50 protein-coding genes and 1 tRNA gene (2 of these 51 only partly in view) are annotated in these 56,936 nt (G+C 64.4%); 26 read left to right on the forward strand and 25 right to left on the reverse strand.

Annotation, left to right across the window (positions count from 1 at the left end):
* From CIT40_RS01930 to CIT40_RS01950, 5 genes are all read left to right on the forward strand, one after another.
* A protein-coding gene (locus CIT40_RS01930) for a 2-oxoglutarate dehydrogenase E1 component (RefSeq protein ID WP_094890722.1) crosses the window boundary here: on the forward strand, window positions 1-2,587 show its 3' portion. It extends 395 nt beyond the left edge of the window; the window shows 2,587 of its 2,982 coding nt (coding positions 396-2,982); its start codon lies beyond the left edge, outside the window; it ends in the stop codon at window positions 2,585-2,587.
* A 160-nt stretch (window positions 2,588-2,747) separates the two neighbouring features.
* Window positions 2,748-3,992 carry a 2-oxoglutarate dehydrogenase complex dihydrolipoyllysine-residue succinyltransferase gene (odhB, locus tag CIT40_RS01935; protein WP_094890724.1) on the forward strand — a complete coding sequence of 415 codons (1,245 nt, stop codon included), beginning with the start codon at window positions 2,748-2,750 and terminating at the stop codon, window positions 3,990-3,992.
* A gap of 52 nt (window positions 3,993-4,044) precedes the next feature.
* Window positions 4,045-4,806 (forward strand): SDR family oxidoreductase, encoded by a 762-nt coding sequence (locus tag CIT40_RS01940; RefSeq protein WP_094890726.1) that lies wholly within the window; start codon window positions 4,045-4,047, stop codon window positions 4,804-4,806.
* Between the two features lie 57 nt (window positions 4,807-4,863).
* Window positions 4,864-6,264, forward strand: coding sequence for a dihydrolipoyl dehydrogenase (gene lpdA / locus CIT40_RS01945; RefSeq protein ID WP_094890728.1), 1,401 nt, complete (start codon window positions 4,864-4,866; stop codon window positions 6,262-6,264).
* A 34-nt stretch (window positions 6,265-6,298) separates the two neighbouring features.
* The gene (locus CIT40_RS01950; protein WP_094890730.1) at window positions 6,299-6,829 is read left to right on the forward strand and encodes a hypothetical protein; all 531 of its coding nucleotides are present in this window, start codon (window positions 6,299-6,301) and stop codon (window positions 6,827-6,829) included.
* A 116-nt stretch (window positions 6,830-6,945) separates the two neighbouring features.
* Here CIT40_RS01950 and CIT40_RS01955 read toward each other — a convergent pair whose 3' ends face one another.
* Both CIT40_RS01955 and CIT40_RS01960 read right to left on the reverse strand, forming a co-directional pair.
* Window positions 6,946-7,536 carry a DUF4337 domain-containing protein gene (locus tag CIT40_RS01955; protein WP_094890732.1) on the reverse strand — a complete coding sequence of 197 codons (591 nt, stop codon included), beginning with the start codon at window positions 7,534-7,536 and terminating at the stop codon, window positions 6,946-6,948.
* Window positions 7,537-7,649: 113 nt separating this feature from the next.
* Window positions 7,650-8,615, reverse strand: a complete 966-nt coding sequence (locus CIT40_RS01960) for a tyrosine recombinase XerC (protein WP_094890734.1) — start codon at window positions 8,613-8,615, stop codon at window positions 7,650-7,652.
* A 112-nt stretch (window positions 8,616-8,727) separates the two neighbouring features.
* On the opposite strand from CIT40_RS01960, the gene CIT40_RS01965 reads away from it, so the two are divergent.
* Entirely contained in the window at window positions 8,728-10,938 is a 2,211-nt protein-coding gene (locus CIT40_RS01965) for a primosomal protein N' (protein WP_094890735.1), read from the forward strand.
* Window positions 10,939-11,733: 795 nt separating this feature from the next.
* On the opposite strand, the gene CIT40_RS01970 is transcribed toward CIT40_RS01965, so the two are convergent.
* Window positions 11,734-12,237 (reverse strand): septal ring lytic transglycosylase RlpA family protein, encoded by a 504-nt coding sequence (locus tag CIT40_RS01970; protein WP_094890737.1) that lies wholly within the window; start codon window positions 12,235-12,237, stop codon window positions 11,734-11,736.
* 682 nt (window positions 12,238-12,919) lie between these two features.
* On the opposite strand from CIT40_RS01970, the gene CIT40_RS01975 reads away from it, so the two are divergent.
* The 6 genes from CIT40_RS01975 (at window position 12,920) to CIT40_RS02000 (ending at window position 19,911) form a co-directional block, all read left to right on the forward strand.
* Window positions 12,920-13,480 (forward strand): F0F1 ATP synthase subunit delta, encoded by a 561-nt coding sequence (locus tag CIT40_RS01975; RefSeq protein ID WP_094890739.1) that lies wholly within the window; start codon window positions 12,920-12,922, stop codon window positions 13,478-13,480.
* Entirely contained in the window at window positions 13,480-15,009 is a 1,530-nt protein-coding gene (gene atpA / locus CIT40_RS01980) for a F0F1 ATP synthase subunit alpha (protein ID WP_094890741.1), read from the forward strand. The genes CIT40_RS01975 and atpA overlap by 1 nt, the downstream gene beginning before the upstream one ends.
* 175 nt (window positions 15,010-15,184) lie before the next feature.
* On the forward strand, window positions 15,185-16,060 hold the full coding sequence (locus CIT40_RS01985; protein ID WP_094890743.1) for a F0F1 ATP synthase subunit gamma: 876 nt from the start codon (window positions 15,185-15,187) through the stop codon (window positions 16,058-16,060).
* Between the two features lie 52 nt (window positions 16,061-16,112).
* The gene (gene atpD / locus CIT40_RS01990; protein ID WP_094890745.1) at window positions 16,113-17,555 is read left to right on the forward strand and encodes a F0F1 ATP synthase subunit beta; all 1,443 of its coding nucleotides are present in this window, start codon (window positions 16,113-16,115) and stop codon (window positions 17,553-17,555) included.
* Window positions 17,556-17,694: 139 nt separating this feature from the next.
* Window positions 17,695-18,102 carry a F0F1 ATP synthase subunit epsilon gene (locus CIT40_RS01995; RefSeq protein WP_094890746.1) on the forward strand — a complete coding sequence of 136 codons (408 nt, stop codon included), beginning with the start codon at window positions 17,695-17,697 and terminating at the stop codon, window positions 18,100-18,102.
* Between the two features lie 150 nt (window positions 18,103-18,252).
* Window positions 18,253-19,911, forward strand: coding sequence for an adenylate/guanylate cyclase domain-containing protein (locus tag CIT40_RS02000; RefSeq protein ID WP_094890747.1), 1,659 nt, complete (start codon window positions 18,253-18,255; stop codon window positions 19,909-19,911).
* A 219-nt stretch (window positions 19,912-20,130) separates the two neighbouring features.
* Here the strand turns inward: CIT40_RS02000 and CIT40_RS02005 are convergent, their stop codons facing one another.
* The 10 genes from CIT40_RS02005 to proB all read right to left on the reverse strand — a co-directional run bounded on the left by CIT40_RS02005 (window position 20,131) and on the right by proB (window position 29,804).
* Entirely contained in the window at window positions 20,131-20,631 is a 501-nt protein-coding gene (locus CIT40_RS02005) for an RNA pyrophosphohydrolase (protein WP_094890748.1), read from the reverse strand.
* A gap of 62 nt (window positions 20,632-20,693) precedes the next feature.
* On the reverse strand, window positions 20,694-21,200 hold the full coding sequence (locus CIT40_RS02010; RefSeq protein WP_094890749.1) for an RNA pyrophosphohydrolase: 507 nt from the start codon (window positions 21,198-21,200) through the stop codon (window positions 20,694-20,696).
* Between the two features lie 76 nt (window positions 21,201-21,276).
* Complete coding sequence (locus tag CIT40_RS02015) at window positions 21,277-22,512, reverse strand: divergent polysaccharide deacetylase family protein (RefSeq protein WP_094890750.1); 1,236 nt, start codon at window positions 22,510-22,512, stop codon at window positions 21,277-21,279.
* 156 nt (window positions 22,513-22,668) lie between these two features.
* Entirely contained in the window at window positions 22,669-24,027 is a 1,359-nt protein-coding gene (locus tag CIT40_RS02020; protein ID WP_094890751.1) for a S41 family peptidase, read from the reverse strand.
* Window positions 24,024-25,364 carry a murein hydrolase activator EnvC family protein gene (locus CIT40_RS02025; RefSeq protein ID WP_094890768.1) on the reverse strand — a complete coding sequence of 447 codons (1,341 nt, stop codon included), beginning with the start codon at window positions 25,362-25,364 and terminating at the stop codon, window positions 24,024-24,026. The genes CIT40_RS02020 and CIT40_RS02025 overlap by 4 nt, the downstream gene beginning before the upstream one ends.
* Window positions 25,365-25,396: 32 nt before the next feature.
* The gene (rlmH, locus tag CIT40_RS02030; protein ID WP_094890752.1) at window positions 25,397-25,879 is read right to left on the reverse strand and encodes a 23S rRNA (pseudouridine(1915)-N(3))-methyltransferase RlmH; all 483 of its coding nucleotides are present in this window, start codon (window positions 25,877-25,879) and stop codon (window positions 25,397-25,399) included.
* Window positions 25,880-25,988: 109 nt separating this feature from the next.
* Window positions 25,989-26,345 carry a ribosome silencing factor gene (rsfS, locus tag CIT40_RS02035; RefSeq protein WP_018318847.1) on the reverse strand — a complete coding sequence of 119 codons (357 nt, stop codon included), beginning with the start codon at window positions 26,343-26,345 and terminating at the stop codon, window positions 25,989-25,991.
* Window positions 26,346-26,581: 236 nt separating this feature from the next.
* On the reverse strand, window positions 26,582-27,226 hold the full coding sequence (locus tag CIT40_RS02040; RefSeq protein WP_094890753.1) for a nicotinate-nucleotide adenylyltransferase: 645 nt from the start codon (window positions 27,224-27,226) through the stop codon (window positions 26,582-26,584).
* A gap of 23 nt (window positions 27,227-27,249) precedes the next feature.
* Window positions 27,250-28,545: a glutamate-5-semialdehyde dehydrogenase gene (locus CIT40_RS02045; RefSeq protein WP_094890754.1), complete on the reverse strand. Its 1,296-nt coding sequence runs from the start codon at window positions 28,543-28,545 to the stop codon at window positions 27,250-27,252.
* 137 nt (window positions 28,546-28,682) lie between these two features.
* Window positions 28,683-29,804, reverse strand: a complete 1,122-nt coding sequence (gene proB, locus CIT40_RS02050) for a glutamate 5-kinase (protein WP_094890755.1) — start codon at window positions 29,802-29,804, stop codon at window positions 28,683-28,685.
* Window positions 29,805-30,011: 207 nt separating this feature from the next.
* Between proB and CIT40_RS02055 the strand changes: the two genes are divergently transcribed.
* Complete coding sequence (locus CIT40_RS02055; protein ID WP_162307313.1) at window positions 30,012-30,977, forward strand: Bug family tripartite tricarboxylate transporter substrate binding protein; 966 nt, start codon at window positions 30,012-30,014, stop codon at window positions 30,975-30,977.
* Between the two features lie 137 nt (window positions 30,978-31,114).
* On the opposite strand, the gene CIT40_RS02060 is transcribed toward CIT40_RS02055, so the two are convergent.
* The 3 genes from CIT40_RS02060 to CIT40_RS02070 all read right to left on the reverse strand — a co-directional run bounded on the left by CIT40_RS02060 (window position 31,115) and on the right by CIT40_RS02070 (window position 34,574).
* Window positions 31,115-32,749 (reverse strand): alkaline phosphatase family protein, encoded by a 1,635-nt coding sequence (locus tag CIT40_RS02060; RefSeq protein ID WP_094890757.1) that lies wholly within the window; start codon window positions 32,747-32,749, stop codon window positions 31,115-31,117.
* 216 nt (window positions 32,750-32,965) lie between these two features.
* Window positions 32,966-34,006 carry a GTPase ObgE gene (gene obgE, locus CIT40_RS02065; protein ID WP_094890758.1) on the reverse strand — a complete coding sequence of 347 codons (1,041 nt, stop codon included), beginning with the start codon at window positions 34,004-34,006 and terminating at the stop codon, window positions 32,966-32,968.
* A gap of 85 nt (window positions 34,007-34,091) precedes the next feature.
* On the reverse strand, window positions 34,092-34,574 hold the full coding sequence (locus CIT40_RS02070) for a MaoC family dehydratase (protein ID WP_094890759.1): 483 nt from the start codon (window positions 34,572-34,574) through the stop codon (window positions 34,092-34,094).
* A 254-nt stretch (window positions 34,575-34,828) separates the two neighbouring features.
* Between CIT40_RS02070 and CIT40_RS02075 the strand changes: the two genes are divergently transcribed.
* Window positions 34,829-35,743 (forward strand): DMT family transporter, encoded by a 915-nt coding sequence (locus CIT40_RS02075; protein WP_094890760.1) that lies wholly within the window; start codon window positions 34,829-34,831, stop codon window positions 35,741-35,743.
* Between the two features lie 40 nt (window positions 35,744-35,783).
* Here CIT40_RS02075 and CIT40_RS02080 read toward each other — a convergent pair whose 3' ends face one another.
* The 3 genes from CIT40_RS02080 to rplU all read right to left on the reverse strand — a co-directional run bounded on the left by CIT40_RS02080 (window position 35,784) and on the right by rplU (window position 37,302).
* On the reverse strand, window positions 35,784-36,377 hold the full coding sequence (locus CIT40_RS02080) for a GNAT family N-acetyltransferase (protein WP_162307314.1): 594 nt from the start codon (window positions 36,375-36,377) through the stop codon (window positions 35,784-35,786).
* A gap of 153 nt (window positions 36,378-36,530) precedes the next feature.
* A complete protein-coding gene (gene rpmA / locus CIT40_RS02085; protein WP_008137923.1) occupies window positions 36,531-36,800 on the reverse strand; it encodes a 50S ribosomal protein L27 in 270 nt (89 codons plus the stop codon).
* 115 nt (window positions 36,801-36,915) lie between these two features.
* A complete protein-coding gene (rplU, locus tag CIT40_RS02090) occupies window positions 36,916-37,302 on the reverse strand; it encodes a 50S ribosomal protein L21 (protein WP_094890762.1) in 387 nt (128 codons plus the stop codon).
* Window positions 37,303-37,639: 337 nt separating this feature from the next.
* Between rplU and CIT40_RS02095 the strand changes: the two genes are divergently transcribed.
* The 8 genes from CIT40_RS02095 to CIT40_RS02130 all read left to right on the forward strand — a co-directional run bounded on the left by CIT40_RS02095 (window position 37,640) and on the right by CIT40_RS02130 (window position 49,095).
* Entirely contained in the window at window positions 37,640-38,770 is a 1,131-nt protein-coding gene (locus CIT40_RS02095; protein ID WP_094890763.1) for an ROK family protein, read from the forward strand.
* A 732-nt stretch (window positions 38,771-39,502) separates the two neighbouring features.
* Window positions 39,503-39,592 (forward strand) — tRNA-Ser (locus tag CIT40_RS02100).
* Between the two features lie 257 nt (window positions 39,593-39,849).
* Complete coding sequence (locus CIT40_RS02105) at window positions 39,850-41,832, forward strand: type I restriction-modification system subunit M (protein ID WP_094890769.1); 1,983 nt, start codon at window positions 39,850-39,852, stop codon at window positions 41,830-41,832.
* Window positions 41,829-43,244 carry a restriction endonuclease subunit S gene (locus CIT40_RS02110; RefSeq protein ID WP_094890770.1) on the forward strand — a complete coding sequence of 472 codons (1,416 nt, stop codon included), beginning with the start codon at window positions 41,829-41,831 and terminating at the stop codon, window positions 43,242-43,244. The genes CIT40_RS02105 and CIT40_RS02110 overlap by 4 nt, the downstream gene beginning before the upstream one ends.
* Before the next feature lie 2 nt (window positions 43,245-43,246).
* Window positions 43,247-43,891 (forward strand): type II toxin-antitoxin system toxin DNA ADP-ribosyl transferase DarT, encoded by a 645-nt coding sequence (darT, locus tag CIT40_RS02115; RefSeq protein ID WP_094890771.1) that lies wholly within the window; start codon window positions 43,247-43,249, stop codon window positions 43,889-43,891.
* 11 nt (window positions 43,892-43,902) lie between these two features.
* Entirely contained in the window at window positions 43,903-44,937 is a 1,035-nt protein-coding gene (gene darG, locus CIT40_RS02120; protein WP_094890781.1) for a type II toxin-antitoxin system antitoxin DNA ADP-ribosyl glycohydrolase DarG, read from the forward strand.
* Window positions 44,934-47,930, forward strand: a complete 2,997-nt coding sequence (locus CIT40_RS02125) for a type I restriction endonuclease subunit R (protein WP_094890782.1) — start codon at window positions 44,934-44,936, stop codon at window positions 47,928-47,930. The genes darG and CIT40_RS02125 overlap by 4 nt, the downstream gene beginning before the upstream one ends.
* Before the next feature lie 304 nt (window positions 47,931-48,234).
* The gene (locus CIT40_RS02130) at window positions 48,235-49,095 is read left to right on the forward strand and encodes a DMT family transporter (protein WP_094890783.1); all 861 of its coding nucleotides are present in this window, start codon (window positions 48,235-48,237) and stop codon (window positions 49,093-49,095) included.
* A gap of 10 nt (window positions 49,096-49,105) precedes the next feature.
* On the opposite strand, the gene CIT40_RS02135 is transcribed toward CIT40_RS02130, so the two are convergent.
* Both CIT40_RS02135 and CIT40_RS02140 read right to left on the reverse strand, forming a co-directional pair.
* Window positions 49,106-50,320 carry an EAL domain-containing response regulator gene (locus CIT40_RS02135; protein ID WP_094890772.1) on the reverse strand — a complete coding sequence of 405 codons (1,215 nt, stop codon included), beginning with the start codon at window positions 50,318-50,320 and terminating at the stop codon, window positions 49,106-49,108.
* 378 nt (window positions 50,321-50,698) lie between these two features.
* Window positions 50,699-51,862, reverse strand: coding sequence for a hypothetical protein (locus CIT40_RS02140; RefSeq protein ID WP_094890773.1), 1,164 nt, complete (start codon window positions 51,860-51,862; stop codon window positions 50,699-50,701).
* Between the two features lie 336 nt (window positions 51,863-52,198).
* Between CIT40_RS02140 and CIT40_RS02145 the strand changes: the two genes are divergently transcribed.
* Window positions 52,199-52,822, forward strand: a complete 624-nt coding sequence (locus CIT40_RS02145; protein ID WP_094890774.1) for a response regulator transcription factor — start codon at window positions 52,199-52,201, stop codon at window positions 52,820-52,822.
* 82 nt (window positions 52,823-52,904) lie between these two features.
* Here CIT40_RS02145 and CIT40_RS02150 read toward each other — a convergent pair whose 3' ends face one another.
* The 4 genes from CIT40_RS02150 to CIT40_RS02165 form a co-directional block, all read right to left on the reverse strand.
* Complete coding sequence (locus tag CIT40_RS02150) at window positions 52,905-53,153, reverse strand: hypothetical protein (RefSeq protein WP_094890775.1); 249 nt, start codon at window positions 53,151-53,153, stop codon at window positions 52,905-52,907.
* A 99-nt stretch (window positions 53,154-53,252) separates the two neighbouring features.
* Window positions 53,253-53,630, reverse strand: a complete 378-nt coding sequence (locus tag CIT40_RS02155) for an Hpt domain-containing protein (protein WP_162307315.1) — start codon at window positions 53,628-53,630, stop codon at window positions 53,253-53,255.
* Window positions 53,631-53,784: 154 nt separating this feature from the next.
* Complete coding sequence (locus tag CIT40_RS02160; protein ID WP_193550924.1) at window positions 53,785-54,483, reverse strand: Crp/Fnr family transcriptional regulator; 699 nt, start codon at window positions 54,481-54,483, stop codon at window positions 53,785-53,787.
* Window positions 54,484-54,668: 185 nt separating this feature from the next.
* Entirely contained in the window at window positions 54,669-54,806 is a 138-nt protein-coding gene (locus CIT40_RS02165; protein WP_244612026.1) for a hypothetical protein, read from the reverse strand.
* Here CIT40_RS02165 and CIT40_RS02170 point away from each other — a divergent pair.
* The 3 genes from CIT40_RS02170 to CIT40_RS02180 form a co-directional block, all read left to right on the forward strand.
* Entirely contained in the window at window positions 54,747-54,869 is a 123-nt protein-coding gene (locus CIT40_RS02170) for a hypothetical protein (protein ID WP_283810134.1), read from the forward strand. The two genes, CIT40_RS02165 and CIT40_RS02170, sit on opposite strands and share 60 nt — an antisense overlap.
* Before the next feature lie 530 nt (window positions 54,870-55,399).
* Entirely contained in the window at window positions 55,400-55,882 is a 483-nt protein-coding gene (locus tag CIT40_RS02175) for a response regulator (protein WP_094890778.1), read from the forward strand.
* A gap of 427 nt (window positions 55,883-56,309) precedes the next feature.
* A protein-coding gene (locus CIT40_RS02180) for a hybrid sensor histidine kinase/response regulator (protein ID WP_094890779.1) crosses the window boundary here: on the forward strand, window positions 56,310-56,936 show its 5' portion. The gene runs 2,190 nt beyond the window's last position; 627 of the gene's 2,817 nt are visible here — the first part of the coding sequence; it begins with the start codon at window positions 56,310-56,312; its stop codon lies beyond the right edge, outside the window.

Genomic DNA, 56,936 nt, shown 5'->3' on the forward strand with positions numbered 1-56,936 from the left:
GATGTTGATCCGCGCCTATCGCATGCGCGGCCATTTCCACGCCAAGCTCGACCCGCTCGGCATCGAAGCGCCCCGCAACCGCGAAGAGCTCGATCCGCGCACCTACGGCTTCAGCGAAGCCGATTTCGACCGCAAGATCTTCCTCGATCACGTGCTCGGTCTCGAATACGGCAGCCTGCGCGAGATCACCGCGATCTGCGAGCGCACCTACTGCCAGACGCTCGGCGTCGAGTTCATGCACATCAGCAACGCCGCGCAGAAGGCCTGGATCCAGGAGCGCATCGAAGGCCCGGACAAGGAGATCTCGTTCACCCGCGAAGGTCGCCGCGCCATCCTGATGAAGCTGGTCGAAGCCGAAGGCTTCGAGAAATTCTGCGACACCAAGTTCACCGGCACCAAGCGCTTCGGTCTCGACGGCGCTGAATCGCTGATCCCCGCGCTCGAGCAGATTATCAAGCGCGGCGGCAATCTCGGCGTGAAGGAGATCGTGCTGGGCATGCCGCATCGCGGCCGCCTCAACGTGCTCACGCAAGTGATGGGCAAGGCGCACCGCGCCCTGTTCCACGAGTTCAAGGGCGGCTCGGCCAATCCCGACGCGGTCGAAGGCTCCGGCGACGTCAAATATCACCTCGGCGCTTCCTCGGACCGCGAGTTCGACGGCAACCGCATCCATCTGTCGCTGACCGCCAACCCCTCGCATCTCGAGATCGTCGATCCCGTGGTGCTCGGCAAGGTGCGTGCGAAGCAGGACCAGCACGGCGATCCCCCTGATATGCGCATCTCCGTGATGCCGCTCCTGATGCACGGCGACGCCGCGTTCGCCGGCCAGGGCGTGGTCGCCGAATGCTTCGGCCTGTCCGACCTGAAGGGCTACCGCACCGGCGGCTCCGTGCACTTCATCGTCAACAACCAGATCGGCTTCACCACCTATCCGCGTTACTCGCGCTCCTCGCCCTATCCGTCTGATGTGGCGAAGATGATCGATGCGCCGATCTTCCACGTCAACGGCGACGATCCGGAAGCCGTCGTGTTCGCGGCCAAGGTCGCGACCGAGTTCCGGCAGAAATTCCACAAGCCCGTCGTCATCGACATGTTCTGCTATCGCAGGCATGGCCATAACGAGGGCGACGAGCCGGCTTTCACCCAGCCGGTGATGTACAAGAAGATCGCGGCCCATCCGTCCACGCTCGAACTCTACGCCCGCCGCCTGATCAGCGAAGGCGTGCTGACCGAGGGCGAGGTCGACAAGGCCAAGGCGGACTGGCGCGCGCGGCTCGATGCCGAACTCGAAGCCGGCTCCGGCTACAAGCCGAACAAGGCCGACTGGCTCGACGGCAAGTGGGCGGGCTTCAAGATCGCCGATCAGGAAGAGGATGCGCGACGCGGCGTCACCGGCGTCGACATCGCCACGCTGAAGGATATCGGCCGCAAGATCACCAAGGTGCCGGATGGTTTCCGCGTCCACCGCACCATCCAGCGCTTCCTGGAAAACCGCGCCAAGGCGATCGACGGCAATGCGGGCATCGACTGGGCGACCGGCGAGGCGCTGGCGTTCTGCACGCTGCTCAACGAGAACCACCATGTCCGCCTGTCCGGCCAGGACTCCGAGCGCGGCACCTTCTCGCAGCGTCACTCGGTCCTGATCGACCAGGAGGACGAGAGCCGCTACACGCCGTTCAACCATCTCGGCAACGAGCAGGGCCATTACGAGGTCATCAACTCGCTGCTGTCGGAAGAAGCCGTGCTCGGCTTCGAATACGGCTACTCGCTCGCCGAGCCGAACACGCTGACCCTCTGGGAAGCCCAGTTCGGCGATTTCGCCAACGGTGCGCAGGTCGTGTTCGACCAGTTCATCTCCTCGGGTGAACGCAAATGGCTGCGCATGTCCGGCCTCGTCTGCCTGCTGCCGCACGGCTATGAGGGCCAGGGGCCGGAGCATTCCTCGGCGCGTCTGGAGCGTTACCTGCAGATGTGCGCCGAAGACAACATGCAGGTGGTCTACCCGACCACGCCGGCGAACTACTTCCACGTGCTGCGCCGGCAGCTCCATCGCGAGATCCGCAAGCCGCTGATCCTGATGACGCCGAAGTCGCTGCTGCGCCACAAGCGGGCGGTGTCGCGCATCGAGGAGCTTGCGAAGGGAACGACGTTCCACCGCATCCTCTATGACGACGCCCAGATGCTGCCGAGCGAGGCGATCAAGCTCGTTCCGGACGAGAAGGTCCGCCGCATCGTGCTGTGCTCCGGCAAGGTCTATTACGACCTCTACGAGGAGCGCGAGAAGCGCGGCATCGACGACATCTACCTGATGCGCGTCGAGCAGCTCTATCCGGTGCCGCTGAAGGCGCTGGTGGCCGAGCTGTCGCGCTTCAAGAAGGCCGAAGTGGTGTGGTGCCAGGAAGAGCCCCGCAACATGGGTGCTTGGCACTTCATCGAGCCCTATCTGGAATGGGTGCTGAACCAGGTGAACGGCGCGAGCCGGCGTCCGCGTTATGTCGGCCGCGCCGCTTCCGCCGCGACCGCCACGGGTCTGATGTCCAAGCATCAGGCTCAGTTGAAGGCGTTCCTGGACGAAGCACTGAGCTAGGCAATTTCAAACTGGGTCATGCCCCGCGAAAGCGGGGCATCCAGTACTCCGCGGCATTCGTTCTGATCACCGACGTCACGGCGTACTGGATCGCCCGCATTCGCGGGCGATGACATCTGTGAATTCATGACCGCACCGGCGATCCCTTAAGGAAAAGACCATGACTGAAATTCGTGTGCCGACGCTCGGCGAATCCGTCACCGAGGCCACCATCGGCCGCTGGTTCAAGAAGGCCGGCGACCCCGTCGCCGTCGACGAGCCCCTGGTGGAGCTCGAGACCGACAAGGTCACCATCGAGGTCCCGGCGCCCTCCGCGGGCACGCTGAGCGAGATCGTCGCCGCCGACGGCGCGACCGTCGCGGTCGGCGCGCTGCTCGGCCAGATCACCGATGGCGCCGGCGCGGCCAAGCCCGCTGCTGCGCCCGCCAAGCCCGCCGCTGCCGCTCCTGCCGCCGCTGCTGCTTCCGCGCCGGCGCCCAGCGCGCCGAAGGCGCCGCCGGCCGACGCCCCGCTCGCTCCTTCCGTGCGAAAACTCTCGGCCGAGACCGGCGTCGATGCCTCCACCGTTCCGGGCTCCGGCAAGGACGGCCGCGTCACCAAGGGCGACATGCTGGCTGCGATCGAGCGTGCGGCCTCGGCGCCGACCCCGGTCAACCAGCCCGCCGCCGCCGTGCAGGTGCGCAGCGCCTCGCCGGCCGACGATGCCGCCCGCGAAGAGCGCGTCAAGATGACCCGGCTGCGCCAGACCATCGCGCGCCGTCTCAAGGACGTGCAGAACACCGCGGCCATGCTCACGACCTTCAACGAGGTCGACATGACCAACGTGATGGCGCTGCGCGCGCACTACAAGGATGCGTTCGAGAAGAAGCACGGCTCCAAGCTCGGCTTCATGGGCTTCTTCACCAAGGCCGTCGTGCAGGCGTTGAAGGACATCCCGGCCGTCAACGCCGAGATCGACGGCACCGACCTGATCTACAAGAACTACTACCACATCGGCGTCGCCGTCGGCACCGACAAGGGCCTCGTCGTGCCCGTGGTGCGCGACTGCGACAACAAGTCGATCGCCGACATCGAGAAGGGCATCGCCGATTTCGGCCGCCGCGCCCGTGACGGCCAGCTCAAGATCGACGAGATGCAGGGCGGCACCTTCACCATCACCAATGGCGGCATCTACGGCTCGCTGATGTCCACGCCGATCCTGAACGCGCCGCAGTCCGGCATCCTCGGCATGCACAAGATCCAGGAGCGGCCGATGGTCGTCGGCGGCAAGGTCGAGGTCCGCCCGATGATGTATCTGGCGCTGTCCTACGATCACCGCGTCATCGACGGCAAGGAAGCCGTCACCTTCCTGGTTCGCGTCAAGGAGAGCCTGGAAGATCCGGCGCGCCTGGTGCTGGATCTCTGATCCCTGTTGCTCTGCGAGCGCCGTCGCTCTTTGCGACGGCGCATGACGAACCATGGAGGCGCGCGTGACCGATAAAGTCGTTGTCATCACCGGCGGCAGCCGCGGCATCGGGCGGGCGACCGCGCTTGCGGCGGCTGCGCGCGGCTACCGCGTCGTCGTCGGCTATGCCAGCAACAAGAAGGCCGCCGACGAGGTGGTCGCGCTGATCGAGGCCAGCAACGGCAAGGCGGTCGCGGTGAAATGCGATGTCGCCGAGGAGCGCGACATCGTCGATCTCTTCAAGGAAGCCGACAAGTTCGGCACCCTCGGCGCACTCGTCAACAACGGCGGCATCGTCGGGACAAGCGGCGTGCGCGTCGACGAAATGTCGGCCGAGCGCATCCAGCGCGTGATGGCGGTCAACGTCACCGGCTCCATCCTCTGCGCGCGCGAGGCCGTCAAGCGCATGTCCACCAGGCACGGCGGCAAGGGCGGCGTCATCGTCAATTTGTCGTCGGTCGCTGCCAAGCTCGGCGCGCCCAACACCTATGTCGATTACGCCGCGTCCAAGGGCGCGATCGATTCCTTCACCACCGGCCTCGGCTTCGAGGTCGCAGGCGAAGGCATTCGCGTCGCGGGCATCCGCCCCGGCCTGATCGACACCGAAATCCACGCCTCCGGCGGCGAGCCCGATCGCCATCATCGTCTGGCCCATATGGTGCCGATGAAGCGCGTCGGCACCGCCGACGAAATCGCCAACGCCATCGTCTGGCTGATGTCGGACGAGGCCTCCTACGTCACCGCAGCCACTCTCGATGTGTCCGGCGGACGCTGACGCGCCGCGCGGACGCTGACCTGATCTCATCACGCTAAACCTACGGGATTTTCTCTCATGGCACCCTACGATCTCGTCGTCATCGGCACCGGACCGGGCGGTTATGTCTGCGCGGTGCGCGCCAGCCAGCTCGGCATGAAGGTCGCCGTCGTCGAAAAGAACGCAACCCTCGGCGGCACCTGCCTCAATGTCGGCTGCATGCCCTCGAAGGCGCTGCTGCACGCGTCCGAGATGTTCGAGGAAGCCGGGCATTCCTTCGCCAAGATGGGCGTATCTGTTTCCGCGCCGAAGCTCGAACTGCCTGCGATGATGAATTTCAAGCAGCAGGGCATTGACGGCAACGTCAAGGGCGTCGAGTTCCTGATGAAGAAGAACAAGATCGACGTGCTCAAGGGCACCGGAAAGATCCTGGGCACCGGCAAGGTCGAGGTCTCCGCCGACGGCAAGTCGCAGGTGGTCGAGACCAAGAACATCGTGATCGCAACCGGCTCCGACATCGCGCGCCTCAAGGGCATCGAGATCGACGAGAAGCGCATCGTGTCTTCGACCGGCGCGCTGTCGCTCGACAAGGTTCCCGGCAAGCTGCTGATCGTCGGCGCCGGCGTGATCGGCCTCGAGCTCGGCTCGGTGTGGAAACGGCTCGGCGCCGACGTCGTCGTCGTCGAATTCCTCGATCGCATCCTGCCCGGCATGGACGGCGAGATCGCCAAGCAATTCCAGCGCATCCTCGAGAAGCAGGGGTTTGCATTCAAGCTCGGCGCCAAGGTCACCGCCGTCGACACGTCGGGCAAGACGCTGAAGGCGACGATCGAGCCCGCCGCCGGCGGCGCCGCCGAGACGCTGGAAGCCGACGTCGTGCTCGTCTGCATCGGCCGCGTGCCCTACACCGAGGCGCTCGGTCTGAAGGAAGCCGGCGTCGCGCTCGATCCCCGTGGCCGCGTGCAGATCGATTCGCATTTCGCCACCAGCGTGAAGGGCGTCTATGCCATCGGCGACGTCGTTGCAGGCCCGATGCTTGCGCACAAGGCCGAGGATGAAGGTGTCGCGGTGGCCGAGATCATCGCAGGGCAAGCCGGCCACGTGAATTACGATGTGATCCCGGGCGTCGTGTATACCACGCCGGAGGTGTCCTCCGTCGGCAAGACCGAGGAGGAACTGAAGCAGGCGGGCGTGGCTTATACCGTCGGAAAGTTTCCGTTCACCGCCAACGGCCGCTCCAAGGTCAACCAGACCACTGACGGCTTCGTGAAAATTCTCGCAGATGCGAAGACCGATCGCGTGCTCGGCGTTCACATCATCGGCCGCGAAGCCGGCGAAATGATCCATGAGGCCTGTGTTCTCATGGAGTTTGGCGGCAGTGCGGAAGATCTCGCGCGCACCTGCCACGCGCATCCGACCCGCTCGGAGGCCGTCAAGGAGGCTGCGCTTGCAGTCGGCAAGCGGGCCATCCATATGTAGCGACGCGCCCAGCGCCGAATCGGGCGGGAAACATATGTTGCGCCGCCTTCTTCAACCGGTCTGGGTCCTGCTAGCGATCGTCTTCCTGATCGAAGCCTGGCTATGGGACCATCTCGAGCCTGTCGTCGCGCGGGTTGTCGCCATCGTCCCGCTGGCCCGCTTCAAGCAATGGCTGGCGGAACGCGTCGATGCGCTGTCGCCGGCGATGACGTTGATCGTGTTCGCGGTCCCCATCGTCCCGCTGTTTCCGCTCAAGCTGGTCGGCCTGTGGCTGCTCACGCATGAATACTGGACCAGCGCGGTCTTCACGATCGTTTTCGCGAAGATGCTCGGCGTCGGCGTCACCGCCTTCGTGTTCGACGTGACGCGCGACAAGCTGCTGGAGATGCGCTGGTTCGAGCGGATCTACGATCTGGTGCTGAAGCTGCGCGCCAAGGCGTCCGAGCTGGTCGACCCGATCAAGCGCCGCATCCGCGAGCTGATCGCCGGCAATGGCGAGGGCTGGTCGTCCCGCACGCTGCGTCTGATCCAGCGCTTCAGGAAGAGCGTGCACCAGGCGCGGTGAGTGTCTCCGCAATGACGGCGCCGTAGCCCGGATGAGCGCAGCGACATCCGGGATTCTTCGTCGCGACTCCCGGATATCGCTGCGCTGATCCGGGCGACAGGTGCCGCCTCAGCCTCTCAATGCAAATGCAGCAGATGCGGCCACCACAGGCCGAGCGCCGTCATGAGGATGCCGCCGAGCGTCAGGATGCCGGCGACATAGGCCAGCGCGAACATGCCGGTGATGATGGTGGCCGAGGCCAGCACGATGCCGATCTGGAAGGCGGCTGAGGCCAGCTCGAAATGATGGTACTTCGCGGTCGCCTCGTCGCGCTCGTGCTCGGCATGCTTGGCCTTCTCGGCGAGCTGCTCGGTGCCTTCGCCGGTCTCCGGCTCGGAGCGGTAGCGCTGCGCGGTCTTGGTCCAGTCGTCGATCTGCTTCTGCACCACGGCCTTCATGGCGTCGTCGGTGGTGCCGGCCAGCGTCAGCTTGCCCTGCTCGGCCGCGGTCACCACCACCGTGCGGCGGATGCTCTTGGCCTGGAAGAACGCCCAGAGATTGGCGCCCTCGACGTTCTTGCTGATCGATTCGGTCTGGGCGCCCTTGCCGAGCGTCTCGGAGATCGCCAGGAAAAGCGCCAGCACCGCAATTAGGAGCGCGATCTTCTTGTTCGAGCCGGACGCGTGTTCGGCGTGCTCGGCATGCTCCATGCTTTCATGTGCGCTCATAAGTCTCTCCTGCCTCGGTTCCGCAACGATTGACCGAACCGCGCGGCCTGCGCAAGGGGCACGCGCGCCAGGAGAACTCGCTATGACAGCTTCATGTCAGGAATCGGCGCCGGTCAACGCCGCGGATGCGCGCTGGCATAGACCTCGAGCAGGCGCTCGGAATCGATGCCGGTATAGATCTGCGTGGTCGAGAGCGAGGAATGGCCGAGCAATTCCTGGATGGCGCGCAAATCCCCGCCGCGCGACAGCAGATGCGTGGCGAAGGAATGCCGGAGCGCGTGCGGCGTCGCGCTGTCGGGCAGGCCGAGCGCGCCGCGCAGCCGCTCCATCGCGAGCTGGATGATGCGAGGGCTCAAGGGGCCGCCGCGCGCGCCGACGAAGATCGGGCCTTCGGCGGGCAGCGGATAGGGGCACATCGCGGCGTAGTCCTGCACGAGCTGCAGCACGTTCTGCAGCACCGGCACCATGCGGGTCTTGTTGCCTTTGCCTGTTACGATCAGGACGTCGCCCTCGCCGGGACGCGGCACCTCGCGGCGCTTCAGGCCGAGCGCCTCGGAGATGCGCAGGCCGGAGCCGTACAACAGCGCCATCACCGCGGCATCGCGCGCCAGCACCCAGGTCTCGCGATCCTCGCCGGCCCGCTCGTCGGCGTCCGCCAGGCGCTTGGCCGATGCCATCGGCAACGGCTTCGGCAAGGTCTTGGCGACCTTCGGTGCGCGGATCGCCGAGAGTGCGCCGACCTTGCCCTTGCCCTCGCGCTCGAGGAAGCGGCCGAACGAGCGCAGGCCGGCCAGCGCGCGCATCAGCGAGCGGCCGGCAATGTCGTCGGCGCGGCGCATCGCCATGAAGGCGCGGATGTCGGTGGCCTCCAGCGCGGCGAAGCGCTTCAGCGTCACGCGTTCGCCCCAATGGCTGCAGAGGAAATCCAGGCACTGCCGCAGATCGCGGCCATAGGCTTCCAGCGTCTTCGGCGACAACCGCCGCTCGGCGCCGAGATGCGACAGCCAGCGCGCCATCTCCTGCGCGATCGAGGGATCGGCGCTGGCGAGCTCGAGTGGTGGGGCGGCGGCTTTGCTCATGCGCACTGGACGTGATGATTCCACTCAGTATATCGCATCACACTCGTTTATCGTTCGCTAAGGCGGCCCCCGGGCGCTAGCCTTCCAGCCCCCGGGTTCCGATTCTCCGTTCATGGATCACACGCCGCGCAGCACCGCCGCCCCCACCCACGCGACCGGCATGGTCGACGTGCTGGTGCCGGTCGCGCTCGACCAGACCTATTCCTACAAGGTGCCGCGCGGGATGGAGCTGAAGGCGGGCGATCTCGTCGGCGTGCCGCTCGGCGCGCGCGAGGTGCTGGCCGTGGTCTGGGGGGAGAACGCCAATCCCGATCCGCGCCTGCATAACCGCCTCAAGGAGGTCAGCGAGAAGCTCGATATCCCGCCGCTCAAGCCCGAACTGCGGTCGGTGGTGGATTGGGTCGCCAATTACACGCTGAGCCCGCGCGGCATGGTGCTGCGCATGTGCCTGCGCATGGGCGAGAATCTCGGCCCCGAGCGCGTGCGTCCCGGCGTGCGCCTGGTCGGCGATCCCCCGAAGAGGCTGACGCCGGCGCGAGCGCGCCTGATCGAGGTGCTGTCGGACCGGCTGCTGCACGGCAAGTCGGAGGCGGCGAAAGAGGCGGGCGTCTCCGCAGGCGTGATCGACGGCCTCGTCGACGAAGGCACGCTCACGGTCGAGCCGATGCCGCCGCCCGCACCACCACCCAGCCCCGATCCCGATTTTGGCCGTCCGGATTTCTCGCCGCTGCAGCGCGCCGGCGTGGACGCGATGCGCGCGCTCGCCGCCAATGGCAGCTTTCACGTCGCGCTGCTCGACGGCGTCACCGGTTCGGGCAAGACCGAGGTTTATTTCGAGGCCGTTGCCGAAACCATCCGTCGCGGCGGGCAATCGCTGATCCTGATGCCGGAGATCGCACTCACCGGCCAGTTCCTCGACCGCTTCGCGCAACGCTTCGGCGCGCGGCCGATCGAATGGCATTCGGAGCTGACGCCGCGCACCCGCGCCCGCAATTGGGCGGCGATCTCCGCAGGCACCGCCCCGGTCGTGGTCGGCGCACGCTCGGCGCTGTTTTTGCCCTACGCCAATCTCGGCCTGATCGTCGTCGATGAGGAGCACGACCAGGCCTACAAGCAGGACGAGGGCGTGCATTACCACGCCCGCGACATGGCGGTGGTGCGCGGGCATATCGCCAGGATCCCGGTCGTGCTGGCTTCCGCGACGCCGTCGGTCGAGTCGGAGGTCAATGCGCGCAAGAACCGCTATCAGCGCATCGCGCTGCCCTCGCGCTTCGGCGGGCAGCACATGCCGCATATCGAGGCCATCGACCTCAGGCGCGAGCCGCCCGCGCGCGGCCGCTATATCTCGCCGCGCTTGGCCTTCGAGATCAGAAAAGCGATCGAGAGGCGCGAGCAGGCGCTGCTGTTCCTCAACCGCCGCGGCTATGCGCCGCTGACGCTGTGCCGTGCCTGCGGCCATCGCTTCGCCTGCACCATTTGCGATGCCTGGCTGGTCGATCACCGTTTTCGCCAGCGCCTCGTCTGCCATCATTGCGGTTTCTCGATGCCGCGTCCGCATCTCTGCCCGAACTGTTCGGCGGAGGAATCGCTGGTGGCCGTCGGGCCCGGCGTCGAGCGTCTTCAGGAGGAAGCGGCGGCGCTGTTTCCGGACGCGCGCACCATGGTGCTGTCGAGCGATCTCATCACCTCGATCGAGACGATGCGCAGCGAGCTTGCCGAGATCGCGGAGGGCCGCGTCGACATCATCATCGGCACGCAGCTGGTGGCCAAGGGCCATAATTTCCCGCGGCTCAATCTGGTCGGCGTGGTCGATGCGGATCTCGGCCTCTCCAATGGCGATCCCCGCGCAGCGGAGCGCACCTGGCAATTGCTCAACCAGGTGATCGGCCGCGCCGGCCGCGAGCAGGGCCGCGGCATCGGCTATCTCCAGACCCACCAGCCCGATCATCCCGTGATGAAGGCGCTGATCGCCTGCGACCGCGAGGCCTTCTACGACAGCGAGATCGACCTGCGCGAGCGCACGCTGTATCCTCCGTTTGGCCGGCTCGCCAGCCTGATCATCTCCGCCGGCGACCGCCCGAGCGCCGAAGGCCTCGGCCGTCGCATCGTGGCACTCGCCCCGCGCGACGAGCGCGTCGTGGTGCTGGGACCGGCCGAAGCGCCGCTCGCCGTGATCAAGGGCCGCTACCGCTTCCGCATCCTGGTGAAATCAGCGCGCGGCTTCGACCTGTCGGACTATCTGCGCAACTGGCTCGCAGCCTGCCCGAAGCCGACCGGCAATCAGAAGCTCGAAGTGGATGTGGATCCGCAGAGCTTTTTGTAGCGGTCACCGTCTTTCCGCAATCACCGTCGTCATCCTGAGGTGCGCGCCCAGGCGCGCCTCGAAGGATGGGCCGCAAGCGACCGTAGCGCATCCTTCGAGGCTCATCCTGCGATGCCAGGGCATCGCAGGATGAGCGCCTCAGGATGACGACGGAGCGCGTGGCAGCAATGACAGCACGTAAAAAAGCCCGCGGTCCCCCAAGACCGCGGGCTTGTTTCAGGCGCGCAGCAAGCTGATGGAAATCCGCAGAGCTTTTTGTAGCGGTCACCGCCTTTCCGCAATCACCGTCGTCATCCTGAGGTGCGCGCCCATGCGCGCCTCGAAGGATGGGCCGCAAGCGACCGTGGCGCATCCTTCGAGGCTCATCCTGCGATGCCAGGGCATCGCAGGATGGGCGCCTCAGGATGACGACGGAGCGCGTGGCAGCAATGACAGCACGTAAAAAAGCCCGCGGTCCCCCAAGACCGCGGGCTTGTTTCAGGCGCGCAGCAAGCTGATGGAAATCCGCAGAGCTTTTTGTAGCGGTCACCGTCTTTCCGCAATCACCGTCGTCATCCTGAGGTGCGCGCCCATGCGCGCCTCGAAGGATGGGCCGCAAGCGACCGTAGCGCATCCTTCGAGGCACATCCTGCGATGCCGGGGCATCGCAGGATGAGCGCCTCAGGATGACGACGGAGCGCGTGGCAGCAGTGACAGCACGTAAAAAAGCCCGCGGTCCCCCAAGACCGCGGGCTTGTTTCAGACGCGCATCAAACTGATGGAAATTGCGCGTTTATCGTCAGTGCGTCGAACGCCTCAGGAGACGACTTCCGCGGTGACGCGGCCGACGCCGGCGCCGGTGAGGCCGATGGCGCGGGCAGCGCCCGTGGAGAGGTCGAGAACCCGGCCACGAATGAACGGGCCGCGGTCATTGATGGTGACGATGACGCTCGAGCCGCGGTGGGTCACGCGCAGCTTGGTGCCGAACGGCAGCGAGCGGTGTGCGGCGGTCAAGGCGTTCTGGTTGAAGCGCTGGCCGGAGGCGGTGCGGCTGCCGGACTCATTGCCGTAATAGGAGGCCATGCCGGAGAAGCTGCGGCCCGAGCCCTGTGACGGCGTCATCGACGCATTGGCGTTGCGCCAATCGGAGGTGACGTTGGTATCGGCCTGGGCGTGGTGGCGGTGATGATGATGATACCGGTGATGCCGGGATTTGGCGGAAGCTTCGGTGGCGGTGGCACCGATCAGGAGAGTTGCGGCAACGAAAGCGATCGCCGTACGCGGCCGGGTCACAGAGCCCAGCGTCTTCAAAGACAGCATTTAGTGGTCCCTAAGCTAGTATTGCCACATATGTGGCCAGTGGAGCCCCCATCAGTTTGTGAGCGGTTTGGCGTTTCGATTCCTAATGCGGCGTGAATTGGGCAGTAAATCCGTTCTGTGTCGTCACGAAACATCTTGTTACTGGCACCGATGTTGCAGCTGATGTTTTGAATTCTTCGGCTTTAACGATTATTTAACCTAATTATTACTGGCTAATACTGTAAAACGAAGTCATCACTCGTGGCGTTTAGAATTCGGTAAGTATTCGGCGAGTGGAGCGAAGCGTCGCGGAATCACGGCCCAGCGAGCTGTGTTCATGGCCGCTATGCGCTGAGGGCAGGAACCAACCGGGTGGCGACCGGGGCGGAGGCCCGCGACAATTCCGTGGTGCGGCAGGTCGTCACCAGTTGGTGCTCGGGTCCTTGATAGGGGTCGTCGGATCAGGTGATCGACGCCTCCAGCGTGCGACGAACTGGCGACAGAACCTCGTGCCTTTAATTTGGCGTCATGTTGCACCTGCGCGCCTGCTATGTTAGCAAAGCCGCGATTTTAACGGATCCGGCACGTCCCGTGTCGGCCGGAAATCGAAGTCCCGCTTGAATTCCAAGGGCTTGGATCGCTTGGCGCCGCTTTGTGGCGACGGTTTTTCCCTTGCGAGTTTGACAGCAAAAAGAGCGCGTCTGTGGCTGCAGAAGATACGTCCGTTTCCGGTGTGTCCGGCCGTTATGCAACGGCCTTGTTCGATCTGGCCCGCGACCAGAAAGTGGTCGACGAGGTCAAGGCCGATCTCGAGAAATTCGAGGCCCTGCTGAACGAGAGCGCCGACCTGAGGCGCCTGGTCCGCAGCCCGGTTTTCGCGGCCGAGGCCCAGTCCAGGGCCCTTTCGGCCGTGCTGGCCAAGGCCGGCATCGCCGGCATCTCCGCCAATTTCCTGAAAGTCCTGACCGCCAATCGCCGCCTGTTCGTGGTGACCGACGTCATTCGCGCCTACCGCGCCCTGGTCGCCAGGTTCAAGGGCGAGGTGACGGCCGACGTCACTGTGGCGGAAGCGCTTTCGGACAAGAATCTCGACGCCCTCAAGGTTGCCCTGAAGTCGGTGACCGGCAAGGACGTCGCGCTCAACGTGAATGTCGATCCCTCGATCATCGGTGGCCTCGTCGTCAAGCTCGGCAGCCGCATGATCGATAGTTCGCTTCGCACCAAACTCAATTCGATCAAGCACGCGATGAAAGAGGCAGGCTGATGGACATCCGCGCCGCGGAAATTTCCGCGATCCTCAAGGACCAGATCAAGAATTTCGGCCAGGAAGCTGAAGTCTCCGAAGTCGGACAGGTGCTGTCCGTCGGCGACGGTATCGCCCGCGTCTACGGTCTGGACAACGTCCAGGCCGGCGAAATGGTCGAGTTCGAGAACGGCACCCGCGGCATGGCGCTGAACCTCGAAACCGACAACGTCGGCGTCGTGATCTTCGGCGGCGACCGTGAGATCAAGGAAGGCCAGACCGTCAAGCGCACCCGCGCCATCGTGGACGCGCCGGTCGGCAAGGGCCTGCTCGGCCGCGTCGTCGACGGTCTCGGTAACCCGATCGACGGCAAGGGCCCGATCCAGGCCGACAAGCGCATGCGCGTCGACGTCAAGGCGCCCGGCATCATTCCCCGCAAATCGGTGAACGAGCCGATGGCGACCGGCCTCAAGGCGATCGACGCCCTGATCCCGATCGGCCGTGGCCAGCGCGAACTGATCATCGGCGACCGTCAGACCGGCAAGACCGCGATCGCGCTCGACACCATCCTGAACCAGAAGCCGCTCAACGCGCAGCCCGACGAGAACATCAAGCTGTACTGCGTCTACGTCGCGGTCGGCCAGAAGCGTTCGACCGTCGCCCAGTTCGTGAAGGTGCTGGAAGAGCAGGGCGCGCTCGAATATTCGATCGTCGTCGCCGCGACCGCGTCGGATCCCGCGCCGATGCAGTACATCGCGCCGTTCACCGGCTGCACCATGGGCGAGTATTTCCGCGACAACGGCATGCACGCTGTCATCATCTATGACGATCTGTCCAAGCAGGCCGTCGCCTACCGCCAGATGTCGCTGCTGCTGCGCCGCCCGCCGGGCCGCGAAGCCTATCCCGGCGACGTGTTCTATCTGCACTCCCGCCTGCTCGAGCGCGCGGCGAAGCTGAACAAGGACCAGGGCTCGGGCTCGCTGACGGCGCTGCCGGTCATCGAAACCCAGGCCAACGACGTGTCGGCCTACATTCCGACCAACGTCATCTCGATCACCGACGGCCAGATCTTCCTGGAAACCGACCTGTTCTTCCAGGGCATCCGTCCCGCGGTGAACGTCGGTCTGTCGGTGTCGCGCGTCGGCTCTTCGGCGCAGACCAAGGCCACCAAGAAGGTCGCCGGCAAGATCAAGGGCGAGCTGGCGCAGTACCGCGAAATGGCGGCGTTCGCGCAGTTCGGCTCCGACCTCGACGCCTCGACCCAGCGCCTGCTGAATCGCGGCTCGCGCCTGACCGAGCTCCTGAAGCAGCCGCAGTTCTCGCCGCTGAAGATGGAAGAGCAGGTTTGCGTGATCTGGGCCGGCACCAACGGCTATCTCGATCCGCTGCCGGTCAGCAAGGTGCGCGCCTTCGAGGACGGTCTGCTGTCGCTGCTGCGCGGCAAGAATGCCGACATCCTCAATTCGATCCGCGATACCCGCGACCTCACCGACGACACCGCTGCCAAGCTGAAGTCGGTGGTCGAAGGTTACGCGAAGAGCTTCGCTTAAGAAACAGCCGTCATGGCCGGGCAAAAGCGCGAAGCGCGTCTTCGCATCTGAAGTCCCGGCCATCCACGTGTTACCGCGTGGCAGACGAGAACGTGGATGCCCGGGACAAGCCCGGGCATGACGGAGAGATAGGGTCGCGGTCTCGCCAAGGGCAGATCGCCGGGGTGAACGAAGAATGGCGTCACTTAAAGACATGCGCGTGCGCATCGCCTCCACCAAGGCGACGCAAAAGATCACCAAGGCCATGCAGATGGTCGCTGCGTCCAGGTTGCGCCGCGCCCAGCAGGCGGCCGAAGCCGCACGCCCCTATGCAGACAAGATGAGCGCGGTGATCTCCAACATCGCCAGCGCTGCCGCCGGTTCGCCCGGCGCGCCGGCGTTGCTGGCCGGCACCGGCAAGGACCAGGTTCACCTGCTGCTGGTCTGCACCGGCGAGCGCGGCCTGTCCGGCGCCTTCAACTCCTCGATCGTGCGCCTCGCCCGCGATCGTGCCCAGGCGCTGATGGCGCAGGGCAAGGAAGTCAAATTCTTCTGCGTCGGCCGCAAGGGCTATGAGCAGCTCCGCCGCCTGTTCGACAAGCAGATCGTCGAGCATCTCGATTTGCGCAGCGTTCGTCAGCTCGGTTTCGTCAACGCCGAGGACATCGCCAGGAAGGTGCTGGCCCGTTTCGAGAACGGCGAGTTCGACGTCTGCACGCTGTTCTACGCGCAGTTCAAGTCGGTGATCGCCCAGATCCCGACCGCGCAGCAGATCATTCCGCTGGTCGTGGAAGCGAAGGCCGCGAACGCGCCGGTGACGTCCTACGAATACGAGCCGGAGGAGGACGAACTCCTTTCGGGCCTGCTGCCGCGCAACATCGCGGTGCAGATCTTCCGCGCGCTGCTGGAGAACAACGCCTCGTTCTACGGCGCGCAGATGAGCTCGATGGACAACGCCACCCGCAACGCCGGCGAAATGATCCGCAAGCAAACCCAGATCTACAACCGAACCCGTCAAGCCCAGATCACCAAGGAGCTGATCGAGATCATCTCCGGCGCCGAGGCGGTCTGACGCAACATCCAAACGACGGTCGTTCAAGTAAAGAATTTCGAAGGAGAGCTTCATGGCTACAGCAGCTACCCAGGTCGGTCGCGTTACCCAGGTGATGGGCGCCGTCGTCGACGTTCAGTTCCAGGGCCACCTCCCGGCCATTCTCAATTCGCTGGAAACCAAGAACGGCAACATCCGCCTCGTGCTGGAAGTTGCGCAGCATCTCGGTGAGTCCACCGTGCGCACGATCGCGATGGACGTGACCGAAGGTCTGGTGCGCGGCCAGGAAGTGACCGACACCGGCCAGCCGATCCGCGTTCCCGTCGGCGAAGGCACGCTCGGCCGCATCATCAACGTCATCGGCGAGCCGATCGACGAAGCCGGCCCGGTCAAGGCCGAAAGTATGCGTCCCATCCACCAGGACGCGCCGAGCTACACCGACCAGTCGACCGAAGCCGAAATTCTGGTCACCGGCATCAAGGTCGTCGACCTCCTGGCTCCGTATGCGAAGGGCGGCAAGATCGGCCTGTTCGGCGGCGCCGGCGTCGGCAAGACCGTGCTGATTCAGGAGCTGATCAACAATGTCGCGAAGGCGCACGGCGGCTACTCCGTGTTCGCCGGCGTCGGCGAGCGTACCCGCGAAGGCAACGACCTCTATCACGAGTTCATCGAATCCAAGGTCAACGCCGATCCGAAGAATCCGGATCCGAGCGTGAAGTCGAAGTGCGCGCTGGTGTTCGGCCAGATGAACGAGCCGCCCGGCGCCCGCGCCCGCGTCGCGCTCACCGGTCTGACCATCGCGGAAGACTTCCGCGACAAGGGCCAGGACGTGCTGTTCTTCGTCGACAACATCTTCCGCTTCACGCAGGCGGGCTCGGAAGTGTCGGCGCTCTTGGGTCGTATTCCTTCGGCGGTCGGTTATCAGCCGACGCTCGCCACCGACATGGGCGCGCTGCAGGAGCGCATCACCACCACGCAGAAGGGTTCGATCACCTCGGTGCAGGCCATCTACGTTCCGGCCGACGACTTGACCGACCCGGCGCCCGCGACCTCGTTCGCGCATTTGGACGCGACCACCACGCTGTCGCGCTCGATCGCTGAAAAGGGCATCTATCCGGCGGTGGATCCGCTCGACTCGACCTCGCGCATGCTCTCCCCGCTGGTCGTCGGCGAGGAGCACTACGCGGTCGCTCGTCAGGTCCAGCAGGTGCTGCAGCGCTACAAGGCGCTCCAGGACATCATCGCCATTCTCGGCATGGACGAGCTTTCGGAAGAGGACAAGCTGGCGGTGGCCCGTGCTCGCAAGATCGAGCGCTTCATGTCGCAGCCGTTCCACGTCGCCGAAATCTTCACGGGATCGCCGGGCAAGTTCGTCGAGCTCGCCGACACCATCAAGGGCTTCAAGGGCCTGGTGGAAGGCAAGTACGACCACCTGCCCGAGGCCGCCTTCTACATGGTCGGCACGATCGAGGAAGCCGTCGAGAAGGGCAAGAAGCTGGCGGCGGAAGCGGCCTAAGCTGCCACCAGGCTGCGCCGTCACCCTGAGGTGCGAGCGCAGCGAGCCTCGAAGGGTGTCTTTCTTTCATCCTTCGAGGGCCGCAAGCGCGGCCACCTCAGGATGACGACCGCCTTGTTCGCGCGAAACGGATTTTCCCATGGCCACCTTCCACTTCGATCTCGTGTCTCCGGAAAAGCTCGCATTCTCGGGCGAGGTCGATCAGGTCGACATCCCCGGCGTCGAGGGTGATTTCGGCGTGCTGGCAGGACATGCGCCGGTCGTGGCTGCGATCCGTCCGGGCATCCTCACCATCACCGCCGGCGGCAAGCACGAGAAGATCATCGTGCTCGGCGGTCTCGCCGAAGTTTCCGAAAAGGGCCTGACCGTGCTCGCCGACGTCGCGACGTCGCTGGCCGAACTCGACCGCGCCCAGTTCGCTGCGACCGTCTCGGAAATGGAAGAAGGCTTGAAGGAGCATGAGGGCGGCGAGCTCGATAACGCCATCGAGCGGCTCGACCACTTCAAGAGCATCCAGCAGCAGCTCAGCTCCACGGCTATGCACTAAGCCCCGGGGCACCGCTCCGGGGCTCAAGCCTGGAATTTTCTGGCTAAGTTCAGCGCTCGTCACGGAAGTGGCGGGCGCTGAAACTTTGTTGCACCGCGCTTGCGATCGCGGCATTCTGCGCCCGCGAATTCGGTCCGGGGCGGGTCACAGATGAAGCGCAAGATCGCGGCGATTTTCGCGGCCGATATTGCCGGTTATTCGAGGCTGGTCGCGGAAGACGAAGAGCAAACGCTGCGGCGTCTGGCCTCCTATCGCGAGGTCATCGACGATTTCATCGCGAGGGCCGGCGGGCGCATCTTCAACACGGCGGGCGATGCCGTGCTCGCGGAATTTCCGAGCGCGGTCGATGCGGTGCGTTGCGCGATCGACATCCAGGAGTCGTTGCGGACCCGCAACATGGCCTATCCGCCGAGCCGGCAGATGTCGTTCCGCATCGGCATCACCATCGGCGACGTGGTCGAGCGCAACGGCGATCTGCTCGGCGACGGCGTCAACATCGCGGCGCGGCTGGAGGGGCTCGCCGAGGTCGGCGGCATCTGCGTCTCGCGCGCGGTGCACGAGCAGGTCGCCAACAAGCTCTCGGTGCAGTTCGCCGATATCGGCGCGCAGGAGGTCAAGAACATCCCGACGCCGGTGCATGCCTACATGGTGGCGATGCGGCGCGAGGACGGCAGCTACGCGACGCCGCAGGTGAAGAAGGCGGCTTCCAAGGTGGCCGCGGCCCCGGTGTGGATGTGGCCTCTGGTGGTCGCCATTGTCTCGGTCACGGCCATCGGTGTCAGCGGCTTTCTGTACAACACCAAGCTCAAGCAGACGGCGAGTGCTGCGGCAACGCCGGCCGTGACGCCAAGCGCAACACCGGCCGCAAGCGTCGCGACTCCAGGCCCGTCACCGACCCAAATGGCGAAGGCGCCGATGGTGCCGCAGAATGCCGGTGCTGCGATGGCCCCGATGCCTGCGCCGTCGCCATCGGCCGCGCCGATGGCCGGCAAGTTTGCGGCCGACAGCGTGCCTTTCATCAACGAGCGCGTCCGCAGCTTCCTCGCCGGCGATTATTCCGCCGCCGGCGACTACAAGGCTTTCGCCCTCAACGTCGGCGGCTTCACCGGCTCGGCGCTGAACCAGCCGAACGAGGAGGCCGCGCGCAACATGGCGATCGAGCAGTGCCAGAAGCGCGCCGATGCCGCGCAATCGCCGCGGCGCTGCGAGCTCTATGTGGTCGGCAACACCATCGTCTACGCGCACGGCAAGCCGCCGATGCCGCCGCAGCCCTACTTCAGGCACGACGCCATGACCGAACGGGTGTTCGTCTCGAAGGACTTTCCGATGGTGCGCGAGCCGCAAAAGGTGCGGCTCGAGAACATGTTCGTGCCGGCGGCGAAATCCCGCTCGGTCGCGCTCGGTCCGGGTGGACAATATTTCATGGTGCTGGGCGCATCATCCGCCGAAGATGCCGCGCGCCGTTCACTGGAATCCTGCGGCGCGATTGCCGGCGTGGCGTGCCTCGTGGTCGCGATCGACGACAATTTCGTCGTGCCGGTCCCGACGCTGTTTCGGATCACCGGCTTCTTCAATGCCGCCACCAACGCCTCGATCGTGGCAGACGCGCGCGGCGAGGTCGTGCGCAAGCTCGGTGACGCCATGGGCTGGAACGCCGTTGCGGTCGGCACCGCGGGTCGGCCGGGTCTCGGCCTGAAAGCCGCCGACGAGAAGGCCGCCGTCACCTCCGCACTCGCCGACTGCGCCAAGCGCGACAGCGATTGCCACGTCATCGCGCTCGGCCCGTTCACGGTGGGACCGATCAATTAGGATTCACCAAGTCTAGGCTCGCTCGCCACGGCGGGCGAGATGCGCTCGCTCTGCCGCTTGCGGGGCAGGGCTGGGGTGGGGGCTGTCTCCGCGCTTTGATCGTTGAGAATTGCGTGGAGGGGATAAGAGAGCGGTGCGCTCCCCCACACAAAATTCCAGCGGAAATTCCCCAACCATTTCAACCGCCATTCTACTGTGCATGGGGTTGTTTTCGCGATTTCAGTTCGCGAAGGTCGCGAACTGCCCGGCCACCGCGCGATAAACCTCACGCCGGAACGGCACCACGATTTCGGCGACACGATCCAGTCGCTCCCAGCGCCAGGCGTCGAACTCGGCCGGCTGGCCGTTGCGCGGCGTCAGCGGGTCGATCTCGTCATCCTTGCCGGTGAAGCGCAGCGCGAACCATTTCTGCCGCTGGCCGCGAAATTTCGCCAGGCGGTGCGTCTGCGGGCCGTCGTAAGGCGGGAATTCGTAGGTGAGCCAGTCGGTCTCGCCGAGATAGGTTGCGCTCTTGACGCTGGTCTCCTCCCAGAGCTCGCGCATCGCGGCATCGCGCAAATTCTCGCCCTCGTCGACGCCGCCCTGCGGCATCTGCCAGTCGAGGCCCGGCAGGATGATCTCGGGCCCGTCACCCTTGAAGCGGTGACCGATCAGCACCCGGCCATCGGCATTGAAGAGCGCGATCCCGACGTTGGGGCGGTAGGGCTTTTCATTCGTCACGCGTCAATCTCTCATCGTCATTCCCGGCTGCATTAGCACCGAAGCCGGGACGACAATTCGATTTATTGCTCCGCCAGCGCGGAAAATTCCTGCACCACGCGCTCATAGACCGGGCGCTTGAAGGGAATGATCAGCCCGGTCAGGTTCTTCATCGGCTCCCAGCGCCAGCTCACGAACTCGGCCTTGTGGCCGCCGCCGCCGGGCCGCTCGACATTGATCTCGCTGTCCTTGCCGGTGAAGCGCACTGCGAACCATTTCTGGCGCTGGCCGCGGTAGCGGCCCTTCCAGGCGCGCCCGGCGACCGTGCGCGGAATGTCGTAAGTGAGCCAGTCCGGGACCTCGCCGAGCCGCTCCACCGAGCGCACGCTGGTCTCCTCATAGAGCTCGCGCCTGGCGGCGTCCCAGGTGTCCTCGCCGGGATCGACGCCGCCTTGCGGCATCTGCCAGACGTGGGTGTCGTCGACGTGCTCGATGCCGCCGGCGCGGCGGCCGATGAACACCAGGCCTTCTGTGTTGATCAGCATCACGCCGACGCAGGTCCGGTAGGGCAGATCCTCGTAACGCGCCATTCCGCCAGACCTCTCGCATGCTGCTGGTTGCGGCTTGACCGGTCCCGCGGGACCCGTGCCGTACCAATCCGTTGATTTAGCTGGATTTTGATTTCAGCATCGCAGTTGTCAATGGCACCAAAAGGATACCCCGGTCGCCCAATGTCTTGGTCCAGGCGCCGATGCGCTCGATCGAGACGGGAAGGGCACTGGCGGTGCCGACAGCCGCGCCGCGCTCGCGCGCCGCCGATTCGAGCTTGTTCAGGGCGCGGTCGATCTCCGTCGGCGTCGGCACCGCGTCGATCGCGATGTCGCCCCTGCCGAACGGCATCGCCGCGCTGCTTGCTGCCTGGGGCGCGATGCTGCGGGGCGAGGAGCCGTCGTCGAAGAAGCCGAGGCCGCGCTTGGCCGCCTCGCGGATGATCGGCTGCATCGCCGCCTCCGTCGCGATGAAGCGGGCGCCCATGAAATTGGTGATGCCGGCATAGCCCTGCATCCGGCTGAAATGCCAATACAGGCGGTCCATGTTCTGGTCGGCGCTGAGCGAGGTCAGCAGCGTCTGCGGTCCCGGATCATTGTCGGGGAAGTCGTAGGGCTCCATCGGGATCTGCAGGAAGATCTCGTGGCGCTGCGCGCGGGCCCGTTCGGCGAGCTTGCCGGGATCGGTGCCGTAGGGCGTGAAGGCCAGCGTCACCGCCGCCGGCAGCCTCATGATGGCATCGGTGGTCTTGGCGGCGCCGACGCCGAGGCCGCCGATCACGATGGCGACCACCGGCATCTTGGCGGCCTTGGCGCGGTCGGCGTCGGCGGCATAGACGTTGAACGGCTTCAGCCCGTCGGCGACCACCGGGATCATGCCGTAGCGTGACTTCTCCAGCAGTTTTGGATTGATCCCGGCCATGACCGGCGGCGGGGCGGACGCCGCGCCGGCCTTGTCGCCGGCGTCCTCGCCGGCGCCGATCACCACGTCGTGGCGGGCGCCGGTAGAGCCGTCGATCATGGTGACGGTCTTCTGCTCGCCGGGCGCAGCCTGCTTCGGCGCCTCCTGGCTGTCGTGCTTGCCGTCCTGCTTGGCCTCCGGACCATGGCCTGCGGCGGCGGGCTTCTCATCGGTCGGCTTGTTGGCGCCGTTCTCGCGGATCGCGATCCGCGTCATCGGCTCGCCGCCGAGCGGATCCTTGTTGAAGATGGCGAAGCCGGCGAAGGTGAGAAGGAACAGGCCGAGCAGCACGGCGAGCGCCTGCATGGCCGTGAACGGCAGCCGCAGCCGGCGTTTCCGGCGCGGCTTGTCCTGTCCGAGCGGGGCGCTCAGATCATCGGCCGTTTCAGTCATGCGCGATCCCGAATCACTGCCAATGACGATACCACGCCGGGGTCAAGCGGCGGCAGGCCGGGATAGGCCGGGGCACCGGGAGTTCCAAGCAAAAAGGGCGGCTCCCGGAGCCGCCCTTTCGTCGGATCGCGCAATGCGCCGCCTTGGTTCGCCGACCTAGTTCGCCGCTTTGGGCTTGTCGGTCGTGGCCTTGTTGTCGCCGCCCGGGGTGGGCGCGGCGGAGGCGCTGTTCTTGATGCCGTGGAGCAGGTCGTCGGCGAGCTTGAGCGCCTTGTCGTCCTTGGCGTCCGGCGGGACGTAGGACTGCGAGCCGGTCTTCTCGTCGCCGTCGTTCTTGAGATGGCCGCGCAGCGAAGCCTCGCCCTTGGTGTCGGTGCGCGACTTCAGCTCGTCCGGCACGTCCTGCAGCACTTCGATGTCGGGCACGATGCCCTTGGCCTGGATCGACTTGCCCGACGGCGTGTAGTAGCGCGCCGTGGTCAGCCGCAGCGCGCCATTGCCGCTTCCGAGCGGGATGATGGTCTGCACCGAGCCCTTGCCGAACGAGCGCGTGCCGACGATGGTCGCGCGCTTGTGGTCCTGCAGCGCGCCGGCGACGATTTCCGACGCCGAGGCCGAGCCGCCATTGACCAGCACGATGACCGGCTTGCCCTTGGTGAGGTCACCGGCATGCGCGGTGCGGCGCTGGGTCTCCTCGGCATTGCGGCCGCGGGTCGAGACGATCTCGCCCTTCTCCAGGAACGAGTCGGAGACGGTGACCGCTTCCTCGAGCAGGCCGCCCGGATTGTTGCGGAGGTCGATGATGAAGCCCTTCAGCTTGTCGCCGATCTGATTCGAGAGGTTGGCGACCTCGCGCTTCAGGCCCTCGGTGGTCTGCTCGTTGAAGGTGGTGATGCGGATGTAGGCGATGTCGTCGGCCTCGACGCGCGCGCGCACCGAGCGGACGCGGATGTTGTCGCGCACCAGCGTGACGTCGATCGGATTGTCCTGGCCCTTGCGGATGATCTTGAGCTTGATCTTGGTGTTGACCGGGCCGCGCATCTTCTCGACCGCCTGGTTCAGGGTCAGGCCCTGCACCGCCTCGTCGTCGAGATTGGTGATGATGTCGTTGGCCATGACGCCGGCGCGCGAAGCGGGGGTGTCGTCGATCGGCGAGACCACTTTGATCAGGCCGTCTTCCATCGTGACCTCGATGCCGAGGCCGCCGAACTCACCGCGGGTCTGCACCTGCATGTCGCGGAAGCTCTTGGCGTCCATGTAGCTCGAATGCGGATCGAGGCCGGTGAGCATGCCGCTGATGGCGGATTCGATCAGCTTGGTGTCGTCGGGCTTCTCGACATAGTCGGAGCGCACGCGCTCGAAGACGTCGCCGAACAGATTGAGCTGGCGATAGGTGTCCGCGGTGGCGGCTCGCGCGCTGGAGCCCATGAACACCGCGCGCGGCTGGGTCACGAACAGCATCAGCGCCGCACCGGTGGCCGCGCTGAGGAGGATTACTGAAGTCTTGCGCATCATCCGCGAACCTTCTCGCCTTCATTTGCGGCCCACCATGGGCCTGGATCGATTGGAGTGCCGTCCTTACGGAACTCGACATACAGCACAGGTTGACTCGCGTTCGTCGCGAGAATGGAGGCGACCTGAGAGGTCGATCCCATCGTCGCAACCGGCTCCCCCGTGAGCACAAACTGTCCGATGTTGACCGAAATGCGCTCCATCCCGGCGATCAGGACATGATACCCGCCCCCGGCATTGAGGATCAAGAGTTGTCCATAGCTGCGGAACGGACCTGAATAGACCACCCAGCCGTCACACGGCGTTGTGACCTGGGAGCCGGGCTTGGTCGCCAGCGAAATGCCTTTCTGGACCCCGCCGACCCCGTCGGAACCGCCAAAATCCCTGATCTTGTTACCGTTAACCGGGAGAGGCAGGAGGCCCTTGGCGGAAGCAAAGACGATCGCGGGGGTGGTCCGGGACCGGTCCTTGAACACGCCCGGGCCGGGTTTCGCGGTGGCGGCCGCCTTGGCTTCGGCCAGCTTGGCAGCTTCGGCCGCCTTCTCGGCGGCCTTGGCGGCACTCTGCAGATCCTGCTCCATCTTGGTGATCAGGCCCTGGAGATCGCCGACCTGCTTTGAAAGCATGATCGCGCGCGAATTCTCGGCGTTGAGATCCTTTTCGCGCGCCGCCTGCTGGCGCTGCCGCTCGTCGACGAGGGCGGTGAGCCGGGTCTGGTCGCTCCTGACCTTGTCGCGGTCGGAGGCGAGCTGGTCGCGCTCGGTGGCGATATTCTTGCGCAAGGCGACGAGCTCGCCGAGCTCGCTTGCGATCTTTTCGGCGCGGCCACGCAGCTCCGGCACCACAGCGCCGAGCAGCATCGCGGTGCGCAGCGATTGCAGCGCATCTTCGGGCCGCACCAGCAGCGCAGGCGGCGTACGCCGGCCGGCCCGCTGCAGGGCCGCCAGCACCTCGACGATGTCGGCGCGGCGCGAATCGAGCGAGCTGCGCATCGCCTGCTCGCGTCCGTTGAGCGCGCGCAGCCGGGCTTCGGTCTCGTCGATCTTGGTCTCGACGCTGCGCACATTGGCGGCGGTGTCGATCAGCTGCTGGTTGAGCTGGGTGCGGTCCTGGCCGAGCGAGGTGATCTCCGCCTTGAGCTTGGCCTGGGCTTCTTCCGCGCTCTTCTGCCTGGCGCGTGCGGCTTCCAGCTCCTGCTCGCGCTGCCTGATGGCATCGGGCGAAACCGCGGCGGTCTGCGGCGCCGCCGTCTGGGCTTGCGCCAGGCTTATGCAAGCTTGCGCGAGGCTTGCGCCGGCGACGCCAGTGATCAGCAGCAGGTTGAGGAGCGGCGCTCGCATCGTGTCGGCAAAGGTGCTCGTTGTGGCGCGCATCACGCGCGGTGATAGGGGTGGCCGGCCAGAATGGTGGCGGCCCGATAAAGCTGTTCCAGAAGCATGACGCGGACCATTTGGTGCGGCCAGGTCGCAGAGCCGAACGCGATCGCAAGCTTGGCCTTACGGCGCAATTCGGGCGAAAGTCCGTCCGCCCCTCCGATCACGAAGATAGTATGGCCGGCACCTTCGTCCCGCCAGCGTCCGAGCTGCCGTGCGAATACGGTGGAGTCGAGATTTTGCCCGCGCTCGTCCAGTGCCACCAGGATCGATTTGTCCGGGATATGCGCTGAGATCGCGGCAGCCTCTTCGGTCATCCGCGTCGCGGTGTCGCGTGCGCGGCTCTCGGGGATCTCGTGGACCAGCAGCTCGCGGAATCCGAGCTTGCGGCCGGCCTCGTCGAACCGCTCGAAATAGCGGTCGGCAAGTTCCCGTTCGGGGCCCTGCTTCAGCCGGCCCACCGCAATGACAGCAACGCGCATGATGTCTTCAGGGTCGTGTTTTCAGGACCGCGCGCAAATGGCGCGCGCACGACGCTAGCATGCGCGTCAGCCGATTCGAAATCGGCCGGGTGAACCTGGCCGCCTTCGCCTAGATCGCTTTCGCCGCCCCTGGACCCTGCGTGTACAATCGCTCGAGATTGTAGAACTCGCGGACCTCGGGTCGGAACACGTGCACGATCACGTCGCCGGAATCGATCAACACCCAGTCGCAATTGGGCAAGCCCTCGACATGGATGTTCTTGATGCCGTTTTCCTTGAGGCCCTTGGCGACGTTTTCCGCGATCGCGCCGACGTGCCGGTTCACTCGGCCGGTGGTGACGATCATGTAGTCGGAGTACGCCGATTTGCCGCGAAGGTCGATGGTGACCGTCTCTTCCGCCTTCATGTCCTCGAGGCGGGAGAGGATCAGGCTCAGCGTCTTGTCGGCGTCGGGTTGCGCCTTCAAGGCCGCAGTTTTGGCCGATGTTTTACGCGCCGGCTTGGCAACCTTGGGTAAAACAGACTTCGTCGAAGCTGGCTTCGCTGAAGTTGACTTGGACAATACAGATGTGGTCAGGGACCATTCCTTTCACTGTATCGCGAACACCGAATCCGGTGCTCACCGGTTACACTACATCATGTGGGGTTAAGGGTTTCAATATGCCAGAGAGCCCGACGTCCCCACGACGCCGCCACTCCGTCTCACTTCGTACCTTTCCAGCTCCCGTCCGGGTTCCGTAAGCCGGTCGAGGAGAGATTGAGCTTCAATCCGGTCAGGAAGATCCAGGCCGGGGCCGGCCGATCCGCAAGCAATGCTGCCTCATTCTCGGGCACGCGGTAGCGCGCCAGCGCCTGGGCGGCGGGCGAGGCGAGGGCGCGAAAACTCTGCGGCGGGCGATCGATGACCGCAATCGGCACCTGGTCGGCGATGCGCCGCCAGTGCTGCCAACGATGGAATTGAGCGAGGTTGTCAGCGCCCATAATCCAGACAAAGCGCAAGCCACTGAGACGGCGGCGCAAGGTGTTGATCGTGTCGATAGTATAGCGGGTGCGAATGACGGATTCGAGACAGCTCACCTCGATCCGCGGGTCGTCGGCGACGTCGCGTGCCGCCTGCATGCGCTCGCCGAGTTCGTGCAGCGTACCGTTCTCCTTCAGCGGATTGCCGGGGGTCACCAGCCACCAGACGCGATCGAGCTGAAGGCGCTTCAGTGCGAACTGGCTGATCGCGCGATGGGCCTCGTGCGGCGGATTGAACGACCCGCCGAGCAGGCCGACGCGCATGCCCTTCGTATAGGGCGGTGTGGCCTGCGCGAAGAACCGTGGCGCGACGAAATTGTTGCTCAATGCCCCGCGCCTCGCGCCATGACTTACGGCCGCGTCTGTCCGGTGCCGTGAACGCGATATTTGAAGCTCGTCAGCTGCTCGGCGCCGACAGGGCCGCGGGCGTGAAAGCGGCCGGTCGCAATCCCGATCTCGGCGCCGAAGCCGAACTCGCCGCCATCGGCAAACTGTGTCGAGGCGTTGTGCAGCACGATCGCGGAATCGACCTCGCTCAGGAATTTCTTCGCAGCCGCCTCGTCCGCGCTCACGATCGCATCGGTGTGATGCGAGCCGTGGTTCTGGATGTGCGCGATCGCGCCGTCGACGCCGTCGACCACCTTCGCCGCGATGATCGCGTCGAGATATTCGGTGTCCCAATCATCCTTGCTCGCAGGTTTTACGCGCGCATCCGTTGCTTGCACCATTTCGTCGCCGCGCACTTCGCAGCCGGCTTCGATCAGCATCTCGACCAGCGGCTTCAGATTCTTGGCCGCAGCAGCGCGATCGACCAGCAGCGTCTCGGCCGCGCCGCAGACGCCGGTGCGGCGCATTTTTGCGTTGAGCACGATCGACTTCGCCATGGCGAGGTCGGCGCTGGCATCGACATAGACGTGATTGACGCCTTCGAGATGCGCGAACACGGGCACGCGTGCTTCCTGCTCGACGCGCGCGACGAGGCTCTTGCCGCCGCGGGGCACGATCACGTCGACGGCGCCGTTCAACCCCGACAGCATCATGCCGACGGCCGCGCGGTCGCGCGTCGGCACCAGCGTGATGGCAGCTTCAGGCAGGCCCGCCTCGCGCAGGCCCTGCACCAGGCAGTCATGGATCGCGCGGCAGGAGCGGAAACTGTCCGAGCCGCCGCGCAGGATCACGGCGTTGCCCGACTTCAGGCACAGCACGCCGGCGTCCGCCGCGACGTTCGGCCGGCTCTCGAAGATCACGCCGACGACGCCGAGCGGCACACGCACGCGCTCGATGGTCATGCCGTTCGGCCGCTGCCAGCTCTCGGTGACGATGCCGACGGGATCGGCGATGCCGCGCACGGTCGCGATGCCCTCGGCCATGCCCTCGACCCGCGCCGGCGTCAGCGTCAGGCGATCGATGAAGGAGGAGGTGGCGTTGCCCGAGGCGCGGGCTTCGGCCACGTCCTCCGCATTGGCGGCGAGAATGGCCGCGGAGTTCGCGCGGATCGCCCGCTCCATGGCTTCCAGCGCCCGGTTCTTCTGCTCCGGCGGCGCCAGCGCCAGCACGCGCGCGGCAGCGCGGGCTTTGACTGCGAGTTCGGACATCAGGGCCTGGAGATCGGCATTGCCGTCAACGGCTTTGAGGGGGGCGGCCATTGGAATTTCAACCTTCTGCTAAGGCGGTGTCCTAGCACGGAAATCCCGCTTTTGCGAAGGGCGGGGCGGGTATGGCTGCTACCCCTGGGTTGCGTTGAAGCTGGGTCACTGGCCGAGCAAAAGGGCCGCAGCGGCCCCTACCCGCCCACCACGAGATCGTCGCGGTGGATCATCTCCGAGCGGCCGCTAATGCCCAAAATGGTCATCACATCAGGGGAGGAGCGGCCCTTGATCCGCTCGGCGACCTCGGCATCGTAGGCGATGAGGCCGCGGCCGACTTCGCTGGTATCGGGGCCGCGCACGATCACGGCATCGCCGCGGGCGAACTGGCCTTCGACCTTGATCACGCCGGCGGGCAGCAGGCTGGCGCCGGCGCGCAGCGCCGTCACGGCGCCGGCATCGATCGTCAGCGTGCCCTTCGGCTCCAGCGTGCCCGCGATCCAGCGTTTGCGCGAGGTGATGGGATTGGCCGGCGTCAGGAACCAGGTGCAGCGACCGCCATCGGCGATCGCCTGCAGGGGATGCTCGATCTTGCCTGAGGCGATCAGCATATGCGTGCCGCCGGTCGTCGCGATCTTGGCCGCCTCGACCTTGGTGCGCATGCCGCCGCGCGACAGCTCGGACTCGGCATCGCCCGCCACGGCCTCGATCTCCGAGGAGATGCTCTCGACCACCGGAATCAGCCTGGCGTTCGGATTGTTCTTCGGCGGGGCGTCGTAGAGCCCGTCGATGTCGGACAGCAGCACCAGCAGATCGGCGCTCGCCATGGTGGCGACGCGCGCGGCGAGCCGGTCATTGTCGCCGTAGCGGATCTCGTTGGTCGCCACCGTGTCGTTCTCGTTGATGACGGGGATGGCGCGCCACTCCAGCAGCTTGCCGATGGTGGAGCGCGCATTGAGATAGCGGCGGCGCTCCTCGGTATCCCCGGGCGTGACCAGGATCTGGCCGGCGCCGATGCCGTGCGCCCCGAGCACCTCGGACCAGATCCGCGCCAGCGCGATCTGGCCGACCGCGGCGGCGGCCTGGCTCTCTTCCAGCTTGAGCGGGCCGCGCGGCAGCTTGAGGCGGCTGCGGCCGAGCGCGATCGAGCCGGAGGAGACGACGAGGACGTCGCGCCCCTCCTTGTGCAGCTTGGCCATGTCGTCGGCGAGCGCGGCGAGCCAGGACGCCCGCACCTCGCCCTTGTCGGAATCGACCAGAAGCGCGGAGCCGACCTTGACGACGATGCGGCGGAATTGACTGAGTTCGGGACTGGCCATGTGTGATTCGGGTGTTGGCGCGCTTTGACGATCTGCTCTGCATCGGAAACGGCGGAGCGAGAGAGCGGCGCCGATGGGCCCGCTTTTGCAGCAGGACGATGGCCGGCGCAAGGCGGCCGACGTGGTAAACAAACCAAGGTCGGCCTTGTCTTGGGCGCCGGTCCGGTTCTAATGCCGGCAACCAACAAAGGGTCGGAGGGGAAACGCATGGATCGCCGCAAATTCATGGCCGGATGTATCAGCCTGCCGCTGCTGGCGCAGGCAGGTGGGGCGCAAGCGCAGGCCGGGCTGAGCAAGATCATCTTCCCGTTCGCGGCAGGCGCGGGCGGCGACACGCTGTGCCGGCTGATGGCGCAGGAGATGGCGCCGGTCCTTCAGCGGACTCTGGTGGTCGAGAACCGCACCGGGGGCGACGGTCTGATCGGCATCAAGGCGGTGAAGGGCGGCAGCCCCGACGGCAGCATGGTGCTGGTGACGACCGGACCTACCATGTACCTGCTGCCGATGGTCGAAACGGCGCCGAGCTTCGATACCGCCAGGGATTTCGTGCCGGTGTCGCTGCTGGCGCGGTTCGAATTCGCGCTGGTGATCAACCCCAGCGTCGACGCCACCGATTTCAAAAGCTTCGTGGCGTGGCTGAAGGCGCATCCGGACAAGGCCTCGTTCGGGGTGCCGAGCAACGGCACCATTCCGCATTTCATGGGCTCCAAGCTCGAGAAGGATCTCGGCATTCCCCTGACCCGCGTGCCCTATCGCGGCAGCGCACCGATCCTCAACGACCTCATCGGCGGCCACATCTCGTTCGGGATCGTCACGTTGGCGGATGCGCTGCCGCAGCATCGCGCCAAGGGCGTGAAGATCATCGCGGTGTCGAGCGCGGCGCGTTCGCCCTTCGCGCCCGATGTCCCGACGCTGAAGGAGAGCGGCATCGATCTCGTCGCGGACGCCTGGTACGGCATGTGGCTTCCGGCCGGCAGCCCGCCGGAGTTCGCCGGCAAGCTCGGAGCCGCCGCGAGCGCCGCACTCGCCAAGCCCGAGGTGAAGGAGAAGCTCACGGCGATCGGGCTGATCCCGGTCGGCAGCACTGCGGAAGGATTGACCAAGGAGCTCGCCGCGAACATTGCGCTGTGGCAGCCGATCGTGAAGGCGACGGGATACAAGATCGAGAATTGAACTCCCTCGTCGCCCCACACCCAGTCGTCATGGCCGGGCTTGACCCGGCCATCCACGTGCGTCCGCGATTGCCGTAAGACGTGGTTGCCCGGGTCAAGCCCGGGCATGACGAACGGAGAGAGCCTCGTTCCGCTTACTCACATCTTTGCGCGTTGCGCGATGCCGTCCTTGATCGCGGCAAGCTCCGCCTCATCCCAGATGCCGATCAGGACGCCGTTCTTCACCTGCAGCTGGTTATCCGCATAAGCCGCGATCTTCTCGCGCGGCGTGGTGATGTGGCCGCTCGGATGCAGCGCCCAGTCGAACAGCTCGGCCTGCAGCCGCGCGATGATGCCGGCGCAGTCGGGGTCATCGCCGCGATCGAGATACTCTTCCGGATCGGTTTCGAGGTCGTACAGCATCGGCCGGAAGCCGGAGGCATGGATGTATTTCCAGCGGCCGTCGAACACCATGAACAGGCGGCAGCGCTCGATCGGCTGGTTCAGCTTCAGCCGCACGTCCTGCATGGCATAGTCGTATTCGGAGAACGCGACCTTGCGCCAGTCCGGCGGCGTCGGCCCGCGCAGCAGCGGCAGCAGCGAGCGTCCCTCGAGGATGTGGCCGGGGACCTTGCCGCCGAAATAGTCGACGAAGGTCGGCGCGAGATCGATGGCCTCGACCAGCGCGTCGCTGCGCGTGCCGCGCGTAGCGTCGGCCTCCTGCGAGGGATCGATGACGATCAGCGGGATTTTTGCCGACTGCTCGTGAAACAGATCCTTCTCACCCATCCAGTGATCGCCGAGATAATCGCCGTGATCGCTGGTGAACACGATCATGGTGCTCTCCAACAGGCCGCGCGCCTCCAAAAACTTCATCAGCACGCCCATCTGGTCGTCGATCTGGGTGATCAGGCCCATATAGGTTGGGATCACCTTCTCGCGGGCCTCGTCGCGCGCCATGTTGCGGGAGTAGCGCATGTCCATGTAGGCGCCGAACACCGGATGCGGATTTTGCCGCTCGCGCATCGAGCGGATCACCGGGATCATGTCTGAGGTCGCATACATGCTGGCGTAGGGCTCGGGCGCGATATAGGGCCAGTGCGGCTTGATGTAGGACAGATGCAGGCACCATGGCCGCCCATCGGTCTCGGCCTCGCTGAGGAAGTCCATTGCGCGGCGCGTCATGTAGGGCGTTTCTGAATGCTCGTCCGGCACGCGCGCGGCCTTGTCGGCGTGCACCAGTAGCCAGCCGTTCTGCAACGAGCCGTCTTCGGCCGCGCCGGAATTGGCCCAGTGCTCCCACGGGTTGGTTGCTTCAAAACCCTGCTGGCGCAGATATTCGTCGTATTTCGGGCGCGGCCGCCCCGTGGGATGCAGGCCGTCGTCGCGCTCATAGGGTTCGAAGCCGCATTCGGCGACATGCACGCCGATGACGGATTCCGGCGGGATGCCGAGCGCCTTCATGCCTTCGAGGTCGGGCGCCATGTGGGTCTTGCCGACCAGCACGTTGCGCACGCCGATCTTGTTCAGGTGATCGCCGAGCGTGGGCTCGCCGACGCGCAGCGGCCAGCCGTTCCAGTGCGAGCCGTGCGAACGCATGTAGCGCCCGGTGTAGAACGACATCCGCGACGGGCCGCAGATCGGCGATTGCACATAGGCCTTGCTGAACAGCACGCCGCGCTTGGCCATGGCGTCGATGTTCGGGGTCTTCAGCGTCGGATGGCCGGTGCAGCCGAGATAGTCATAGCGAAGCTGGTCGCACATGATCCAGAGAACGTTCTTCGCGCGCGCCATGCGTCATCCCTGCCGTTTTTTGATCGTGCGATGCTGCGATATCGGAGCGGCGAAGACAAGCCGGTGCTCGATTTGCTCCCGTTAAGAGCACCGACCCTCATCCTGAGGAGCCCGCGCAGCGGGCGTCTCGAAGGATGGCTGCGGGCGAGAGCCGGGCCTTCATGGTTCGAGACGCGCGTTCCGCGCTCCTCACCATGAGGGACTAAGGGTGATTGCTCACGCCGACCACGGCTCCGCTTCGGCCGTGCTCTTGGCCTTGGCCGACACCGGGGCATCGCCGATCACCGCGACGAGCGCACGCAGCGCTTCCTTGACGCCGTCGCCGGTGACCGCCGACAGCAGCAGCGGCGTCTTCTTGGCGGCGCGCTTCAAGCGCTCCTTCTGCTTCTTGAGCTCGTCCGGTTCGACCGCGTCGATCTTGTTCAGCGCGACGATCTCGATCTTGTCGGTGAGCTGCCCGCCATAGGCGTCGAGCTCCGTCCGGACCGTCTTGTAGGCCTTGCCGGCATGCTCGCAGGTGGCGTCGATCAGGTGCAGCAGCACGCGGCAGCGCTCGACATGGCCGAGGAAGCGGTCGCCGAGGCCGGTGCCTTCATGCGCGCCCTCGATCAGGCCGGGAATGTCGGCGAGCACGAATTCGCGGCCGTCGGCGTTCACGACGCCGAGCTGCGGATGCAGCGTGGTGAAGGGATAGTCGGCAATCTTCGGCTTGGCGGCGCTGACCTTGGACAGGAAGGTCGACTTGCCGGCATTGGGCAGGCCGACGAGGCCGGCATCGGCAATCAGTTTCAGCCGCAGCCAGATCCAGCGCTCCTCGCCCACCTGGCCGGGATTGGCGTTGCGCGGCGCGCGATTGGTCGAGGTCTTGAAATGCGCGTTGCCGAAGCCGCCATTGCCGCCCTCGGCCAGCACGAACTTTTCGCCGACATCGGTGAAGTCGTGGATCAGGGTCTCGCGATCCTCGTCGAAGATCTGCGTGCCCAGCGGCACCTTCAGCACGATGTTCTTGCCGTTGGCGCCGTGGCGGTCCGAACCCGAGCCGTTCTCGCCCTTCTGGGCCTTGAAGTGCTGCTGGTAGCGGTAGTCGATCAGCGTGTTGAGGCCGTCGGCGACCTCGATGATGACGTTGCCGCCGCGGCCGCCATTGCCGCCGGAGGGACCGCCGAATTCGATGAACTTCTCGCGGCGGAACGCCACGCAGCCGTTCCCGCCGTCACCGGAGCGGATATAGACCTTTGCTTCGTCGAGGAATTTCATGGGCCATAGGTAGGCCAGCAGGTCCCCCGCGGCAACCCGGAGAGACCCGCAAATCGGCCTAATTTCCGCGAATTGCGGCCCTTGCTTAACCGGCCGGCCGGCGCCGGATCAGGAATTTCTGTAGTCCCTCCAGCACCAGCTCCTTGCGCTGGTTGAACACGGTGCTGCGCAGCGTCACCGCGCCAGTGGTGCGGCCCGGCACCAGCTCGGTGACCTCGAGCGCGGGGTAGATCGTGTCGTCGGCAAACACGGGCTTGAGGAACCGGCTTGACTGTTCGAGGAAGCCGACCAGGGACTCCTCGACCATGAACGGAAACAGGCCGGCGCCGGGTGCGGTGTGGATCAGGGTCTGGAAGCCGTGGGCGAGCAGATGCGGCATGCCGCGGCTGCGGCAATATTCGACATCGTAATGCACCGGATGGGTGTCGCCGCTCGCGGTCTGGAACGCGGCGAAGATCGCCGGGGTCTGCGTCCGGCTCGGGATCACGAAGCGCTCGCCGACGACGAAATCCTCAAACCAGCGCTGCGCCGGGATCATGCGATGCTGGGTCGGATCGAAATCGGCCATGTCCATGCTCTCTGCTCGTGGTCTGCCTATCGCTACCGCGGCGCGAAGAGTGCGACAACCCGCTCAATTCGGTGGCTGCGGGCTTGTCGCGGCGGCCCATGTCATTAAAACGACCGCAAGCGATCCTACCAGCCGATTCCCGACGCTCTCTCCACCGTCATTGCGGGCGCAGCGAAGCAATCCAGACTGCCTCCGCGGAAAGATTCTGGATTGCTTCGCTGCGCTCGCAATGACGATCCCTCACAGTTCGATCAATGCCCCTCTTCAAAAACCTCTCCGCCTATGACGATCGCTCCGCGCGCCTCGCCGGCATCGGGCTGATGGTGCTGTCGATCTTCATGTTCTCGTTCGGCGACGCCATGGGCAAGTTCCTGGTGGGCACCTATTCGGTGGGACAATTGCTGTTCCTGCGCGCCTGCGCGGCGCTGCTGCTGCTGTCGCCGCTGATCTGGACGCAGCGTCACCAGTTCCTGCAGCTGGAGCGGCCGGGCCTGCAGCTGTTTCGCGTCGTGCTGTCGACGCTGGAAGTCGCCGCCTTCTTCCTTGCGACCGTCTATCTGCCGCTCGCCGACGTCATCACCTATTATCTCGCCGGCCCCATCTTCGTCACCGCGATGTCGGCGATCTTCTTGAGGGAGAAGGTCGGTTGGCGGCGCTGGACTGCGATCCTGATCGGCTTCTGCGGCGTGCTGATCGCGCTGCGCCCGTCGGCGCAGACCGTCAGCCTGCCGGCGCTGATCGCGCTCGGCGGCAGCCTCTCTTTCGCGACCCTGATGCTGATTACGCGCAGCCTGCGCAAGACGCCCGATATCGTGATGGCGTCCTCGCAATTCGTCGGCACGTTTTCGCTCGGCGCGGTGCTGTCGGCGTTCAACTGGGTGCCGCCGACGGCCGGCAGCCTCGTGATCTTCGCCACCGCCGGGCTGATCTCGGTGACGGCGCTGTTCTGCGTCAACCGCTCGCTGAAGCTGGCGCCGGCCAGCGTCGTGGTGCCCTATCAATATTCGATGATCGTCTGGGCCGTGATCTTCGGCTTCGTCGTGTTCGGCGACGTGCCGTCGATGGCCACGCTCGTCGGCGCCGCCATCATCATCGGCGCCGGGTTCTACATTTACCTGCGCGAGCGGGATCTCGGGCGCCCGAGTGAGGAAGTGAATCCGCCGGCATAGCTCTTACCCTCCCCTGGAGGGGGAGGGTAAGCGCCGTCGCCTACCTCATCCTTCGCGCGCTGCTCCAGCTCTTCAGCGACGACCACACCCCGCGCGAGAGGCGGAAGCAGTCGACCGGCGTGGACGAGCCCAGCGCCAGGAAGCGATGCAGCTGCACGCCGCTCCACTGGAAGCCGCACTTCTCCAGCACGTTGCGCGAGGCCGGGTTGGTGACGCGCGCGCCGGCATAGAGGTGCTCGTCCTCGAACTCCTCGAAGAAGAAGTCGATCGCGCCGCGCGCGGCTTCGGTGGCAAAGCCGCGGCCCCAATGCGCGACGCCGAGCCAGTAGCCGAGCTCGGCATTCCCGGGCGTCGAGCAATCGATGCCGACCATGCCGACCGGCCCCGAATCGTGCTCGATCAGGAACACGGTCTCAGCTCCGAGCGAAGCCGTGGCGCGGATGAATGCGACCGCGTCGTCCTGCGAATAGGGATGCGGCAGGCGGCGGGTGTTTTCGGCGACGCGGCGGTCGTTGGCGAGGTGGGCGATGGTCCTGACGTCGGCCAGCGTCGGTCGCCGCAAGGTCAGCCGTTCGGTGGCGACGACGCTGGGTCTCGCCTCGGCCAGGGTCGCGCTCGAGAAATCCTGCAACATGTCCGGCTCCGTGAAAGTCACTAAATCAAAGTGAGCAAGTCAAAAGAAAAGGGGAGGCCGGTTTCCCGCCTCCCCTTGGAGCCTTCGATCTCAGTGATCTCAAGGACTCCGCCGGTTCGGTAGGACCCGGCGGACTCCGATGTGATCCGCCGTCTATTCAGCCGCCTCTGCGAGCGGGAGCACCGATACGAAAGTGCGGCCATTGGCTTTGGCCTGGAACGTGACGCGACCCTCGATCTTGGCGAACAGAGTGTGGTCCGTGCCCATGCCGACATTAAGGCCGGGATGCCAGGTGGTGCCGCGCTGACGTGCGATGATGTTGCCGGGAATCACGACTTCGCCGCCGAACGCCTTGATGCCGAGGCGCTTGCCCTTGGAATCGCGTCCGTTGCGCGATGAACCGCCTGCTTTTTTGTGAGCCATGGTTCGTCTCCGAAATCCTGCGCAAGATGATGCGCTTGTCTAGATCAATTCCTTGACGGAATCATTTCAAAATTTCTCACGCATCAATTCGTGAATTGGCGTGATCGATTTCGCGTTACTCGGCGGCTTCCGCTGCCGGCTCCTTCACCACCTTCTCCCGCTTCGGACGCGGGCCCTTGGTGGGCTTGGCGCCGTCGGTCAGGATCTCGGAGATGCGGAGCACCGTGATCTCGTCGCGATAGCCGCGCTTGCGGCGCGAATTCTTGCGGCGGCGCTTCTTGAACGCGATGACCTTGGGGCCGCGCTTGTGGTCGAGCACCTCGACCGCGACGGACGCGCCGGCCACCGTCGGAACGCCCAGGGTCGGCGTGTCGCCGCCGAGCACCAGGACTTCGCCCAGCTGGATGATCGAGCCGACTTCGCCTTCGATCTTGCCTACTTCGAGAACATCATCCGGCACGACGCGGTATTGCTTGCCGCCGGTTTTGATGACTGCGAACATCGTTTTTTCTCCGTGTTCAAATCCCGGCCTCGCGACTGATATCGTCCGGGCCGGCTTTTTGTCAGTCGCTATGGGTTTATGCGAGTTTTGTGCGGGCGGGAGTTATCCCTTTGAAAACCCACGCAAAAACAAGCGGCGCGAGAAACGCCCCGCGCCGGTTGCAGGACTTATAGCCGCCGGCCGCGCCAAGTCAAGGAAAAGCCGGCGAAAACCGCCCGGATTTGAGGGATTTGGCCCCGCCTGCGGCATTCCGCCAATTCGCCTGCGGCTTTGCAACAAACCGGTTCCGCCGCCGTTGTCACGGCCGGAACAGGAACGCGGGCAGCAAGGGGCCATCATGGCAACGGACGAACTGGTCAAGACGACGACGGGCATCGCCCATCACGGATCCGCGCGGCTGCCGTCGGTGGAGATCGACGGCTTCAACATCGAGTTGAAGGACGAGGACGGCTTTCTCGGCGACCGCGCCAGCAGGGGCGCCTTCCGCGAGATCCTCGAGCGCTGGCGCAAGCCGCTGCGCAAGACCGGCGAGGACCCGTTCGGCAAGGAGCCGAGCGAGGAGATCAGCAAGAAGACGCTGGATGCCATCCTGGTCGGCGACGACGTCGAGGCCTGGGCTGTGGTGCACAGCGCCATCGAGGATTTCGCCCAGGAGCTCGCCTATGTCACCCGGCGCTTCCTCAAGAGCAAGGCGTGGGCCAAGACCGAGCGCATCGTGGTCGGCGGCGGCTTCCGCGATTCCCGGCTCGGCGAGCTCGCGATCGCGCGCACCGAGATCATCCTGAAGTCCGAGGACTTCAAGATCGACCTGGTGCCGATCCGCCATCATCCCGACGAAGCCGGCCTGATCGGCGCGCTGCACCTGGCGCCGTCCTGGATCTTCGAGGCCCATGACAGCATCCTCGCCGTCGACATCGGCGGCACCAACATCCGCTGCGGCCTGGTCGAAACCGGCTGGAAGAAGGCCAAGGACCTCTCGAAGGCCAAGGTCGTGCATTCCGATCTGTGGCGCCATGCCGACGACGAGCCGACGCGCGAAGGCGCGGTGAAGCGCCTCACCAAGATGCTGAAGGGGCTGATCACCGAAGCCGAGAAGGAGGGCTACAAGCTCGCGCCCTTCATCGGCATCGCCTGTCCCGGCGTGATCAATGCCGACGGCTCGATCGAGAAGGGCGCGCAGAACCTGCCCGGCAATTGGGAGAGCAGCAAGTTCAACCTGCCCGCGAGCCTGATCGAGGGCATTCCTGAGATCGGCGAGCACGACACCGCGATCCTGATGCACAATGACGGCGTTGTGCAGGGCCTCTCCGAGGTGCCGTTCATGCAGGACGTCGATCGCTGGGGCGTGCTCACCATCGGCACCGGCCTCGGCAACGCCCGCTTCACCAACCGCCGCAAGGAGAACGGCAAGGACAAGGACTCCGCCGAGAACGGCAAGAAAAAAGCCAAGGACAAGAAGGACGACTAGCTCGCTCGAAGACGAGCCCCATCTGCCGCCACGCGAGAACTCCACCCCCTCTCCCGCGCTTGTCTCGCCGAAGCCCGCCTTCGGGCGAAGGCGGATGCGGGAGAGGGCCGGGGAGAGGGCTTCCTCCGCATTGGGGCTCTCTCGCCAAACCCCAGCGCCGCGCCCGAGTAACCTTGACCGGTTAGGTTAAGGACCGGATTGCATTGCGGCACGCCCGGCGCACGCTACGGTCGAATCGTCGCCTCACCTGGCCGGCGAAGCCGCCCTTCCCAGCCAGTATTTCAATGAGCGGCACCGGGACCGCCAGTGTTTACCGCGTCTGGCGGTCCCACCCCGTTTTTCGGCGCGCGCGAGCGGGCTCCTCGACAAGATCCCCATCTAGCGACGACCCGAGACCCTCATCCTGAGGGCCCGCCGCAGGCGGGCGTCTCGACGGATGGCCGCGAGACGAATGGCCCGCTCCAATGAGCCGCAGCCGTCACGCCCCTTCACCCGGCGGAGGCCAGGGATGATTCGGCTCGGAGGCGCTGCGCCTCACCCGGCACGTGCCAGTCGCCGTGTTGCCGGCACAAATTTCAAGAAATGCCGCCGAAACCTGCCGCTCCAGCCGCTGAGGCCGTCTGCCCGGCCGAAAACGGAGCTGATTTTCCTCTCCCCGCCTTGTCTGGCCCGCCATCCTCGCCTATTAACGCCCCCAACCACAGGGGCCCTGCTCCTTCCATGGCGCCTTCAGGAGAGGTGGCAGAGTGGTTGAATGCACCGCACTCGAAATGCGGCATAGGTGCAAGCCTATCGGGGGTTCGAATCCCTCCCTCTCCGCCATAAGTCCAAGAACACGCCCAAAATTCTTGGTCGCTCTTTCCGTACCGTCGACTTCGCCCGGCTCTGGATTGGCAGGCAACTACAGGTATTCGGCTTACGGGGGCCAACCTTGATAAAGAGGCCAGAATGGCCAAAAGTCGCGTGATTCGGGGAACGCAACTTGCAAAACATATCGGCCAAAGGCGCCAGATTTGGCTTCGGCCGCCACGTCGATTTGGCGCGTGCTGAGCCCGTGACGGTTAAGGATCAGTCAAGGCATGAGTAACGGTGATCTGAACTGGATCGCAAACTTCATCTGGGGCATTGCCGACGACGCTCTGCGTGATCTCTATGTTCGTGGCAAATATCGTGACGTGATCTTGCCCATGATGGTGCTGCGCCGTCTCGATGCGGTGCTGGAGCCCACCAAGGCCGCCGTGCTGGCGATGAAGGACAATCTCGACAAGGCGGGCATCACCAATCAGGACGCTGCGCTGCGCCAGGCGGCCGGACAAGCCTTCTACAACACCTCGCGCTTCAATCTGCGCGATCTCCGCAACCGCGCGTCGCAGGCCCAGCTGAAAGCCGATTTTGAAGCATTCCTCGATGGCTTTTCGCCGAACGTGCAGGTGATCCTCGACAATTTCGAATTCCGCAACCAGCTGCCGAAACTGTCGAAGGCCGACGTGCTGGGCACGCTGATCGAGAAATTTCTCGATAGCTCGATCAATCTCGGCCCGAAGCCGGTGTTGAACGGCGACGGCTCGGAGAAGCATCCCGGCCTCGACAACCACGCGATGGGCACGATTTTCGAGGAGCTGGTTCGCCGCTTCAACGAATCCAACAACGAAGAGGCTGGCGAGCATTGGACGCCCCGCGACGCCGTCAAGCTGATGGCGAAGCTGATCTTCGTGCCGATCGCCGATCAGATCCAGTCAGGCACTTATCTCCTGTATGACGGTGCCTGCGGCACCGGCGGCATGCTCACCGTCGGCGAGGAGACGCTGAAGGAGTTGGCCGCGCAGCACGGCAAGCAGGTCTCCACCCATCTGTTCGGGCAGGAGATCAACGGCGAGACCTACGCCATCGCCAAGGCCGATCTGCTGCTCAAGGGCGAAGGCGAAGAGGCCGACAACATGGTCGGTGGGCCGGAGTGGTCCACGCTTGCGAATGATGCTTTTCCGTCCCGGGAATTCGACTTCATGTTGTCGAATCCGCCCTACGGCAAGAGCTGGAAGAGCGATCAGGAGCGCATGGGCGGCAAAGCCGGCCTGCGCGATCCGCGCTTCGTGATCGAACATGCCGGCGATCCGGAATACAGTCTCGTCACCCGTTCAAGCGACGGGCAGATGATGTTCCTGGCGAACATGCTGTCTAAGATGAAGCACGATACGCCATCGGGATCGCGCATCGCCGAGGTTCACAATGGCTCGTCGCTGTTCACCGGCGATGCAGGCTCTGGCGAAAGCAATGTGCGGCGCTGGGTCATCGAGAATGACTGGCTGGAAGCCATCGTCGCGCTGCCGCTCAACATGTTCTACAACACAGGCATCGCCACCTATGTCTGGGTGCTGTCGAACCGCAAGCCCGGTCCCCGGCGTGGCAAGTTGCAATTGATCGACGCAACCCAATGGTTCAAGCCGTTGCGCAAGAATCTCGGCAAGAAGAATTGCGAGCTGACCGATGCCGATATCGAGCGCATTCTCGACGCCTTCATGTCATTCGGCGAGAGCGAGCAATCCCGCATCTTCGATAATGCCGAGTTCGGCTATTCCAAGGTGACGGTCGAGCGGCCTCTGCGGGCCGCGGGCATTGACGCGACGCGGGCCTATACTCCGAAGGAGATCAAGGCGCTGAAGGAAGAGGGGCGCATTGCCGAGGACGGCGCGCCGGTGATCCGTAAGATTCACAAGGCGGACAAGGTCGAAGCCGACCCGCTGCATGGATTGTTCCCTCTCGTCATCGATGGCAAGAGCTGCGTGGTTGAATACGAGCCGGACAGTGATCTGCGCGATACCGAGACTGTGCCGCTCAAGGAGCCCGGCGGGATCGAGGCGTTCATTCGCCGCGAGGTGCTGCCGCATGCACCCGACGCCTGGGTCGACGAGACCAAAACGACGATCGGATATGAGATCAGCTTCACACGCTATTTCTACAAGCCGCAGCCGCTGCGCCCGCTGGAGGCGATCCGCGCCGATATCTGGGCGCTGGAGCGCGAGACCGAGGGGTTGATGAGCGAACTCATCGGAGCTGCCAGATGATCGACGGACTTCGTCCCTATCCGGAGATGAAGCCGAGCGGCTTGGCCTGGCTTGGCGACGTGCCGGCGCATTGGGACGTGCTGCGCAGCAAATATGCTTTTCGGGAAGTCGATTGTCGCTCGATGACGGGCGAGGAGACTCACTTGTCGATGAGCCAAAGACTGGGACTTGTGCCTGCGAGCCTCGTCGAAAAGTCTCTCGTTTCCGAGAGCTACATCGGTGCGAAGCTTGTCGAAAAGGACGATCTCGTTCTCAACCGCCTCAAGGCGCACCTCGGAGTTTTCGCGTACGCGAAGCTGCCCGGCTTGATAAGCCCGGACTATACGGTGCTGCGGCCCAAGCCGCGCGCCAGCGTGAGATTCTTTGAATATGTTTTGAAGTCCTCGGCATGCCGCGTCGAACTTCGAATCAGGGCCAAGGGTATCGTTGAGGGGTTCTGGCGCCTTTACACGGATGACTTCTACGACATTCGTTTGCCGATGCCGCCGCTCGACGAGCAGCGGCTGATCGTGCGGTTTCTGGATTGGCATGGCGCGCAGACGGCGAAGCTGATCCGCGCCAAGAAGAAGATCTCCGCGCTTTTGAACGAGCAGAAGCAGGCGATCATCCATCGCGCAGTCACCCGCGGCCTCGATCCGAACGTAAACCTGAAGCAGTCGGGTGTTCCTTATCTTGGCGGTGTGCCTGCGGGGTGGAGGTTGACCCGGTTGAAGCACGTTTGCAGAATCAATCCATCCAAGATGGCGATCAAAAGCCGCGCTCCTGAAGACCTCGCGACTTTTCTTCCCATGGAGCGTGTCAGTAGTGACGGGAAGATAGATAGCAGTCTTCAATCACCGATCTCTGAGCTTGCAAATGGCTTCACGTATTTCGAGCGAAATGATGTCATTCTAGCGAAAATTACGCCGTGCTTTGAAAACGGAAAAGGTGCGGTTCTGGATCGACTACCTACCGAAGTTGGCTTTGGGTCGACCGAATTTATCGTCTTGCGTGCAACATCCGCGATTTATCCGAGGTTTCTCTATCTTTTGACGTTTGAAGCGCAGTTTCGCCGTTTGGGCGTTGAGTCGATGACTGGCTCTGCTGGTCAACAGCGCATTTCACCGGACTTTGTTGCAAACTATTTCGTTGCGCTTCCAGAGCGGGACGAACAAGTTCGAATAGTTGATAGCCTGCAGTCAGCGATACGCGAGTTCGATGCCGCAATTGATGCCGCCCATACGGAGGTCGCGCTTATCCAAGAATTCCGCACGCGTCTGATCTCCGACGTCGTCACGGGTAAGCTCGATGTCCGGACCTTCGCGGCAAGCCTGCCCGAGACGACCGAAGCTGAGCCCATCAGCGATGTTGCTGAAGGCGATGATCTCGAAGAAGCCGCCGAGGACACCGAAAGCGAGGAGGCAGCCGCTTGACAATGCCCGTTCCGGCGCAGCCCAAAATCTATCACATAGTGCACATCGACAATTTGGCGTCGATTGTCGCGGATGGTTGTCTATGGTCGGACAAAGTAATGGTTGGGCGCGGCGGGCCACCTGCCAATATTGGAATGCCAACGATCAAAGCGGCGCGATTGATTATGTCTGTGCCGTGCCACGATGGGACATTCGTCGGAGAATATGTGCCGTTCAATTTCTGTCCGAGATCTGTCATGCTGAGCATAATCTGGTATGCAAACCATCCAAATCTGACCTATCGCGGTGGGCAGGAACCGATAATTCATCTGGAGGCGGATCTGCTTTCGACCGTCGCTTGGGCGGAAAAGAACAATCGGCGCTGGGCTTTCAGTCTGGCGAATGCGCGGGCCGCTTATACGCAGTTCCGAACTGGGGCGGATCGGTTCGGCGATATAAACTGGAATGCTGTCGCCACGTCCAATTTCAAGGCTCCAGACGTGAAGGAGGCCAAGCAGGCCGAGTTTCTTGTCGAAGAGTCGTTTCCTTGGCACCTTGTTGATAGGATCGGAGTTCACTCGCAGGAAATGGCAACACGGGCATCCGCAGCCACTCAAAGCGCGGCACACAAGCCGCCGATCGAAGTGAAACGAGGGTGGTACTATTGAATGAGGAGGAGATGATCGAATTCACCAGCGGTGATCTTTTGGCTGCCGACGTCGAGGCGCTCGTCAACACCGTCAATTGCGTTGGGATCATGGGCCGGGGCCTCGCGCTCCAGTTTAAGAACGTCTTCCCGGCGAACTTCAAAGCTTACGAGGCCGCCTGTGCCCGCGAGGAAGTACAGCCGGGCAAGATGTTCGTGTACGAAACTCGGACGCTGACAAACCCGAAGTTCATCATCAACTTCCCGACCAAGCGCCATTGGCGCGGCAAGAGCCGGATGGAGGACATCGAGTCCGGGCTCAAGGCGCTGGTCGAAGAGATTCGCGAGCGCGGCATCCGTTCCATCGCAATCCCACCGCTGGGCAGCGGCCTCGGCGGCCTGAATTGGGCCGACGTGCGTCCCCGGATCGTCGCGGCATTGGACAAACTCGATGATCTCGACGTGATCGTCTATGAGCCCAACAGCGCGCCGGTGGCCACCCGGTCGCGCGAGGTGCCTAAGATGACGGCCGGCCGCGCCGCTCTCGTCGGTCTGATGCACCGCTATCTCGGCGGTCTGATGGACCCGTTCGTCACGCTGATCGAAGTGCAGAAGCTCATGTACTTCATGCAGGAGGCGGGGGAGCCCCTTCGGCTTACCTACATCAAGCATAATTACGGCCCCTATGCCGACAATCTGCGTCATGTGCTGACGAAGATCGAGGGACACCTCGTCTCCGGCTATCACGATGGCGGAGACGCGCCCGACAAGCAGCTTGAGCTGGTTCTCGGTGCCGTGAAGGAGGCCGAAGCGTTCTTGAGCGATGATGGCGGCACCAAGTCTCGCTTCGATCGTGTGGGTGAGCTGGTCGAAGGTTTCGAAACGCCGTTCGGACTTGAACTGCTTGCTACTGTTCATTGGGTCGTGAAGCACGAGAACGCGGCCAGCGCCGAGGATGCGGCGGCGAAAGTCTATGCCTGGAACGACCGCAAGAAGCGCTTCTCGCCGCGCCAGATAGGCATTGCCTATGACACCCTTCGCGCGAAGGGATGGCTGACGGCGGCATGACCACGGACATCTCGGAGAAGGGCCTTGAGGCCCTCATCGTCGCCGACATGACCGGCCGAAAGGCATCGGCCAGCGGCGGATTCTCCGAGGACCCCGATCCATTCGCCGGCCTGCACAATTGGCTGCTCGGCGACCCCAAGGCCTATGATCGGGTATGGACGGTCGATCTTGTGCAATTGCGCGCCTTCATCGCCGCGACACAGCCGCTCTTGGTCCCGGCGTTCGATCTCGACCATGACAGCCCTGTCAGGCAGAAATTCCTTGCGCGGCTTCAAGGCGAGATCGGCAAGCGCGGCGTCATCGACGTGCTGCGCAAGGGCCTGAAGCACGGCGCGCATAATGTCGATCTGTTTTATGGTACGCCGTCGCTGGGCAATCCCAAGGCGGCTGAACGCTTTGCGCTGAACCGGTTCTCGGTAACCCGCCAGCTCCGTTACAGCCGCGACGACACCGCCCATGCGCTCGATCTCGCGCTGTTCATCAACGGCCTCCCGATCGCAACGTTCGAACTCAAGAATAGTCTGACGAAGCAGACGGTTGAAGACGCCGTCGAGCAATACAAGCGCGACCGTGATCCGCGTGAAAAGCTCTTCGAGTTCGGCCGCTGCATCGTGCATCTTGCGGTGGACGATGCGCAGGTCATGTTCTGCACCCAGCTCAAGGGCAAGGCATCATGGTTCCTGCCGTTCAACAGGGGCTGGAATGATGGCGCCGGAAATCCGCCGAATCCGGCCGGGATCAAGACCGACTATCTCTGGAAGGATATTCTGACGCCCCTCGGCTTGACGGACATTGTTGAGAACTACGCTCAGATCGTCGAGCGTAAGGACCCCAAGACCAATCGGACTAAGCGGGATCAGCTTTTCCCGCGGTTCCATCAGTTGGACGTGGTTCGTAAGCTGCTGGCCGACGCCAGGGCGAAGGGTGCAGGCCGGCGCGTGCTGATCCAGCACTCGGCCGGGTCTGGCAAATCGAACTCGATCGCCTGGCTGGCCCATCAGTTGGTGCGGCTCGCGAACGCCGCCGGCCAGGTATTCGATTCCGTAATCGTCGTCACCGACCGCCGCATCCTCGATCAGCAGATACGCGACACCATCAAGCAGTTCGCGCAGGTCGGCGCCACCGTCGGCCATGCCGAGCATTCCGGCGATCTCCGTCGTTTCATTGCCGACGGCAAGAAGATCATCATCACCACGGTTCAGAAATTCCCGTTCATCCTCGATGACATCGGCTCCCAGCACAAGGATCGTCGCTTCGCGATCATAATCGACGAGGCGCATTCAAGCCAGGGCGGCAGGGCCGCGGCTGCCTTGAACGCGGCTCTAACCGGTGCGGAGGACAGCGACGAGGACGACACCGTCGAGGATAAGATCATCGCGATCATGGAGAGCCGCAAGATGCTCCCCAATGCAAGCTATTTCGCGTTCACCGCAACGCCCAAGAACAAGACGCTGGAGATCTTCGGCGAACCCTGGCCAGAGGGTGACAAGGTCAAGCATCGTCCGTTCCACAGCTACACCATGAAGCAGGCGATCCAGGAAGGTTTCATCCTCGACGTGCTTCGCTATTACACGCCCGTCAACAGCTATTATCGCCTGGTCAAGACGGTCGAAGCCGATCCGGAATTCGACACCAAGCGCGCGACCAAGAAGCTCCGCCGCTATGTCGAGAGCAACAGCCACGCTATCCGTCTCAAGGCCGAGATCATGGTCGACCACTTCCACGAGCAGGTGCTCGCATTGAATAAGATCGGCGGTCAGGCGCGGGCGATGGTGGTTACCTCAGGCATTGAGCGCGCGATAGAGTACTATCAGGCGGTGAGCGCCTATTTGATCGAACGTAAGAGCCCCTACCGTGCGATCGTTGCTTTCTCTGGTGAGCATGAATTCAAGGGTGCGAAAGTCACCGAAGCCAGCCTCAACGGCTTCCCTTCAAAGGACATCGCCGACCGGATTGAAGTCGATCCCTATCGTTTCCTGATCTGCGCCGACAAGTTCCAGACCGGCTATGACCAGCCGTTGCTGCACACGATGTACGTAGACAAGGCGTTGTCGAGCATCAAGGCGGTGCAGACGCTGTCCCGCCTCAACCGCGCGCATCCGCAGAAGCATGATACGTTTGTGCTCGACTTCATGAATGATGCCGAGACGATCCGGGCTGCGTTCGATACGTTCTATCGGACTACAATCCTCAGTGACGAGACCGACCCGAACCGGCTTCACGATCTCAAAGCCGGCCTCGATGAGCATCAAGTCTATGAGCCCGCCCAGATCGAGCAGCTCGTCGGGCTGTATCTTGACGGTGCGGATCGCGACCGGCTCGATCCCATCCTGGATGTTTGCGTTGAGACCTATGTGAGTGAGCTCGACGAGGACGGTCAGGTCGATTTCAAAGGCAAGGCCAAGGCGTTTACTCGAACCTACGCCTTCATTTCCTCGCTTTTGCCCTACACCAACGCTGATTGGGAGAAGCTCTCGATCTTCCTGAACTTCTTGGTCCCGAAGCTGCCGGCTCCGCGGGAAGAGGATCTGTCCAAAGGCATTCTCGAAGCCATAGACATGGACAGCTATCGGGTCGAGAAGCAGGCCACGCAACGAGTGCAATTGATCGACCAGGACGCCGAAATTGATCCCGTGCCGACCGATGGCGGAGGGCACCGGGCCGAGCCCGAGCTTGATCGCCTGTCCAACATCATCCGCAGCTTCAACGACTTGTTCGGTAACATCACCTGGGCCGACACCGACCGTATCCGCCACCTGATTGCGACCGTGATCCCCGACAAGGTGGCCGCAAACCCGGCCTATCAAAACGCTCAGAAAAATTCAGACAAGCAGAACGCTCGGATCGAGCACGATAAAGCATTGGCGAGCGTCATCATCGGATTGATGAAGGACGACACCGAGTTGTTTAAGCAATTCAGTGACAATCCCGAATTCAAGCGCTGGCTCACCGACACCGTTTTCACAGCGACGTACGACCGTCCCACGCCATAGTCGTCGTGGGACACTCTGCTGAAGAGATGCAGCTTGAATGTGGACGCGTGCACATCAAGCTTATCAATGGTGATATTATGCCCCTGTTTTGCCCGACGAAGCAAATGATGCGCACCAATCCGAGATGCCCATTGCCCCGCTAAGCAGCCAATTTCACCCCTCCTAACCCCTTGATCTTCCACGCCCCGTCTACTGTGCATGGGGTTGTTTTCGCACTTTTTGCTATCCTATGGCACAAGCCCGCGAGCGTAACGTCACGGCAACCGCCTTTCTCCCGGCCGTGTCGCCACCAAGCGAGACCACCATGCACTCTTCCGCCACCGGCTGGGGCAATGGCCTCCTCGGCGTCGTCATCTTCAGCGGCTCGCTGCCGGCGACGCGGGTTGCGGTCGGCGGGTTCTCGGCGCTGTTCCTGACCTCGGCGCGCGCGGTCATCGCGGCGCTGATCGGGGTGGCCGTGCTCGGCCTGCTCAGGCAGGCGCGGCCGCAGGCCAGCGATCTCGTCTCGCTCGCCATCGTCGCGATCGGCGTGGTGGTCGGCTTTCCGCTGCTGACGGCGCTGGCGCTGCAGCACATCACGTCCGCGCATTCGATCGTCTTCATCGGCCTGCTGCCCTTGTCGACCGCGATCTTCGCCGTGCTGCGCGGCGGCGAGCGGCCGCAGCCGCTGTTCTGGCTGTTCGCCGGTCTCGGCAGCGCCACGGTGGCCGGCTTCGCTCTGTCCGGCGGCGGCTCGGCCTCGCTCACCGGCGACCTGCTGATGGTCGCCGCGATCGTGCTGTGCGGCCTCGGCTATGCCGAAGGCGCCGCTCTGTCGCGCCGGCTCGGCGGCTGGCAGGTGATCTCCTGGGCGCTGCTGCTCGCGCTGCCGCTGATGGTGCCGCTCGCGCTTCTCACCTGGCCCGGGAGCTGGAGCGGCATCTCCGCGCCCGCCTGGATCGGGCTCGCTTACGTCTCGATCTTCAGCATGTTCGTGGGCTTCATCTTCTGGTACCGCGGGCTCGCGATCGGCGGCATCGCCCGCGTAGGCCAGCTGCAGCAGCTCCAGCCGTTCTTCGGCCTCGCGCTTGCGGGCCTGCTGCTGCACGAGCCGGTCGCCTGGAGCATGATCGTCGCGACCGGCCTCGTGGTCGCCTGCGTGTTTTTCGCGCGGCGGTTTGCGTGAGGCTTGTGCCTCACGCCTGTCCCATCACCGTCCGCGTCAGCGCGCCCTTGGCGAACTTCTTCAGCGGCATCGGCTTGCCGAACAGGAAGCCCTGCACGAGGTCGAAGCCGAGCTCGTTGGCGGCGACGAGGTCGGCCCGGCTCTCCACCCCCTGCGCCACGCTGCGCGCGCCAAAGCCCTGCGCCAGCTCGACGATGTGGCGGCACACCGTGCGCTTCAGCCGGTCGCTGCCGCTGCCGGTGACGAATTGCCGGTCGGCCTTCAGCTTGACGAAGGGAATCCTGTCCTTGTCCATCAGCGCCGGCCAGTTGGCGCCGAGATTGTCGATCGACAGGCCGATATTGTGCAGCCCGACCTCGCGCGCGACCTCGGTGAGGTGGTCGAGATCGAGGATCGCCTCCTCGCTGTCGATCTCCACCGTCAGCCCGCCGAAGGCCGGATGCGTCGGCATCCGGCGGCAGAGATCGCGCACCGCCTGCGGCTCCTTCAGATAGGACGCGGGCAGGTTGATCGAGAGGTCGACCGGGGTCTGCCGCTCCAGCAGGTAATGCCAGTCCTGCATGGCGCGCTCGATCACGAATTCGGAGAGCGCACGCAGATGCGGATCGCTCTCCTCGGGAATGAAATAGGCCGGCGGCACCACGCCCCAGGTCGGGTGCCGCATCCGCACCAGCGCCTCGGCGCCGCTGCGCACCAGCGTGCGCGCGTCGATCTTGGGCTGGTACCAGAGCTCGAGCCAGCCGGCATGCAGGGCCTCGCCGACATGCACGGCCGGGCTCGGCGCCGGCTCCTCCGGCAGCAGCATCGCGACGCGCTCGCGCAGCGTCTCCGCCGCAAAGGGCGTGGTCAGCGGCGGCAGCATCGCAAGGCCATATTCCTCGCCGACCTGCCGCACCGCCCGGACGATGATCGATTCGCGCGCGCCGACGGCGAGCACCTTGCCGGCGAACGCCTCGCGCACCAGCACTTCCAAAAATTTCCCCGGCTCGATGCCGTCGGCGGCGACGCCGAGCAGGATCAGGTCCGGCAATCCGGTGGCGAGCACGGTCTGCAGTTCGTCGGAGCTGGCGCATTCGCATGTGACGAAGCCGAGATCCTCCAGCACCTCGATGAGGAACGCGCGCAGATGCCGCTTGCTGTCGGCCACGCAGGCGCGCGGCGTCACCTTTCGCCGTCCGAAGGTCACAGGCCTTCGTTCGACGAGTTCAACCATCCCATCGTCCATCACTATACCACTCCCGTTCCGTGACGTTTCTTAAACGGCGGGCACGGGTTCAAATAAGGAGAGTTTCAGGTCTTCACTGGATTATCTGGGTAACCTTAAACCCTCCAATTCGCGCTAAGCTTTCGACAAACGCCGTCTGCCGCCGAACCGGGATCACGCAGAGTGTGAAGCGCATCACACGCGCCTTGCTGCAGCTGCGCTATTGCTCGGCACAGCGGTGGTGGGCTGTGTCGAGGATTACGACGATGACGATGCGGCGAATGATGGCGTGGTGGTTCAGGGTGGTGATGTCGGGGCGATTTCTCGATCGCTTCCTGTGCCTGCCGCGCGCGCCCTAGAGCATGATCCGGAAAAATGCGCGGCGGTCGAAGCGCGCGCTCAGGTCTGCCCGATCAATTTGCGAAACGCCGCGGCGCCTTCCTGCACCGCGTCGCGGCCCTTCCAGGCCAGATAGGTCAGCTTGCCGCCGAGCGTGTCGTGGCTGCGCAGCCGGCGCGAGCCGAGGATGTGGCCGACGTTGGACGGGAAGCGGGCCACCTCGGCGGACACCAGCGCCGCGATCGCGTCCATCAATTGCTGCAGCCGGATTCCCCATTCGTGACCCTCGATGCCGTCGATGCGCACCTTGAGGGAATATTCGGTGTCGTAGATCTCGGCGAGCAGGTCGCGGGCGACCAGCACCCGGTTGTGACGGAGCGCGATCCGAAGCGCGAGGCGCTTGTCGTCGAGCCGGTCGAGCACCATGTGGACGACGCAGGCATAGGGCGTGGCAGCGATATCAGCGGCGCTCTTGCTCGCGGCGGCCTTGGTGGCGAGACGCGACAATTGCCAGGGCGTGGCCAGGCGCCGCGCCACCAGTGCCAGCGCGAAAGGAAGCGCCTCGGCATTCGCCTTGCCGAAGGCGTCGAGCTGCGCCGTGATCTGGGCAACCCGGCCGTCGTCGAACTTCGCGATCTTCTCGGGCAGTTTTTCGTTGAATTTCGTCAGCACGTTGCCGGCGCGCAGCACGTGCTGCATCTTCCTGACGTCGTCGAAGGCGGTGCGCGAGGCCGTGTATTGCGCGAGCTTGCCGCGCGCGAACTCGGTGCTCTCCGCTGATGCGAAGGTGCTCTCGAGCACCTTGACGACCTTGGTCTGGAACGTCGAGGCGATCTTCAGGACTTCCTTCGGATTGTTGGCGGCAACCTGGTCATTGATCGCCTTGATGTAGTCGCGAGCCATGGTCGGCAGCAGGTCGCGGCAGATCCATTCCCAGATCGGCGTGAGGGTGTTGCGCGAGATCCGCCCCATGTTGGGGTGCTCGGGCGCGCCGTCGATCAGGAACAATTCGAGCGGGGCGAAGAAATAGCGCGAAGGGCTCGTGGCGCGCGCCTGGGTCGATCCGTCCTTGCGAAACTCGGCGCGCAGGCGCGACTGGATCTCGGGCGAGCCGGGCATGTCGATGCCGCACAGTTCGAGCCGCTCGAGTTCACTGAGCAGACAGCTGCGCGACAGCGGCGTCAGCCTCTGCAGGAATTCGGACAGCCGATCGATCTCGTCCATTGCACGCAATCTATTGCAGCGTTTCCCGCAGGCGTGCGGGCCCAATGCGTGGAGGCATTTGCGCGCTCTCAACTTCCCCTAAGAGAAGCAAGTCGCCGTTAATTAATCCGTAAAAAACCCCGGGGCGGCGCGGGACGAAGGCCGCCGTTAAGGACAATGTGGCCGTCTGCCCAAGTTTTTGGCGAAAAACTCAACCCCTGCATGGTCGGGCGCCGCGCGACGCAAGCACAAATTGTGCCGGTATCGCGACTTCAACGCAAAACCGACAAAATCACCGTAGTCTTACGGAGCAAAAAGTTAACCACAGACCGCTCCCGGTTCCGCTAAACGAGTGACATGGGGTCACAGAATGATACGGCCACCGATTCGCGGCCGTCGGAATGGCACGAAGGCAGCACTGCTCCTCCTGACGAGCTCGATTTCGTCCGCCTGGGCGCTGCCCGGGCCAAGGCCGCCGACGAAATGGCCGCTGCCATCGCCCGCGAGCTCAACGGCCCCCTGACTGCCCTGCTGCTCTACATGGGCGAGATCAAGCATCACAGCGATCAACTCGCGCCCGTGACCGGCGACCGTGCCTATTTGCAGCGGGTGGTCGAGAACGCGCTGGCACAAACCGAGCGCGTCTGCGGCCTGGTCAAGCAGCTGGCCGGCCCCCACAAGGGCGGCTTGTCGAAGCCGCCCGGCGCCGAGGACGCAGAATCGAAGACCGTCCGCGCCCAGCAGACCCAGCGCGTGCCGAGCGCCGAACTCCTCGGCCCGTCGGGTCAGAAGCGGCTGACCAAGCGCGAGCGCGAAGTGCTGAGACTGATCAGCGAAGGCTATTCGAACAAGCAGGGCGCGCTTCGGATGCAGATCAGTCCGCGCACGTTCGAGAGCCATCGCGCCGAGGCGATGCGCAAGCTTGGCGCGCGCAACACCGCGGATCTGGTCCGCGCGGCGCTGCTGCACCCGATCGACTGAGGCTGCTGTGTCGCGTCGCCGGCAGGCGGTGCGGACGAGGCCCCGAGGGATCTCCCGGGACGTCTCAAAAACCCGATCGCGCTCAGAAATAGTCTTCGGCGAAGGGACGCGCGCGCGAGGCGGGACGCAGCGGCTTGATCTCTTCCTTCGGCCCGTTCGGGATGATCGTGATGGTCCAGCGGGGCGGCATGCTCGATTCCTGCTCCAGCACCGAACGCACGAAGCCGGTCACCGTGGACTCGCCAGCCTTCACCGTCGCCATCCGGCCGTTGAACTGTGCGATGCGGAAGCGGCGAACCTCTTTCTGGTCCGCAGTCTCGTAGGTGAACATGGAAAACCCTCCTGGTTTTCCGGGACTATCGCGACCTATGATTAGCCATCTGTGAAGATCCCAAGCCGTAGAAGTACGGCGGGGATGCACGTGGCTGCGCTAGCCCTGCGGCTCCTGCGCGCGCGCGGCGGCATAGGCGGCGTCCATCCGGTCCAGGAGATCGCGGAATTCGCCATCGCCGAGCTCCGCTGCGGACCTCTCCAGTCGCAGCGCCAGCGCCGCGAGCCTGACATAGCCGAACGTCCCAGCCGCGCTCTTCAGCGAATGCGCCTCGCGCGCGATTCTGGCGCGGTGCTGCGCCAGCGAGAGCGTGCGGAACGATTGCAGCCGCGCGCAGGTCTCGCTCCAGAACACTTCGCGCACTTCGCAGGCACCGTCCTCGCCGATCTCGCGCACCAGCGCTTCGTACGCGTGCGGCTCGCGCGCCGGCTCGGCCTCGATCGCCTTCTGCGCGGGCGCGACGGTGACTTCAAACATGGGCCTGCTGCCTTGATCACGGGTCATTTGTCGCGCTGCACCTCCCGGCACGCGCGCTGCTCCGTGTCTACGGCATTCGAATTTCAGTTCCGGTAGCGGGACACGAGGTGTTTGCAGGCCGGCATTAGCCGGCGGTTTACCATGCGCGCGGCGGTCAGTGCGCGCCGAGCAACCGGTCGTACTGGGCCTTCACGATGGCGTAGCATTCGCAAGCCGTCTGGCGCAGGCCCTCGAGGTTGGTGATCTGGATGTGCCCGCGGCTGTAATGGATGAAATCGGCCTGTTGCAGGGTGTTGGCGACCAGCGACACGCTGTTGCGCCGCGCGCCGATCATCTGCGCCATGGCCTCCTGGGTCAGCAGCAGCCGGTGGTCGCCGGAGAGGTCATGCGTTTGCAACAGGCAGCGTGACAGTCGCGACTCCACGGGATGGGCAGCATTGCAGCCTGCGGTCTGCTGGACCTGGGCGTAGACCGCCAGCCCGTGACGCGTCAGCAACGTGCGCAGGGTACCGCTCTGGTCGGCGGCGATCCGCAGCCGGTCGAGATCCATCACCGACGCGACGCCCGGAACCAGCACGACTGCGGTGTTCAGCGCGCAGGCATCGCCCGTTGCCGAGAACGCCCCGAGCAGGCTGCCGCGGCCGATCATGGCGACCTGCACATGCTCGCCCTTGGCGAGTTTCACCACCAGCGAGATGACGCCGCGGTGAGGAAAATAGGCGCGCTTCAGCACCTCGCCGGTCTCGACCAGCACCGCGTCGTGGGGCAGATCGACTGTTCGCAGATGCGAGCGGATGGATTCATAGTCGTCTGCCGACAGTGCGGACAGGAAGCCGTTGGCCGGGCGCACCATCGTTTCCAAAGCTGCCTCCGTTCCCGCATCAGCAATGAGCGACCGGCGACATCACCCTGCGCCGTCGTAGGCTCCATCATCTTCGTGCCGGGATATATTGGCAATTGGGACAAGTTGTCCGACCACCGCGCCCCCCTGCCAGGCTGCGTGCACGCCGGCATACAGCCGATTGCGCCGAGCCGTCGTCACGGCTCCGCTCCCGCCAGCCGCAGGTGGTAGGCGTTCACGGCCGAATAGCAGTCGCAGGATGTCGTCTCTAGCGCTTGACGATCGACGATTCCGATCCGGCCATGGCTGTGGTGAATGATGCCGGCCCGCTGCAGCGCATGCGCGACAAGAGAGACGGCATTGCGCCGTGCGCCCAACATCTGCGCCAGCGCCTCTGACCATTTCGACTGCCGCGAGATGCGGAGGCAGCAGATCGAGGCCTGCCGCGTCGAGCATTCGCAGCATTTGGTTGGACGGGCGGCCACTCGCGGTCATCGAAGGTCAATCCAGCGTGTGCGATGCTCGATCGGGTGCGAAGCCCGTTCGTCATCTAGTTGTGCAGCGATAAAAACGCATTGTAAAGGTTGCGTTGCTTCCATATACCTGCTGGGGGGCAGACAGGCTGCAGCATTTGCGGCGGAAATAAGAACGGCGCGCTGATTCGCTCTTGAGCCGGTGCGGCGGTCCTGCAGGAGTTGTGCGGGAAAATCCGGCAAGGGGACTTTCATGAGCCCGAAGCATTGCATTCGCCCTGCGACCAGACGCCGCTCGATCCGTGCAGTCCGGTTCGTTGGATCAGCAATCACAGTCATCCAATGTTGCCATGGAGCCTGGCGTCGCATGGCCGCGAATTTCGCGTCCATCTTCCCCGCGCCGCCAATGACTTTCGCGACCGCCCATCGTCCGACTGAAAGCAAAGGAGAAAGGCGTGCCCCACGGTTCGATTATTGAATCGCCGAAACGGGAAGCTCAAACGGGGACAGAAGGTCTGCGCCATATTCTCGTTGTCGACGATGACCCGATGGTGTGCATGGCCATCGAAGTCTATCTCCAGCGCAACAACTTTCGGGTGACGATTGCCGAGGGAGGTGAAGCCGGACTGCGCGCTCTCGAACACCAGCAATTCGATCTGATGATCATCGATATCTTCATGCCGCACATGCGCGGGTTCGAATCGATCCGGATCTTCCACGAGCTGGCGCCGGTCATTCCGCTGATCGCGATGTCCGGCTACGCCTTTGCGAATCTGAATTCGCCTGCACCCGATTTCCTCCGGATGGCGCTTGAGCTCGGCGCCGCACGCTGTCTGCGCAAGCCGTTCACGCCGCACGCGCTGCTCGCCGCCATCAACGATTGCCTGGCCGAGCATCGACCCGACGACGACCTCGCCTCGGTCTCGCGATTGGGTTAGCGCGGCGCGGCCCGCCATGGCCACGGGGTAACCGTTCGTTTACCGCGTGTGCGGACCACGCAGGTCGCTGCGTCAACACGCACGAACCGGCGCGACTGCGCCTCAGGTTGCGGGCGGCTCGGTTCGATGCCCCGCAGGCCGACCCTATCGTCCTTCACGAGCGGGGCTTTCCAGCGCGCCTGGCCCGCTGTTATCGGCCCGTTTACCTCATGCATCGCCGCCGTTGCGGCGTTGAGCCGGTTTTGCCGAAAGGCGCTACCGCACGCCGTCGAACCGCAAACTTCTCTTCAATATCCGTATTAGCACGGAGGATGAAATTAACGGGACTGTGAAAGGGGATGTCTAACGATCGAGAGTAGGGCTTCCGTCCATGCCAAAGGTGGCGTGGGCGTCGAGGTCCCAGGGTCAGGGCAGTAAGGCGTAGCTCATGGATGATCTGTTGCGGGAGTTTCTGACGGAGACCAGCGAGAGCCTGGACACCGTGGACAATCAGCTGGTGAAGTTCGAGCAGGAGCCGAACAACGCCAAGATCCTGGATAACATCTTCCGCCTGGTCCACACCATCAAGGGCACCTGCGGCTTCCTCGGACTGCCCAGGCTCGAAGCGCTGGCCCATGCCGGCGAGACCCTGATGAGCAAATTCCGCGACGGCATGCCGGTGACGGCGGACGCGGTGTCGCTGATTCTGGCTTCGATCGACCGGATCAAGGAGATCCTGGCCGGTCTCGAGGCGACCGAAGCCGAGCCCGAGGGCAACGACCGCGATCTGATCGACCAGCTGGAAGCGATGGTCGAGCGGGGCATGGCGGCCATGTCAGCGTCGGCGCAGCCGATCGCGTCAGGCTCGGCGCAGCCGATGCCGGCTGCTGCTGCCGCCGCTCCCGTCACGGAAGCACCGCCGCTGGTGCCGGAAGCGCCGGTCGCCGCAGCGCCTGCAAAGGAGATGACTTCGGGCACGCTGATCGACCAGACGCTGGAGCGTCCACTGCGTCCGGGCGAAGTCTCGCTCGACGATCTCGAACGTGCCTTCCGCGAGACCGCGATCGAAGCGGCG

Source organism: Bradyrhizobium amphicarpaeae, assembly GCF_002266435.3.
GTDB classification, from domain to species: domain Bacteria; phylum Pseudomonadota; class Alphaproteobacteria; order Rhizobiales; family Xanthobacteraceae; genus Bradyrhizobium; species Bradyrhizobium amphicarpaeae.

Excerpts from the sequence above, each read along its gene's own strand:
- CIT40_RS02130 (WP_094890783.1), top strand. The coding sequence starts at position 48,235 with ATGCACTCTTCCGCCACCGGCTGGGGCAATGGCCTCCTCGGCGTCGTC.
- CIT40_RS02055 (WP_162307313.1), top strand. The coding sequence starts at position 30,012 with ATGGATCGCCGCAAATTCATGGCCGGATGTATCAGCCTGCCGCTGCTG.
- rplU (WP_094890762.1), bottom strand. The coding sequence starts at position 37,302 with ATGTTCGCAGTCATCAAAACCGGCGGCAAGCAATACCGCGTCGTGCCG.
- CIT40_RS01960 (WP_094890734.1), bottom strand. The coding sequence starts at position 8,615 with ATGAGCAAAGCCGCCGCCCCACCACTCGAGCTCGCCAGCGCCGATCCC.
- CIT40_RS02140 (WP_094890773.1), bottom strand. The coding sequence starts at position 51,862 with ATGGACGAGATCGATCGGCTGTCCGAATTCCTGCAGAGGCTGACGCCG.
- CIT40_RS02105 (WP_094890769.1), top strand. The coding sequence starts at position 39,850 with ATGAGTAACGGTGATCTGAACTGGATCGCAAACTTCATCTGGGGCATT.
- CIT40_RS02095 (WP_094890763.1), top strand. The coding sequence starts at position 37,640 with ATGGCAACGGACGAACTGGTCAAGACGACGACGGGCATCGCCCATCAC.
- CIT40_RS02045 (WP_094890754.1), bottom strand. The coding sequence starts at position 28,545 with ATGGCCGCCCCCCTCAAAGCCGTTGACGGCAATGCCGATCTCCAGGCC.
- CIT40_RS01995 (WP_094890746.1), top strand. The coding sequence starts at position 17,695 with ATGGCCACCTTCCACTTCGATCTCGTGTCTCCGGAAAAGCTCGCATTC.
- CIT40_RS02145 (WP_094890774.1), top strand. The coding sequence starts at position 52,199 with ATGGGGTCACAGAATGATACGGCCACCGATTCGCGGCCGTCGGAATGG.
- CIT40_RS01965 (WP_094890735.1), top strand. The coding sequence starts at position 8,728 with ATGGATCACACGCCGCGCAGCACCGCCGCCCCCACCCACGCGACCGGC.
- CIT40_RS02075 (WP_094890760.1), top strand. The coding sequence starts at position 34,829 with ATGCCCCTCTTCAAAAACCTCTCCGCCTATGACGATCGCTCCGCGCGC.
- CIT40_RS02150 (WP_094890775.1), bottom strand. The coding sequence starts at position 53,153 with ATGTTCACCTACGAGACTGCGGACCAGAAAGAGGTTCGCCGCTTCCGC.
- CIT40_RS02015 (WP_094890750.1), bottom strand. The coding sequence starts at position 22,512 with ATGACTGAAACGGCCGATGATCTGAGCGCCCCGCTCGGACAGGACAAG.
- CIT40_RS01940 (WP_094890726.1), top strand. The coding sequence starts at position 4,045 with ATGGAGGCGCGCGTGACCGATAAAGTCGTTGTCATCACCGGCGGCAGC.
- CIT40_RS02010 (WP_094890749.1), bottom strand. The coding sequence starts at position 21,200 with ATGGCGCGTTACGAGGATCTGCCCTACCGGACCTGCGTCGGCGTGATG.
- CIT40_RS02160 (WP_193550924.1), bottom strand. The coding sequence starts at position 54,483 with ATGGTGCGCCCGGCCAACGGCTTCCTGTCCGCACTGTCGGCAGACGAC.
- odhB (WP_094890724.1), top strand. The coding sequence starts at position 2,748 with ATGACTGAAATTCGTGTGCCGACGCTCGGCGAATCCGTCACCGAGGCC.
- CIT40_RS02020 (WP_094890751.1), bottom strand. The coding sequence starts at position 24,027 with ATGATGCGCAAGACTTCAGTAATCCTCCTCAGCGCGGCCACCGGTGCG.
- lpdA (WP_094890728.1), top strand. The coding sequence starts at position 4,864 with ATGGCACCCTACGATCTCGTCGTCATCGGCACCGGACCGGGCGGTTAT.
- CIT40_RS02080 (WP_162307314.1), bottom strand. The coding sequence starts at position 36,377 with ATGTTGCAGGATTTCTCGAGCGCGACCCTGGCCGAGGCGAGACCCAGC.
- obgE (WP_094890758.1), bottom strand. The coding sequence starts at position 34,006 with ATGAAATTCCTCGACGAAGCAAAGGTCTATATCCGCTCCGGTGACGGC.
- rlmH (WP_094890752.1), bottom strand. The coding sequence starts at position 25,879 with ATGCGCGTTGCTGTCATTGCGGTGGGCCGGCTGAAGCAGGGCCCCGAA.
- proB (WP_094890755.1), bottom strand. The coding sequence starts at position 29,804 with ATGGCCAGTCCCGAACTCAGTCAATTCCGCCGCATCGTCGTCAAGGTC.
- CIT40_RS02025 (WP_094890768.1), bottom strand. The coding sequence starts at position 25,364 with ATGCGAGCGCCGCTCCTCAACCTGCTGCTGATCACTGGCGTCGCCGGC.
- CIT40_RS02125 (WP_094890782.1), top strand. The coding sequence starts at position 44,934 with ATGACCACGGACATCTCGGAGAAGGGCCTTGAGGCCCTCATCGTCGCC.
- CIT40_RS02135 (WP_094890772.1), bottom strand. The coding sequence starts at position 50,320 with ATGGACGATGGGATGGTTGAACTCGTCGAACGAAGGCCTGTGACCTTC.
- atpA (WP_094890741.1), top strand. The coding sequence starts at position 13,480 with ATGGACATCCGCGCCGCGGAAATTTCCGCGATCCTCAAGGACCAGATC.
- CIT40_RS01950 (WP_094890730.1), top strand. The coding sequence starts at position 6,299 with ATGTTGCGCCGCCTTCTTCAACCGGTCTGGGTCCTGCTAGCGATCGTC.
- CIT40_RS02155 (WP_162307315.1), bottom strand. The coding sequence starts at position 53,630 with ATGTTTGAAGTCACCGTCGCGCCCGCGCAGAAGGCGATCGAGGCCGAG.
- CIT40_RS01970 (WP_094890737.1), bottom strand. The coding sequence starts at position 12,237 with ATGCTGTCTTTGAAGACGCTGGGCTCTGTGACCCGGCCGCGTACGGCG.
- atpD (WP_094890745.1), top strand. The coding sequence starts at position 16,113 with ATGGCTACAGCAGCTACCCAGGTCGGTCGCGTTACCCAGGTGATGGGC.
- darG (WP_094890781.1), top strand. The coding sequence starts at position 43,903 with ATGATCGAATTCACCAGCGGTGATCTTTTGGCTGCCGACGTCGAGGCG.
- CIT40_RS01985 (WP_094890743.1), top strand. The coding sequence starts at position 15,185 with ATGGCGTCACTTAAAGACATGCGCGTGCGCATCGCCTCCACCAAGGCG.
- CIT40_RS02060 (WP_094890757.1), bottom strand. The coding sequence starts at position 32,749 with ATGGCGCGCGCGAAGAACGTTCTCTGGATCATGTGCGACCAGCTTCGC.
- rpmA (WP_008137923.1), bottom strand. The coding sequence starts at position 36,800 with ATGGCTCACAAAAAAGCAGGCGGTTCATCGCGCAACGGACGCGATTCC.
- darT (WP_094890771.1), top strand. The coding sequence starts at position 43,247 with ATGCCCGTTCCGGCGCAGCCCAAAATCTATCACATAGTGCACATCGAC.
- CIT40_RS02000 (WP_094890747.1), top strand. The coding sequence starts at position 18,253 with ATGAAGCGCAAGATCGCGGCGATTTTCGCGGCCGATATTGCCGGTTAT.
- CIT40_RS02110 (WP_094890770.1), top strand. The coding sequence starts at position 41,829 with ATGATCGACGGACTTCGTCCCTATCCGGAGATGAAGCCGAGCGGCTTG.
- CIT40_RS02070 (WP_094890759.1), bottom strand. The coding sequence starts at position 34,574 with ATGGCCGATTTCGATCCGACCCAGCATCGCATGATCCCGGCGCAGCGC.
- CIT40_RS01955 (WP_094890732.1), bottom strand. The coding sequence starts at position 7,536 with ATGAGCGCACATGAAAGCATGGAGCATGCCGAGCACGCCGAACACGCG.